The 56,278-nt window shown below is 70.7% G+C and carries 51 protein-coding genes and 3 pseudogenes (2 of these 54 only partly in view); 28 read left to right on the top strand and 26 right to left on the bottom strand.

Features of this window, described 5'->3' with window-relative positions; genetic code table 11:
- The 3 genes from ACQEWB_RS30185 to ACQEWB_RS30175 form a co-directional block, all read left to right on the top strand.
- On the top strand, nt 1-192 hold the end of the coding sequence (locus ACQEWB_RS30185) for a purine-nucleoside phosphorylase (protein WP_432836453.1). 633 nt of this gene lie to the left of the window's left edge; 192 of the gene's 825 nt are visible here — the last part of the coding sequence; the start codon falls outside the window, past its left edge; its stop codon occupies nt 190-192.
- Nucleotides 193-538: 346 nt separating this feature from the next.
- On the top strand, nt 539-2,170 hold the full coding sequence (locus ACQEWB_RS30180) for a phospho-sugar mutase (RefSeq protein ID WP_432836451.1): 1,632 nt from the start codon (nt 539-541) through the stop codon (nt 2,168-2,170).
- 148 nt (nt 2,171-2,318) lie between these two features.
- Nucleotides 2,319-3,500, top strand: a complete 1,182-nt coding sequence (locus ACQEWB_RS30175; RefSeq protein WP_432836449.1) for a hypothetical protein — start codon at nt 2,319-2,321, stop codon at nt 3,498-3,500.
- Here ACQEWB_RS30175 and ACQEWB_RS30170 read toward each other — a convergent pair whose 3' ends face one another.
- Together ACQEWB_RS30170 and ACQEWB_RS30165 are read right to left on the bottom strand one after the other, a co-directional pair.
- Entirely contained in the window at nt 3,501-5,150 is a 1,650-nt protein-coding gene (locus ACQEWB_RS30170) for a hypothetical protein (RefSeq protein ID WP_432836447.1), read from the bottom strand.
- Nucleotides 5,151-5,289: 139 nt separating this feature from the next.
- Nucleotides 5,290-5,916: a PH domain-containing protein gene (locus ACQEWB_RS30165; RefSeq protein ID WP_432836445.1), complete on the bottom strand. Its 627-nt coding sequence runs from the start codon at nt 5,914-5,916 to the stop codon at nt 5,290-5,292.
- Nucleotides 5,917-6,119: 203 nt separating this feature from the next.
- Between ACQEWB_RS30165 and deoC the strand changes: the two genes are divergently transcribed.
- From deoC to ACQEWB_RS30150, 3 genes are read left to right on the top strand one after another with little or no spacing between them, the layout of a single operon-like run.
- The gene (deoC, locus tag ACQEWB_RS30160; protein ID WP_432844087.1) at nt 6,120-7,073 is read left to right on the top strand and encodes a deoxyribose-phosphate aldolase; all 954 of its coding nucleotides are present in this window, start codon (nt 6,120-6,122) and stop codon (nt 7,071-7,073) included.
- Nucleotides 7,074-7,078: 5 nt separating this feature from the next.
- Complete coding sequence (locus ACQEWB_RS30155) at nt 7,079-8,515, top strand: aldehyde dehydrogenase family protein (RefSeq protein WP_432836443.1); 1,437 nt, start codon at nt 7,079-7,081, stop codon at nt 8,513-8,515.
- Entirely contained in the window at nt 8,508-9,395 is an 888-nt protein-coding gene (locus ACQEWB_RS30150) for an aldehyde dehydrogenase family protein (protein WP_432836441.1), read from the top strand. Before ACQEWB_RS30155 ends, ACQEWB_RS30150 begins: the two co-directional genes overlap by 8 nt.
- A 71-nt stretch (nt 9,396-9,466) precedes the next feature.
- On the opposite strand, the gene ACQEWB_RS30145 is transcribed toward ACQEWB_RS30150, so the two are convergent.
- Entirely contained in the window at nt 9,467-9,871 is a 405-nt protein-coding gene (locus ACQEWB_RS30145; RefSeq protein ID WP_432836439.1) for a hypothetical protein, read from the bottom strand.
- A gap of 138 nt (nt 9,872-10,009) precedes the next feature.
- On the opposite strand from ACQEWB_RS30145, the gene ACQEWB_RS30140 reads away from it, so the two are divergent.
- On the top strand, nt 10,010-10,645 hold the full coding sequence (locus ACQEWB_RS30140; RefSeq protein ID WP_432836437.1) for a uridine kinase family protein: 636 nt from the start codon (nt 10,010-10,012) through the stop codon (nt 10,643-10,645).
- 347 nt (nt 10,646-10,992) lie between these two features.
- Here the strand turns inward: ACQEWB_RS30140 and ACQEWB_RS30135 are convergent, their stop codons facing one another.
- The gene (locus ACQEWB_RS30135) at nt 10,993-11,736 is read right to left on the bottom strand and encodes a SigE family RNA polymerase sigma factor (RefSeq protein ID WP_432836435.1); all 744 of its coding nucleotides are present in this window, start codon (nt 11,734-11,736) and stop codon (nt 10,993-10,995) included.
- A 231-nt stretch (nt 11,737-11,967) separates the two neighbouring features.
- Here ACQEWB_RS30135 and afsQ1 point away from each other — a divergent pair, with 231 nt between their 5' ends.
- The 5 genes from afsQ1 to ACQEWB_RS30110 all read left to right on the top strand — a co-directional run bounded on the left by afsQ1 (nt 11,968) and on the right by ACQEWB_RS30110 (nt 15,784).
- Complete coding sequence (gene afsQ1 / locus ACQEWB_RS30130; RefSeq protein WP_020141253.1) at nt 11,968-12,645, top strand: two-component system response regulator AfsQ1; 678 nt, start codon at nt 11,968-11,970, stop codon at nt 12,643-12,645.
- Nucleotides 12,642-14,204, top strand: coding sequence for an ATP-binding protein (locus tag ACQEWB_RS30125; RefSeq protein ID WP_432836432.1), 1,563 nt, complete (start codon nt 12,642-12,644; stop codon nt 14,202-14,204). The genes afsQ1 and ACQEWB_RS30125 overlap by 4 nt, the downstream gene beginning before the upstream one ends.
- Nucleotides 14,204-14,842 carry a hypothetical protein gene (locus ACQEWB_RS30120; protein WP_432836430.1) on the top strand — a complete coding sequence of 213 codons (639 nt, stop codon included), beginning with the start codon at nt 14,204-14,206 and terminating at the stop codon, nt 14,840-14,842. Before ACQEWB_RS30125 ends, ACQEWB_RS30120 begins: the two co-directional genes overlap by 1 nt.
- A 93-nt stretch (nt 14,843-14,935) precedes the next feature.
- On the top strand, nt 14,936-15,487 hold the full coding sequence (locus ACQEWB_RS30115; RefSeq protein WP_432836428.1) for a VanZ family protein: 552 nt from the start codon (nt 14,936-14,938) through the stop codon (nt 15,485-15,487).
- 93 nt (nt 15,488-15,580) lie between these two features.
- Nucleotides 15,581-15,784, top strand: a complete 204-nt coding sequence (locus ACQEWB_RS30110) for a PspC domain-containing protein (protein ID WP_360838440.1) — start codon at nt 15,581-15,583, stop codon at nt 15,782-15,784.
- Nucleotides 15,785-15,857: 73 nt separating this feature from the next.
- On the opposite strand, the gene ACQEWB_RS30105 is transcribed toward ACQEWB_RS30110, so the two are convergent.
- Nucleotides 15,858-16,217 (bottom strand): ATP-binding protein, encoded by a 360-nt coding sequence (locus tag ACQEWB_RS30105; protein ID WP_432836426.1) that lies wholly within the window; start codon nt 16,215-16,217, stop codon nt 15,858-15,860.
- Nucleotides 16,218-16,357: 140 nt separating this feature from the next.
- Nucleotides 16,358-17,515 (bottom strand): adenosine deaminase, encoded by a 1,158-nt coding sequence (locus ACQEWB_RS30100; RefSeq protein ID WP_432836424.1) that lies wholly within the window; start codon nt 17,513-17,515, stop codon nt 16,358-16,360.
- A gap of 113 nt (nt 17,516-17,628) precedes the next feature.
- Between ACQEWB_RS30100 and ACQEWB_RS30095 the strand changes: the two genes are divergently transcribed.
- On the top strand, nt 17,629-18,390 hold the full coding sequence (locus ACQEWB_RS30095; protein ID WP_432836422.1) for an alpha/beta hydrolase: 762 nt from the start codon (nt 17,629-17,631) through the stop codon (nt 18,388-18,390).
- Nucleotides 18,391-18,392: 2 nt separating this feature from the next.
- Here ACQEWB_RS30095 and ACQEWB_RS30090 read toward each other — a convergent pair whose 3' ends face one another.
- Complete coding sequence (locus tag ACQEWB_RS30090; protein WP_432836420.1) at nt 18,393-19,355, bottom strand: LysR family transcriptional regulator; 963 nt, start codon at nt 19,353-19,355, stop codon at nt 18,393-18,395.
- 63 nt (nt 19,356-19,418) lie between these two features.
- Here ACQEWB_RS30090 and ACQEWB_RS30085 point away from each other — a divergent pair, with 63 nt between their 5' ends.
- Complete coding sequence (locus tag ACQEWB_RS30085; protein WP_432836418.1) at nt 19,419-20,687, top strand: MFS transporter; 1,269 nt, start codon at nt 19,419-19,421, stop codon at nt 20,685-20,687.
- A 105-nt stretch (nt 20,688-20,792) separates the two neighbouring features.
- Entirely contained in the window at nt 20,793-21,815 is a 1,023-nt protein-coding gene (locus tag ACQEWB_RS30080) for a sigma-70 family RNA polymerase sigma factor (protein ID WP_432836416.1), read from the top strand.
- Here the strand turns inward: ACQEWB_RS30080 and ACQEWB_RS30075 are convergent.
- Nucleotides 21,699-22,085 (bottom strand): STAS domain-containing protein, encoded by a 387-nt coding sequence (locus ACQEWB_RS30075; protein ID WP_432836414.1) that lies wholly within the window; start codon nt 22,083-22,085, stop codon nt 21,699-21,701. The genes ACQEWB_RS30080 and ACQEWB_RS30075 overlap by 117 nt on opposite strands.
- Before the next feature lie 120 nt (nt 22,086-22,205).
- On the opposite strand from ACQEWB_RS30075, the pseudogene ACQEWB_RS30070 reads away from it, so the two are divergent.
- Nucleotides 22,206-23,125 (top strand): annotated as a pseudogene (locus tag ACQEWB_RS30070) (AEC family transporter).
- Nucleotides 23,126-23,132: 7 nt separating this feature from the next.
- Here the strand turns inward: ACQEWB_RS30070 and ACQEWB_RS30065 are convergent.
- From ACQEWB_RS30065 to ACQEWB_RS30030, 8 genes and pseudogenes are all read right to left on the bottom strand, one after another.
- On the bottom strand, nt 23,133-23,720 hold the full coding sequence (locus tag ACQEWB_RS30065) for a Uma2 family endonuclease (protein ID WP_432836412.1): 588 nt from the start codon (nt 23,718-23,720) through the stop codon (nt 23,133-23,135).
- Between the two features lie 95 nt (nt 23,721-23,815).
- Entirely contained in the window at nt 23,816-25,093 is a 1,278-nt protein-coding gene (locus ACQEWB_RS30060; RefSeq protein WP_432844085.1) for a thymidine phosphorylase, read from the bottom strand.
- Between the two features lie 27 nt (nt 25,094-25,120).
- Nucleotides 25,121-25,513, bottom strand: coding sequence for a cytidine deaminase (locus tag ACQEWB_RS30055; protein WP_432836410.1), 393 nt, complete (start codon nt 25,511-25,513; stop codon nt 25,121-25,123).
- Complete coding sequence (locus ACQEWB_RS30050) at nt 25,510-26,796, bottom strand: ABC transporter permease (RefSeq protein WP_432836408.1); 1,287 nt, start codon at nt 26,794-26,796, stop codon at nt 25,510-25,512. Before ACQEWB_RS30050 ends, ACQEWB_RS30055 begins: the two co-directional genes overlap by 4 nt.
- Nucleotides 26,796-27,923, bottom strand: coding sequence for an ABC transporter permease (locus ACQEWB_RS30045; RefSeq protein WP_432836406.1), 1,128 nt, complete (start codon nt 27,921-27,923; stop codon nt 26,796-26,798). Before ACQEWB_RS30045 ends, ACQEWB_RS30050 begins: the two co-directional genes overlap by 1 nt.
- Nucleotides 27,920-29,469 (bottom strand): annotated as a pseudogene (locus tag ACQEWB_RS30040) (ABC transporter ATP-binding protein). The gene ACQEWB_RS30045 and the pseudogene ACQEWB_RS30040 overlap by 4 nt, the downstream one beginning before the upstream one ends.
- Nucleotides 29,470-29,670: 201 nt before the next feature.
- A complete protein-coding gene (locus ACQEWB_RS30035; RefSeq protein ID WP_432836403.1) occupies nt 29,671-30,729 on the bottom strand; it encodes a BMP family lipoprotein in 1,059 nt (352 codons plus the stop codon).
- Between the two features lie 300 nt (nt 30,730-31,029).
- Nucleotides 31,030-32,250 (bottom strand): amidohydrolase, encoded by a 1,221-nt coding sequence (locus ACQEWB_RS30030; RefSeq protein ID WP_432844083.1) that lies wholly within the window; start codon nt 32,248-32,250, stop codon nt 31,030-31,032.
- A gap of 295 nt (nt 32,251-32,545) precedes the next feature.
- On the opposite strand from ACQEWB_RS30030, the gene ACQEWB_RS30025 reads away from it, so the two are divergent.
- From ACQEWB_RS30025 to ACQEWB_RS30010, 4 genes are all read left to right on the top strand, one after another.
- Nucleotides 32,546-32,776 (top strand): hypothetical protein, encoded by a 231-nt coding sequence (locus tag ACQEWB_RS30025; protein WP_432836401.1) that lies wholly within the window; start codon nt 32,546-32,548, stop codon nt 32,774-32,776.
- 14 nt (nt 32,777-32,790) lie between these two features.
- The gene (locus ACQEWB_RS30020; RefSeq protein ID WP_432836399.1) at nt 32,791-33,459 is read left to right on the top strand and encodes a class I SAM-dependent DNA methyltransferase; all 669 of its coding nucleotides are present in this window, start codon (nt 32,791-32,793) and stop codon (nt 33,457-33,459) included.
- A 174-nt stretch (nt 33,460-33,633) separates the two neighbouring features.
- Complete coding sequence (uppS, locus tag ACQEWB_RS30015) at nt 33,634-34,368, top strand: polyprenyl diphosphate synthase (RefSeq protein WP_432836397.1); 735 nt, start codon at nt 33,634-33,636, stop codon at nt 34,366-34,368.
- A gap of 22 nt (nt 34,369-34,390) precedes the next feature.
- The gene (locus ACQEWB_RS30010) at nt 34,391-35,380 is read left to right on the top strand and encodes a terpene synthase family protein (RefSeq protein WP_432836395.1); all 990 of its coding nucleotides are present in this window, start codon (nt 34,391-34,393) and stop codon (nt 35,378-35,380) included.
- Here the strand turns inward: ACQEWB_RS30010 and ACQEWB_RS30005 are convergent.
- The 4 genes and pseudogenes from ACQEWB_RS30005 to ACQEWB_RS29990 all read right to left on the bottom strand — a co-directional run bounded on the left by ACQEWB_RS30005 (nt 35,377) and on the right by ACQEWB_RS29990 (nt 40,197).
- On the bottom strand, nt 35,377-36,441 hold the full coding sequence (locus ACQEWB_RS30005) for a hypothetical protein (protein ID WP_432836393.1): 1,065 nt from the start codon (nt 36,439-36,441) through the stop codon (nt 35,377-35,379). The genes ACQEWB_RS30010 and ACQEWB_RS30005 overlap by 4 nt on opposite strands.
- 32 nt (nt 36,442-36,473) lie before the next feature.
- Nucleotides 36,474-37,412, bottom strand: a complete 939-nt coding sequence (locus ACQEWB_RS30000; protein ID WP_432836391.1) for an N-acetylneuraminate synthase family protein — start codon at nt 37,410-37,412, stop codon at nt 36,474-36,476.
- Nucleotides 37,413-37,427: 15 nt separating this feature from the next.
- Entirely contained in the window at nt 37,428-38,693 is a 1,266-nt protein-coding gene (locus ACQEWB_RS29995) for a cytidylyltransferase domain-containing protein (protein WP_432836389.1), read from the bottom strand.
- 131 nt (nt 38,694-38,824) lie between these two features.
- Nucleotides 38,825-40,197, bottom strand: a pseudogene (locus ACQEWB_RS29990) (DUF6716 putative glycosyltransferase).
- Between the two features lie 198 nt (nt 40,198-40,395).
- Between ACQEWB_RS29990 and ACQEWB_RS29985 the strand changes: the two are divergent.
- From ACQEWB_RS29985 to ACQEWB_RS29960, 6 genes are all read left to right on the top strand, one after another.
- A complete protein-coding gene (locus ACQEWB_RS29985) occupies nt 40,396-41,382 on the top strand; it encodes a glycosyltransferase family 2 protein (protein WP_432836387.1) in 987 nt (328 codons plus the stop codon).
- Nucleotides 41,382-42,719 carry an alpha-2,8-polysialyltransferase family protein gene (locus ACQEWB_RS29980; RefSeq protein WP_432836385.1) on the top strand — a complete coding sequence of 446 codons (1,338 nt, stop codon included), beginning with the start codon at nt 41,382-41,384 and terminating at the stop codon, nt 42,717-42,719. Before ACQEWB_RS29985 ends, ACQEWB_RS29980 begins: the two co-directional genes overlap by 1 nt.
- Before the next feature lie 178 nt (nt 42,720-42,897).
- Nucleotides 42,898-43,872: a hypothetical protein gene (locus ACQEWB_RS29975; protein ID WP_432836383.1), complete on the top strand. Its 975-nt coding sequence runs from the start codon at nt 42,898-42,900 to the stop codon at nt 43,870-43,872.
- 94 nt (nt 43,873-43,966) lie between these two features.
- A complete protein-coding gene (locus ACQEWB_RS29970; protein ID WP_432836381.1) occupies nt 43,967-44,959 on the top strand; it encodes a glycosyltransferase family 2 protein in 993 nt (330 codons plus the stop codon).
- Nucleotides 44,949-45,350 (top strand): GtrA family protein, encoded by a 402-nt coding sequence (locus ACQEWB_RS29965; RefSeq protein ID WP_432836379.1) that lies wholly within the window; start codon nt 44,949-44,951, stop codon nt 45,348-45,350. The genes ACQEWB_RS29970 and ACQEWB_RS29965 overlap by 11 nt, the downstream gene beginning before the upstream one ends.
- Nucleotides 45,347-46,612, top strand: coding sequence for an NAD(P)/FAD-dependent oxidoreductase (locus tag ACQEWB_RS29960; protein WP_432836377.1), 1,266 nt, complete (start codon nt 45,347-45,349; stop codon nt 46,610-46,612). The genes ACQEWB_RS29965 and ACQEWB_RS29960 overlap by 4 nt, the downstream gene beginning before the upstream one ends.
- Here ACQEWB_RS29960 and ACQEWB_RS29955 read toward each other — a convergent pair.
- The 3 genes from ACQEWB_RS29955 to ACQEWB_RS29945 are packed head-to-tail and all read right to left on the bottom strand — an operon-like array spanning nt 46,602 to nt 52,089.
- Entirely contained in the window at nt 46,602-48,299 is a 1,698-nt protein-coding gene (locus ACQEWB_RS29955) for a hypothetical protein (RefSeq protein WP_432836375.1), read from the bottom strand. The two genes, ACQEWB_RS29960 and ACQEWB_RS29955, sit on opposite strands and share 11 nt — an antisense overlap.
- Before the next feature lie 2 nt (nt 48,300-48,301).
- Complete coding sequence (locus tag ACQEWB_RS29950) at nt 48,302-50,626, bottom strand: glycosyltransferase (RefSeq protein ID WP_432836373.1); 2,325 nt, start codon at nt 50,624-50,626, stop codon at nt 48,302-48,304.
- Complete coding sequence (locus ACQEWB_RS29945; RefSeq protein ID WP_432836371.1) at nt 50,623-52,089, bottom strand: glycosyltransferase family 29 protein; 1,467 nt, start codon at nt 52,087-52,089, stop codon at nt 50,623-50,625. The genes ACQEWB_RS29950 and ACQEWB_RS29945 overlap by 4 nt, the downstream gene beginning before the upstream one ends.
- Nucleotides 52,090-52,238: 149 nt before the next feature.
- On the opposite strand from ACQEWB_RS29945, the gene ACQEWB_RS29940 reads away from it, so the two are divergent.
- On the top strand, nt 52,239-53,348 hold the full coding sequence (locus ACQEWB_RS29940) for an acyltransferase family protein (protein ID WP_432844081.1): 1,110 nt from the start codon (nt 52,239-52,241) through the stop codon (nt 53,346-53,348).
- Here ACQEWB_RS29940 and ACQEWB_RS29935 read toward each other — a convergent pair.
- Nucleotides 53,340-53,993, bottom strand: coding sequence for a TetR/AcrR family transcriptional regulator C-terminal domain-containing protein (locus ACQEWB_RS29935; protein ID WP_432836369.1), 654 nt, complete (start codon nt 53,991-53,993; stop codon nt 53,340-53,342). The two genes, ACQEWB_RS29940 and ACQEWB_RS29935, sit on opposite strands and share 9 nt — an antisense overlap.
- 71 nt (nt 53,994-54,064) lie before the next feature.
- Here ACQEWB_RS29935 and ACQEWB_RS29930 point away from each other — a divergent pair, with 71 nt between their 5' ends.
- Entirely contained in the window at nt 54,065-55,489 is a 1,425-nt protein-coding gene (locus ACQEWB_RS29930; protein WP_432836367.1) for an FAD-dependent oxidoreductase, read from the top strand.
- Nucleotides 55,490-55,501: 12 nt separating this feature from the next.
- Here the strand turns inward: ACQEWB_RS29930 and leuE are convergent, their stop codons facing one another.
- Both leuE and ACQEWB_RS29920 read right to left on the bottom strand, forming a co-directional pair.
- Complete coding sequence (gene leuE / locus ACQEWB_RS29925) at nt 55,502-56,149, bottom strand: leucine efflux protein LeuE (RefSeq protein ID WP_432836365.1); 648 nt, start codon at nt 56,147-56,149, stop codon at nt 55,502-55,504.
- Between the two features lie 18 nt (nt 56,150-56,167).
- On the bottom strand, nt 56,168-56,278 hold the 3' end of the coding sequence (locus tag ACQEWB_RS29920) for an acyl-CoA mutase large subunit family protein (RefSeq protein ID WP_432836363.1). It continues 1,470 nt past the right edge of the window; the window shows 111 of its 1,581 coding nt (coding positions 1,471-1,581); the start codon falls outside the window, past its right edge; its stop codon occupies nt 56,168-56,170.

Here is a 56,278-nt window from a genome sequence, read left to right as displayed (position 1 = left end):
GGCATGTCGACGGTCCTCGAAGCGATCGCCGCGCGCGAGGCGGGCGCCGAGGTCCTGGGTATCTCCCTCGTGACGAACCTCGCGGCCGGCATGACCGGAGAGCCGCTGAACCACGAGGAGGTTCTGCAAGCGGGTCGTGACTCGGCGACGCAGATGGGTTCCCTGCTGGCGCAGGTACTGGGCAGGCTCTGATCGTCGCGGGAGGGGGTGCCAGGTCCGGTCGCACAGCGGCTGCGGGTCCGTAGGGGCTGGTCGCGCAGTTCCCCGCGCCCCTGGGAGCGCCCCCGAAGGGGCGCATGAGCAGCCGCCGTCGGCCGTAAGGGGACGGGGCGGGGGTGTCCGCCCGCAGCGGTTGGCGCGTCAACACCGTCCCCCATCCAAGCAACCGATTCCGCGCCGTTCCGAGGACGGACACCCCCGCCCCGGCCCCGACCCCCCACCGAACCGCAGGCGCTACACGAGCCCCCACCGAACCCGCACAGGCGCCGCAGGCATCCCGCCACCCACCCGAGACGACCCGACCGACTGGAGACCGACCGTGCACGACGATCTCATCGCCCGCGCCAAGACCTGGCTGGCCGAGGATCCCGACGCGGAAACCCGCGACGAACTCGCCAAGCTCATCGAGGCCGGCGACGTCACCGAGCTCGCGGACCGCTTCAGCGGCACCCTCCAGTTCGGCACCGCGGGCCTCCGAGGCGAACTCGGCGCCGGCCCCATGCGCATGAACCGCACAGTCGTCATCCGCGCCGCGGCCGGCCTAGCCGCGTACCTCAACGCCAAGGGCCAGACCGGCGGCCTCGTCGTCATCGGCTACGACGCCCGCCACAAGTCCGCCGACTTCGCCCGCGACACCGCGGCCGTCATGACCGGCGCCGGCCTCCGAGCCGCCGTACTCCCCCACCCCCTCCCCACCCCCGTCCTCGCGTACGCCATAAGGCACCTCGGCGCGGTGGCCGGCGTAGAGGTCACCGCCAGCCACAACCCACCCCGCGACAACGGCTACAAGGTCTACCTCGGCGACGGCTCCCAGATCGTGCCGCCCTCCGACGCGGAGATCGCGACCCGAATCCAAGCCATCGCCTCCCTCCACGACGTCCCCCGCCCCGACACCGGCTGGGAAACCCTCGACAACGCCGTCCTCGACGCGTACCTCACCCGCACGGACGCCGTACTCGCCCCCGACTCCCCCCGCACAGCCCGCACGGTGTACACCGCGATGCACGGCGTGGGCAAGGACGTCCTGCTCGCCGCCTTCGCAAGGGCCGGCTTCCCCACCCCCGTGCTGGTCGCCGAACAGGCCGACCCCGACCCGGACTTCCCCACGGTCGCCTTCCCCAACCCGGAAGAACCCGGCGCCATGGACCTGGCCTTCGCGCAGGCCCGCGAGACCGACCCGGACCTGATCATCGCCAACGACCCCGACGCGGACCGCTGCGCCGTGGCCGTCAAGGAGAACGGCAACTGGCGCATGCTCCGCGGCGACGAGGTGGGCGCCCTCCTCGCCGCACACCTGGTCGGCCGAGGCGCCCGGGGAACGTTCGCGGAGTCGATCGTCTCCTCCTCCCTCCTCGGCCGTATCGCGGAAAAGGCGAACCTCCCCTACGAGGAGACCCTCACCGGCTTCAAGTGGATCGCCCGCGTGGAGGGCCTGCGCTACGGCTACGAGGAGGCGCTCGGCTACTGCGTGGACCCCGACGGCGTCCGCGACAAGGACGGCATCACCGCGGCCCTCCTGATCACCGAACTGGCCTCCACCCTCAAATCGGAGAATCGCACTCTCCTCGACCTCCTCGACGACCTGGCCGTAGAACACGGCCTGCACGCCACGGACCAACTCTCGGTCCGCGTAGAGGACTTGTCGATCATCGCCCGGGCGATGGACCGGCTCCGCGAGCACCAGCCCACCCACCTCGGCGGCCTCCCCGTCACCAAGGCGGAGGACCTCACCCGGGGCACCGACAAGCTCCCGCCCACGGACGGCCTCCGCTACACCCTCGACGGCGCCCGAGTGATCGTCCGCCCGAGCGGCACGGAGCCGAAGCTGAAGTGCTACCTGGAGGTCGTCGTCCCGGTACCGACCCACGACGACCTCCCCGCAGCCCACACCACCGCGAACAACCTGCTCTCCGCAATCAAGCGAGACCTGTCGACCGCGGCGGGCATCTGACACCGAGTCGGGGCGCCCCCGTTCCGCCGGACGCGGGGCACCCCATCGGGTGATTCACCCAGGCCTGTTGACCCAAGCTGCACGCCCCGGCGGGGCACCCGGGAAACGGTGGAAGGCAACCGCACCGCCGATTCCTGGAGCCCCCGCCGTGGCGACGACCGCGCTCAGGCCGAATCCCCCGGCCACAAGCTCCCCAGGCAAACGCCGCCTGCACCACCACCTCCGCCACGCGGCCCCCGCCCTCCTCGCCTACCTGGCCGTACGCCTCACCGGCCTCCTCGTCCTCACCCTCTGGGCCCACCACCGCCACCACGGCGTCTGGCCCACCCTGGCGATCCAGTGGGACGCCGACTGGTACCTGGGCATCGCCGACCACGGCTACGCACACACCCTCGGCACCGCCCACAACGCCAACAACCTGGCGTTCTTCCCGCTCTACCCGTACCTCGTGAAGGCGCTGGCGGTCCTCACCCCCGGCACCAGGGCCTCCACCGGCCTGGCGATCGCGGTCGTGGCGTCGTTCCTGGCCGCATGGGGCGTCTTCGCGGTCGGCGACCACCTGCACGGCCGCCGCGTGGGCGTCCTCCTCACCACCCTCTGGGCGGCGCTCCCCGTGGGCCTGGTGCAGTGGATGGGCTACACCGAGTCCCTGTTCACGGCCTTCGCCGCCTGGACGCTGTACGCCGTACTCATCGACCGCCCCGTCACCGCCGCGACCCTCGCGACCTTCGCCGGCCTCACCCGCCCGACGGGCATCGCAGCGGCAGCCGCGGTCACGACCTGGGCCCTGCTCACGGCCCGCCGCCATCCCAAAGACCACCGGACTCGGACCCCCCGCCTCCTCGCGGCCGCCGCCCTCGCTCCCCTCGGCTGGTGCGGCTACGTCGGCTGGGTCGGCCTCCGCCTGCACCGCTGGGACGGCTACTTCGCCGTACAACGCCTGTGGCGCAACGAGTTGGACGGCGGCGCGGAGACAGTGCGCCGCATCAAGGTGACCCTGGGCGTGGACCCCCGCCCCCACCTCTTCCTGGTCCTGGTGACGATCACCCTGATCGTCTCGACCGTCCTGTACGCCCTCTCCGTCTGGGACCGCCAGCCCCTCCCCCTCCTCGTCTTTACCGGCGTCCTGCTGCTGATCGTCCTGGGCAGCGGCGGCGTCTACTTCCCCCGAGCCCGCTTCCTCCTCCCCGGCTTCCCGCTCCTCCTCCCCGTGGCCCTGCACCTGACCCGGGCCTCCCGCAGATACCGCACGCTGTTCCTCATCGCGGCCGTACTCGGCTCGGCGTACTGCGGCGGCAGCATGGTCATGGTGTGGCCGAGCGCGCCGTGACTACGGCAGCAGCACCAGCCCCGCCACCCACACCACCGCGACCAGCACCCCCACCGGCCACAGCAACCGCCGCCGCTCCCGCTCACCGGCCGTGCCGAGCGGCCGTAGCGAAGGGTCCCGCCACATCGCGGTGATCTCGGCGGCCGCCCGCTCGTAGCGGTGGATCCGGCCCCACCTCCGCTCCAGCCACGGCCACCGGAAGCCGACCACCGACCACTCGTCGAAGGAGGCCCGGCGGCTGTCGATCTTCAGCACGCTGCTCCCGCACTCGACGACCCGTATGTGGTCCCAGGCGATGTGCTGGGCGCGCCGGAACCCGTTGAACCACAGCCCCTCGGCGTCGGCGGTGATGCGCCAGACGATCCACTTGGGCAGCATCAGCACGGCCACGACCCCCATGGCCCCGCCGAGGACGTACCGGAACGCCCCGTCCTCGCCCCAGAACGAGAAGTGCACGGCCCACCCCGAGGCCCCGGCCGCGGTCACCCAGTCGGGCCACCCGGCCCGCCACCGCCGTACCCCCTTGCCGCCCAGCCGGTACGGATCACCGGCGACGGCCCGTTCGGCCGCCCCGGTCAGCTCCTCGTACACGGCTGCGAGCTTCGCCGACTGCTTCTCCTTCCGGAGCTCAAGCCGTACAAGCCCCTCCGGGACGGGCCGTACGGGCCCGATCGACCGTTCCACGACGGGCGGCTCGCCGGCCTTCCGGGCGGCGCTGACGATCAGTACCTCGGCGCCGTCGTGGGGGGCGCCGTACAGGACGGCCTCGCGCAGCGACCCCGGCTCGTCGGACGCCAACCGGTCGGCGAGCTCCTCGATCTCCTCGTCGTCCAGGTCCCCGGCATCGGCCTCGTCCACCTCCGTCACCGTGACGGTGAACAGCGGCCGCAGCGCCCCCAGGTCGTCTGACGCGAACACCTCGTGGCTCCCGGACCGCCCCTCCCGCACCAGTACCCGCAGCACGGGCGCCGGCGCCGCCCGCAGCGCCGCAGCCCTACGACGCCCGAGGAGGCCGGAGAGCAGCGTCGTGAGGCCGACCCCGACGAGGGAGAGCCCCGCCGCCACCCCGGCACGGCGGTCGTCGACGGCGTCGGCGTAGGGAGCCACGGCGGCCAGCGCCCCACCCAACGCGCACAGCACCGGCCCGAGCCAGCCGAACAGTTTCCCACGTCCCAACGGCCGCTTCGCGTCCGGCAGTACGGCCGTGACGCCCCCGGCCGCCGCCAGCGCCGCGTCCCGCTGGCCCGCACGGGCCCGCAGCCGCAGGTGGGCCGCCCAGCCGAAGACGACCGCCACCAGGACCCCGGCGGGCTCCAGCAGCCAGGCCGGCTCCGGCGGCAGCCAGACGACCAGGACGATCTGCAGCGCGGCGGTGAGCCGTACGACCTCGGGCCGCACCAGCAGCCACAGCAGCTGGAGGCCGATGACCGCGGCGACGACGGGGGCCGTCCCGCCGACGGCCAGCGCGCAGCCGCCGATCACGGCGAGGGCGCCGAGCGCGAGGACGAGGCGCAGGCGCACCCGTACCGGGACCCAGCGGGGTGCGAGCGCCCGCGTCCAGCGGAGCGTCTGCGTGCTGTCCCAGGGGAGACAGCCCTCGGGCAGCGCGGAGGCGGGCAGCCGGGAGGGCCGCCGGGGAGTCGTGCTCATCGTTTCCCAGCCGGTCGGGACCACGGAGGTGGCAGCGGTCCTCGGTTCCGTCCGGGTGGGGGGCGGCCGTCGTGGCCGAGGTGTGGACGCCGAGCATGCCCAAGGAAGCTGTGAAGTTCCAGGTGAGCGGCGGGTCCCGTCAGCCGACGGCCAGGAGGATCGCCAGCAGTACGGCACCGGCGAGCGCCGGTCCGGCGATCTCGTACGCCCAGCGGACGGTGATCTCGCCCTGGGCGCTCTCCTTCTCGCCGCGGGCCTCCAGGAGCTCGCGCAGGTCGTCCATGGCCCGGTCGGACTCGGCGCGGTCGGCGCCTTCGGGGAGGTGCCGGGCGGCGCCGAAGCCACCGATTCCGCGTCCCTGGCCGCTTGCGTCCGCCGCGCGCCGGGTCGCGCGTCGGGCCGCCTTCTTGCGGGCGCGCAGGGAGACGGGGAGGGCCCACAGCTGGTACTTGGTGCCGGACCTGACGACGACCTCGTTCGAGTAGGCCGAGCGCAGGGTGGCGATCTCGGCCCACGGGAGGACGATCACCCGGAAGGGGTTACGGATGCGGAGGCGGTCGTCGTTCGTGTAGACGGCGGGGCGGATCGTGAAGGCGACGATCAGGGGGACGGCGAGGATGAGACCGGCGAGGGCCAGCCAGGGGGTCCGGCCGTTTCCGGTGACGAGCGCGTCGATGCCCAGCCAGGCGGCGATGGCCAGCAGGAGGACGCCGCCGACGATGCCTGCGCTTGATCGGTACGTGCGGTCGCTTTGCTGGGTCGTCATGCCGGCGATTCTGCCTTAGAGGTTCGCCCAATCGCCGCGGGGGCGGTGTGCGTGTGCGAGTACGGGTCGTCTGTGGTTGATCGCGCAGTTCCCCGCGCCCCTTACGAGCCTCACCTGCGCCTGCGTCGAGAAGAGCCGTCCGCTGAAGACAAGGTTCCGGGCTGTACAGCCGCTACGCGCGTAGATATGCTCGTCTGGTGACCATGCCCACCACTGCACCCCACGCACTCGCCGACGTCACCGCGTCCGGCAGTACGCTGCGCCGTTTCCTTCACGGGCTGCCCGGCGTCGACGCGGTCGGACTGGAGGCGCGTGCCGCCTCGCTCGGGACGCGTTCCATCAAGACGACCGCCAAGGCGTACGCCATCGACCTCGCGATCTCGATGGTCGACCTGACGACGCTGGAAGGCGCGGACACCCCGGGCAAGGTCCGGGCGCTCGGCGCCAAGGCGGTCCGCCCCGATCCGACCGACCGGACGACCCCGGCGACCGCGGCCGTCTGCGTCTACCCCGACATGGTGGCCACCGCCAAGGAGGCCGTCGCCGGTTCGACGGTGAAGGTCGCCTCCGTCGCCACCGCCTTCCCGGCGGGCCGCGCGGCCCTCCCGGTGAAGCTGGCCGACGTGCGGGACGCCGTCGCCGCGGGCGCCGACGAGATCGACATGGTCATCGACCGCGGGGCCTTCCTCGCGGGGAACTACCTGAAGGTCTACGAGGAGATCGTCGCCGTGAAGGAGGCCTGCGCGGCCTCGGCCCGGCTCAAGGTCATCTTCGAGACCGGCGAGCTGTCGACGTACGACAACATCCGGCGCGCGAGCTGGCTCGGCATGCTGGCCGGCGCCGACTTCATCAAGACGTCCACCGGCAAGGTGGCGGTGAACGCGACCCCCGCGAACACCCTCCTGATGCTGGAGGCCGTGCGGGACTTCCGCGCCCAGACCGGGGTCCAGGTCGGCGTGAAGCCGGCCGGCGGCATCAGGACGTCCAAAGACGCGATCAAGTTCCTGGTTCTGGTCAACGAGACCGCCGGCGAGGACTGGCTGGACAACCACTGGTTCCGCTTCGGCGCCTCCTCGCTCCTGAACGACCTGCTGATGCAGCGTCAGAAGCTGGCCACCGGCCGCTACTCCGGCCCCGACTACGTGACGGTGGACTGATCACCATGGCATCGGTATTCGATTACGCGCCCGCCCCCGAGTCCCGCTCCGTCGTCGACATCGCGCCCTCCTACGGCCTGTTCATCGACGGCGAGTTCGTGGACGCGGCGGACGGCAAGGTCTTCAAGACGGTCTCCCCCTCCACCGAGGAGGTCCTCTCCGAGATCGCCCAGGCCGGCGAGGCGGACGTCGACCGCGCGGTGAAGGCCGCCCGCAAGGCCTTCGAGAAGTGGTCCGCGCTGCCGGGCTCCGAGCGCGCCAAGTACCTGTTCCGCATCGCCCGCATCATCCAGGAGCGCTCGCGCGAACTCGCCGTCCTGGAGACCCTGGACAACGGCAAGCCGATCAAGGAGACGAGGGACGCCGACCTGCCCCTCGTGGCCGCGCACTTCTTCTACTACGCGGGCTGGGCCGACAAGCTGGAGCACGCCGGCTACGGCGCGAACCCGCGCCCGCTCGGCGTGGCCGGCCAGGTCATCCCCTGGAACTTCCCGCTCCTGATGCTGGCCTGGAAGATCGCCCCGGCGCTCGCCACCGGCAACACGGTCGTGCTGAAGCCGGCGGAGACCACGCCCCTCTCGGCCCTCTTCTTCGCGGACGTCTGCCGCCAGGCCGGCCTGCCCAAGGGTGTCGTCAACATCCTTCCGGGATACGGCGACACGGGCGCCGCGCTCGTCGCGCACCCGGACGTCAACAAGGTCGCCTTCACCGGCTCCACCGCCGTCGGCAAGGAGATCGCGAAGACGGTCGCCGGCACCCGCAAGAAGCTCACCCTCGAACTGGGCGGCAAGGGCGCCAACATCGTCTTCGACGACGCCCCGATCGACCAGGCGGTGGAGGGGATCGTCACCGGCATCTTCTTCAACCAGGGCCAGGTCTGCTGCGCGGGCTCCCGCCTGCTGGTCCAGGAGTCGATCCAGGACGAGCTCCTCGACTCCCTCAAGCGCAGGCTCTCCACGCTCCGCCTCGGCGACCCGCTGGACAAGAACACGGACATCGGCGCGATCAACTCCGAGGAGCAGCTCACCCGGATCACCTCGCTGGTCGAGCGGGGCGAGGCGGAGGGCGCCGAGCGCTGGTCGCCGGCCTGCGAACTCCCCTCCGCCGGCTACTGGTTCGCCCCGACGCTGTTCACGAACGTCACCCAGGCGCACACCATCGCCCGCGACGAGATCTTCGGCCCGGTCCTGTCGGTGCTGACCTTCCGCACGCCGGACGAGGCGGTCGCCAAGGCCAACAACACCCAGTACGGCCTCTCGGCGGGCATCTGGACCGAGAAGGGGTCGCGGATCCTCGCCGTGGCGAACAAGCTGCGGGCGGGCGTCGTCTGGTCCAACACGTTCAACAAGTTCGACCCGACGTCGCCCTTCGGCGGCTACAAGGAGTCGGGCTTCGGCCGCGAGGGCGGCCGCCACGGCCTGGAGGCGTACCTCGATGTCTGACCGACTGTCTGTCTTCAAGACCTACAAGCTGTACGTCGGCGGGAAGTTCCCGCGTTCCGAGAGCGGCCGGGTGTACGAGGTGAGCGACTCGAAGGGCAACTGGCTGGCCAACGCACCGCAGTCGAGCCGCAAGGACGCCCGGGACGCGGTCGTCGCCGCGCGCAAGGCGTTCGGCGGCTGGGCGGGGGCCACCGCCTACAACCGCGGGCAGATCCTGTACCGGGTCGCGGAGATGCTGGAGGGCCGCAAGGCGCAGTTCGTGCGCGAAGTGGCCGACGCGGAGGGGCTGTCGAAGGCCAAGGCGGCCGACCAGGTCGACGCGACCATCGACCGCTGGGTCTGGTACGCCGGCTGGACCGACAAGATCGCCCAGGTGGTCGGCGGCGGAAACCCGGTCGCCGGCCCGTACTTCAACCTCTCCTCCCCGGAACCGACGGGCGTGGTCGTGGTCCTGGCCCCGCAGGAGTCGTCGTTCCTCGGCCTGGTCTCGGTCCTCGCCCCGGTGATCGCGACCGGCAACACGGCGATCGTGATCGCGAGCGAGAAGTCCCCGCTCCCGGCCCTGTCCCTGGGCGAGGTCCTCGCCACCTCCGACGTCCCCGGCGGCGTGGTCAACGTCCTCTCGGGCCGCACGGCGGAGATCGCCACCCCCCTGGCCTCCCACCAGGACGTCAACGCGATCGACCTCGCGGGCGCGAACGACGTACTGGCGAAGGAACTGGAGATCGCGGCGGCCGACAACCTGAAGCGCGTCCTCCGTCCACAGCCTGTGGACGACTGGTCCGCGACCCCGGGAACCGACCGCATGACGGCGTTCCTGGAGACGAAGACGGTCTGGCACCCGACGGGATCACTGGGCGCGTCGGGCTCGTCGTACTGAGCCCCCACAAACCGAGCCGCGCCTCCCCTCCGTCCGGGGGAGGCGCGGCTCTCTTTCGTGGGTGGGGGGGCTCAGTGGTTGAGGAGGCTCGCCGCCTGCCCCAGTACCGGGATGGCGCCGATCGACTGGGCTTGGGCCACCGGGGCGGTCAGGGCCTGGGAGGCGAGGGGCTGGAAGTCGGCGAGCTGGGTGGCGACGCCGTTGTCGAGGGGGTCTACGCCGGTGCCGGCGAGGGGGTTGGGCTTGAGGCCGGTGACCGGGCCGGTGACGTAGCCGACGGTGCCGGTGAGGGCCTGGAGGCCGGCCTGCGGGTCGATGTTGCCGAGGGAGGTGGGCCGGGTCCGCATCACGTCCAGGACGGGCTCGGTGTCCGCGGAGGCCGTCGCGGCACCCGCGCCGAGCGCCACGCCTGCCGTCGCGAGGGCGACCAGGGCGCGCTGGGCGGTCGGGTTCGGGGAGGACGTGTGTCGTGCCATTGTTGGTGCCACCTTCTGCTGCGTTTCTCGTGCACAGGGTAATCAGGTCGACACGTAGGGTAGTTGAGGTGTGACGCACGCTCCAAAGACGACCCGCGGGGTCGGCAGGGCGGACGGAATACGTCAAACTGGTGTCCCGTGAGCATCCATCTCCCCTCCTCCGCCCGCGTCGTGCTGCTCTGCGGCCCCTCGGGCTCGGGCAAGTCCCTCGTCGCCGCCCGCTCCGGCCTCCCCGTGCTGCGTCTCGACGACTTCTACAAGGAGGCCGACGATCCGACGCTGCCGCTGGTGGCGGGGAGCTCCGACATCGACTGGGACCACCCGGACTCCTGGGACACGGACGTCGCCGTCACCGCGATCGCCGAGCTGTGCCGCACGGGCCGTACGAAGATCCCCGTCTACGACATCTCGCTCTCGGCCCGCACCGGCGAGGACACGGTCGACATCGGCCGGACGCCGCTCTTCATCGCGGAGGGCATCTTCGCGGCCGAGATAGTCGACCGCTGCCGGGAACTGGGACTGCTCGCCGATGCCCTGTGCCTGAGCCGCGGCCCGGTGCGCACGTTCCGCCGCCGCTTCCTCCGCGACCTGAAGGAAGGCCGCAAGTCGATCCCGTTCCTGCTCCGCCGCGGCTGGCGCCTGATGCGCCTGGAACGCTCGATCGTCGCCCGCCAGACCGCACTGGGCGCCCACGCCTGCGACCGCGACGAGGCCCTGAGCCGCCTGGCCGCGGCAGCGGTGGGCCGCCGCCCGGCGACGACTCCGGCGAACTGAGCCCGAACGCGCGCGGCGCCTTCTCCGTCGTAGGCCCAAGGACCTGTTGACGGAAAGGACGCCGATGCCGACTGCCCTCCGGGCCGGCCGACGGCGCCCGGCGAGGCGATGTTGGCGACCGTGCACGTCCGCTGAGCGCGCACAACGAAAAGCGGGACTGGATGGACCCCCCGGCCCTCCAGTCCCGCTCTCCCCCGTTCCCCCGTGCTCCCCCGTCGTTCCCCCGTTTTCCCCGTGGTACTTCCCCCGTTGGTCCCCCGTGACCCCCGCGGTCCCCCTCGGGCGTGCTCCCCCGTTTTCCTGCTTCCCCCGTTACTTGCTACTTGCTACTTGCTTCCCCCCGACCCTCAGGCGACGAGCTCCCCGAAGGCGTCCTCCTCGTCACGGCCGAAGCTGAGGACCTCGTCCTCGCGCAGCCGGCGGAGCGACCGCCAGATGCTGGACTTCACCGTGCCGACACTGATGTCGAGGATCTCCGCGATCTCCGGGTCGGTGCGGCCCTCGTAGTAGCGAAGGACCAGCATCGTGCGCTGGAGTTCGGGAAGCCGGGCGAGCGCCTGCCACAAGACCGCGCGCAGTTCCGTGCCGCGCATCGCGTCCGTGTCGCCGGGCGTCTCCGGCAGTTCCTCGGTCGGGTATTCGTTCAGCTTGCGGCGGCGCCACGCGCTGATGTGAAGGTTCGTCATGGTGCGGCGGAGGTAGCCCCCGACCGCGGCCTTGTCGCTGATCCGGTCCCAGGCCTTGTACGTCGAGAACAGCGCACTCTGGAGCAGGTCCTCGGCCTCGAAACGGTCACCGGTGAGGTGGTAGGCGGTTGCGTACAGGGAGGCGCGGCGCTCCTGGACGTAGGCGGTGAACTCCGCCTCCGACAGCGAACGACGCTCCCCCGTGTCCTCCCTGTACGCGCTTCCCCCGTGCGGTTCCCCCGTGAAACCGTCAACCACCGTCATGTACGCGGTGTGCTGACGCCCGGCGCCGCGAGCGCACCCCCGCCCGCTCACGGCGCCGGACTCCTTTGAACCCCGGCCCCCGTTCACGTCGTGCAGACGCGTGATCACTGCGCTGTTGCTGTTGCCGTGCAGCGTGTTCATCTCGCGCCCCCCGTCGTGGACTTCCGGTGTTCGGTCTTTCCGGGCGGTGCTTCCTTGCCCGTGCCGAAAAGCTTGCCCTCGCACCTTCATGGCCGTGTCCGCCGACTGTCACAGACCTGTCACAGGGGTCGGCCGCAGGGAAGACACAGCCCGATCACAGAACGAAGCGCTACGTGCACGTAGGTGTACAGGAGTCGAAACACCGACCCCGCATGGGCCAGAATGAGCCCCGTGCCTTCCCTGTTGCTGATCGAAGACGACGACGCCATCCGTACGGCCCTGGAGCTGTCTCTTACGCGCCAGGGACACCGGGTTGCCACCGCTGCCACCGGTGAGGACGGTCTGAAGCTCCTCCGTGAGCAGCGGCCGGACCTGATCGTGCTGGACGTGATGCTGCCCGGCATCGACGGGTTCGAGGTGTGCCGGCGCATCCGGCGCACGGACCAGCTGCCGATCATCCTGCTCACCGCGCGCAGTGACGACATCGACGTGGTGGTGGGCCTGGAGTCCGGCGCCGACGACTATGTCGTCAAGCCCATCCAGGGGCGGGTCCTGGACGCCCGGATCCGGGCCGTACTGCGGCGCGGGGAACGCGAGTCGACCGACGCGGCGAGCTTCGGCAGCCTGGTCATCGACCGTGCCGCGATGACCGTGACGAAGAACGGCGAGGACCTCCAGCTCACGCCGACCGAACTGCGGCTGCTGCTCGAGCTGAGCCGGCGGCCCGGACAGGCGCTGTCCCGGCAGCAGTTGCTGCGGCTCGTGTGGGAGCACGACTACCTCGGCGACTCCCGTCTGGTGGACGCCTGTGTCCAGCGGCTGCGCGCCAAGGTCGAGGACGTACCGTCGTCCCCGACGCTGATCCGTACCGTGCGAGGCGTGGGCTACCGGCTGGACACGCCTCAGTGACCGAAGCGCAAGGGGGGGTTCGCGGCTGGGCCGCGACCCGCAAGGGACATCTTTCACGGCTGCGGTTCACGAGCCTGCGGCTCCGGCTCGTCGTCGTCTTCGGCCTGGTCGCCCTCACCGCGGCCGTCTCCGCGTCCGGCATCGCCTACTGGCTCAACCGCGAGGCCGTGCTCACCCGCACCCAGGACGCGGTGCTCGGCGACTTCAAGCAGGCCATGCAGACCCGCGCCGGCTCCCTGCCCACCGACCCGAGCCAGGACGAACTCCAGCGCACCGCGGGCCAGATGGCCAACAGCAGCCAGCGCTTCAGCGTGCTGCTGGTCGCGCGGGACTCCGACGGCAAGACGGTGTACGGCAGTTCGGGCGCCCTGGACGGCTTCTCGCTCCAGGACGTGCCCAAGTCGCTGCGCGCCGCGGTGAACAAGCGGCAGACGGTCGACTCCGGCAACAAGTACGCGTACCACCTGTACTGGCAGCGCGTCGTCGACAACGGCACGCCGTACCTGGTGGCCGGCACGAAGGTGATCGGCGGCGGGGCGACCGGCTACATGCTCAAGTCCCTCGAGCCGGAGGCCAAGGACCTCAACTCCCTCGCCTGGTCACTGGGGATCGCCACCGGCCTCGCCCTGATCGGCTCCGCGCTCCTCGCGCAGGCCGCGGCGACGACCGTACTGAAGCCGGTGCACCGCCTGGGCGTCGCCGCCCGGCGGCTCGGGGAAGGCAAGCTGGACACACGGCTGCGGGTGTCCGGCACGGACGAACTCGCCGACCTCTCCCGGACGTTCAACTACGCGGCCGAGGCGCTGGAGAAACGGGTCGACGACATGGCCGCGCGGGACGAGGCGTCCCGGCGGTTCGTCGCCGACATGAGCCATGAGCTGCGCACACCGCTGACCGCGATCACCGCCGTGACGGAGATCCTGGAGGAGGAACTGGAGGCCGAGTCCGGGTCGATGGACCCGATGATCGAGCCGGCCGTCCGACTCGTCGTCAGCGAGACCCGACGCCTGAACGACCTCGTCGAGAACCTGATGGAGGTCACCCGCTTCGACGCCGGTACGGCACGCCTGGTCCTGGACGACGTCGACGTCGCCGACCAGATCACCGCCTGCATCGACGCCCGCGCGTGGCTGGACGCGGTCGACCTGGACGCCGAGCGCGGCATCCACGCCCGGCTCGACCCGCGCCGCCTGGACGTCATCCTGGCCAACCTCATCGGCAACGCCCTCAAGCACGGCGGTTCGCCGGTGCGGGTGTCGGTGCGCACCGCGGACGACGAGGTCGTCATCGCCGTGCGGGACGGTGGCCCCGGTATCCCCGAGGACGTCCTCCCGCACGTCTTCGACCGCTTCTACAAGGCCAGCGCCTCCCGCCCGCGCTCCGAGGGCAGCGGCCTCGGCCTCTCCATCGCCCTGGAGAACGCCCACATCCACGGTGGCGAGATCACCGCCGCCAACTCGCCCGACGGGGGCGCGGTGTTCACCCTCCAACTCCCACGCGACGCCTCGTCCCTCACGGAGGACCCGACGAACGGCGACCCCAAGAAGGGCGACGCGTGATGAACGTACGCCGACGCCCGACGGAAACACAGCGAGCAGCTCTGCGCCCCCTCCTCGCCCTGCCCGTCCTCGCCCTGCTCCTCGCCGGCTGCGGGATCCGTTCCACCGAGGTGCCGACCGACTTCGGGGCGGCGCCCTCGAAGGTGCTGTGTTCGCTCGCCGAGCCGAACGGCACCGCGGCGGCGTCGCGTGGGCTGCCGGTGCAGGTGTTCCTGCTGTGCGGGTCCTCGCTGGTGGCCGTCGACCGGACCGTGCGCGTCCCGGACGGTACGGCGGACTCGCAGCGGCGCGTGCTGGTGGCGCAGGGGCTGCTCGACCAGCTGGCGGCGACCCCGTCGGCCGCCGAGAAGGAGGCCGGCTACACGACGGACGTGCGCGGCGGCATGAACGTGAGCGGCCCCCGCTCCGGCGACCCCGACGACACGCTCCGGCTGAGCACCCCGCCCACCGACCTGACCTCCTTCGCGCTCGCCCAGGTCGTCTGCACGTTCTCCGACTCGGCGGCGGCCGAGGGCGACGGCTCGGTGATCCTCGGCGGCCCCGGCAGGGAACCCCTGCGCCGCTACGAGTGCACGGACGACGTCCGCTCCCACCCGGGCAGCACACAGCCGCCCTCCGGCGAGGTGACGGGCGGCTGACGTACCGGTGAGGCGGGCGTGTGGCGGAGGCCTCATCGAGGTGCTTGGGGCCGAGCCGGAACCGATCCCGCCGGTGGCCGCGTCTTGGGGATCGTGCAGCGTCAAGGCCTCATCGGCAGCAGCGCCGAGATCCGCGTCCGTGTGACAGGGGGTGTCCTCCTCGTCGCACACCTCGCGTTCGTCGCCTGGCTCACGCTGCGCCCGCTGGACGTGCCCTGGGTGCAGCCGCCCAACCTGCGTCCGTTCGCCGGCATCCGCGCCGACCTCGCGCTGGGCTGGCCGGCGGCGGCCCACCGCATCGGCGAGGCCGTCGGCCTGCTCGCCCCGCTCGGCGTCCTGCTCCCGATGACCCACGGCAGGCTCTGGGCCTCGCCGCTCGCCTCCTTCGTCCGTACGGTCGCCGCCGGCGCCCTGGTCTCGCTCGGCATCCTGCTGCTGCAGACGGGCGTCCCGGGCCGCGTCCCGGACATCGACGCGCTGCTCCTGAACACCGCGGGCGTGGCACTGGCGCACGCCGTGGTGGTGCCCGCCGCCCGCGCCTGGCTCCGCCGCAGGTCCGAGCGCCGGGAGCACGCGGCCCGCCGCCAGGAGGAGGCGACTCAGGGTCGGACCCCGACGTTTCCCAGGGTCGGGATCGCACCGTAGAGCGACGCTCGACCCGCTTGGTCTCCGTAGCGTTGTAGGCAGATGAGGAAGCCACCGGGGCAGCCTCACCCTGACGCTCACGAAGGAGCCGCAATGTCCGCCCTCGTCCGCCCCACCCACGGCCGCATGATCGGCGGCGTGTGCGCCGGTCTGGCGCGGCGCTTCGGCACCTCCGCGACCACGATGCGGGTGATCTTCCTGCTCTCCTGCCTCCTGCCGGGCCCGCAGTTCCTGCTCTACATAGCCCTCTGGATCCTGCTGCCCTCCGAGGACAAGGCGCCCAGCACCGCCTGGTAGACCCTTTTCGCATACGCCGATGGGGCGCACCCCGTGTCCAAGGGGTGCGCCCCATCGGCGCGTTCGGGGGTGGTCAGCCGAGCGGGAGGCCGTTCACCGGGAGGCCGTGCGTGGGCAGGCCGGTCTGACCGACCGGGAGGCCGCCGAGCAGACCGGCGACCGGCGCGGTCGGGCCGTCGGCGAGCACCCGCTGGGCGGCCGGCTGCACCGCGGCCAGACCCGCCGCGAGCGCGGGCTGCGCCTGGCTCACCGCCTCGCCGGCACCCGGCAGCGCCTTGGAGATGTTCTCCGCCGGGAGCGTCTTGGTGACGGTGTCCAGCGCCCCGTTGGCGTCCGGAAGCGCGGGGGCGGCGTTCGCGGCGCCGGCGCCCGCGGCGGCGAAGGCGGCACCGAGGGCGGCGACACCGAGGGTCTTGGCAGCAGACTGCTTCATGAAGTGCGTCCTCGAAATGGAGTTTACGGGGATGTGAGCGGTCCACGACCGTAAACATGCGCACCCACCTGCCGCAAACATCGAAATGCGGACGGATTGTGAATACCCGCCCGCAATCCGCCCCGCCCATTACCGCCCGATCAGCCCTCCGAGTCGACAGAACCGCTGGTGGAGGCGGTCTGCTGGAACAGCCATTCGGACTTCAGCTCCGCATATCCGGGCTTGATGACGTCATTGATCATCGCCAGTCGTTCATCGAAAGGAATGAACGCTGATTTCATCGCATTGACGGAGAACCACTGCATGTCGTCGAGCGAATAACCGAACGCGTCGACAAGGTGCTCGAATTCCCGGCTCATGCTGGTGCCGGACATCAGCCGGTTGTCCGTGTTCACGGTCGCCCGGAAGTGCATCCGCCGCAGCAGCCCGATCGGGTGCTCGGCGTACGAGGCCGCCGCCCCGGTCTGGAGATTGGAGCTGGGGCACAGCTCGAGCGGGATGCGCTTGTCCCGTACGTACGAGGCGAGCCGCCCCAGCTTCACCGAGCCGTCGGCCTGCACCTGGATGTCGTCGATGATCCGCACGCCGTGCCCGAGCCGGTCGGCGCCGCACCACTGGAGGGCCTGCCAGATGGACGGCAGCCCGAAGGCCTCGCCGGCATGGATGGTGAAGTGGTTGTTCTCCCGCTTGAGGTACTCGAAGGCGTCGAGGTGCCGGGTGGGCGGGAAGCCGGCCTCGGCACCGGCGATGTCGAAGCCGACGACGCCCAGGTCCCGGTAGCGGTTGGCGAGTTCGGCGATCTCCAGGGCGCGGGCGGCGTGCCGCATGGCGGTCAGCAGCGCACCGACCCGGATGCGGTGCCCATTGGCCCGGGCCAGCCGCTCCCCTTCCCGGAAGCCCTCGTTGACGGCCTCGACGACCTCTTCGAGGGTGAGCCCGCCCTCCAGGTGCTGCTCGGGCGCATAACGCACCTCGGCGTATACGACCCCGTCCTCGGCGAGATCCTCGGCGCACTCGCGGGCGACCCGGACGAGGGCGTCCCTGGTCTGCATCACGCCGACGGTGTGGGAGAAGGTCTCCAAGTACCGCTCCAGCGAACCGGAGTCGGCGGCCTCACGGAACCAGACACCCAGCTTGTCGGGGTCGGTCTCGGGGAGACGTGCATAGCCCGATTCCGGGGCGAGTTCGACGATCGTCCCCGGGCGGAGACCGCCGTCGAGGTGGTCGTGCAGCAGAACCTTCGGCGCCCGGCGGATCTGATCCGGCGTCGGGTTGTTCGAGATGGTCTGGCTCGTCATTTCCGCACTCTAACTCCTACGCGCGTAGATCGCCTGTTGTACAACTCCGTCGATACGTAACGGTGACCGCGAGGAAGGGTCGCGTACACCCACCCTTCTGACACTGTTCTGTCATGGCACACCAAGCGACGCCGGTTCGACGGGCCCGGCTGGGGAGGGCACTCAGCCCGGAGCCGACGGCGGTGAGCGGTGTGGTGCTGCTGCTCCCCGGCGGCGACGAGGAGTCGGCCCGCCGACCGTCACCCATGCTGGCCACCGCGTCCGTACGGGCGTTGGGGCGCCGGCTGGCCCGGGCGGGCCGCGAGGAAGGGCTCGCCGCGCATGTCGTCCACTACCGCTACCGCGGCTGGAACGGCAGCGAGGCCCATCTGGCCCGGGACGCCTCCTGGGCCGCCGACGAGGCCGTACGACTCTACGGCGACGTCCCCGTCTGCCTCGTCGGGCTCGACATGGGCGGCCGGGCGGCCCTGCGTGCGGGCGGTCACACGGCCGTCAACTCCGTGCTGGCGATCGCTCCTTGGCTGCCGGAGGAGGACGTGGCGGCTTCGCCTGAACCGGTGAAACAGTTGGTGGGGCGGCGGGTGCTGGTCGTGCACGGCACGAACGACGACGTCTCCGACCCCGAGCTGTCCTTCCGGCTGGCGTCCCGGGCGAAGAAGGCGAACCGGGACGTGTGCCGGTTCGAAGTGCACTCGGACGGGCACGGGTTGCACCAGTACCGGAGTGAAGTGCAGGCGCTGGCCGAGGACTTCGTGATGGGCAGCCTGTTCGGGCGGCCGTTCGCGCGGCCGTTGGAGGACGCGTTCGCCGCGCCGCCGCCGTTGGGGCTGCGGATGCCGTTGGCCGCGGGCTTCGGCAAGTCGCTGAAGCGGTAGGGCTAGACCGGCAGCAGACTCCCCCTCCTCGCCAGCAAGAACTTCTTGAAGGCCGCCACCGGCGGTGTGTCCGGGTGTCCGTCCAGCCAGGTCACGCCGATCTCCCGTACCGCTCTGGGAGCCGTGACCGTCAGTTCCACAACTCCCGGGCGGGGGAAGGCCGGTGGCGGCAGGAGGGCCACGCCCAGGCCCGCGGCCACCAGGCCCCGCAGCGTCTCCGCCTCCTCTCCCTCGAAGGCGATCCTCGGCTTGAAGCCCGCCTCCTTGCACAGGTCGTCCGTGATGCGCCGCATGCCGTAGCCGGGTTCCAGGGTTACGAAGGTCTCGTCGGCGGCTTCGGCCAGGCGGATGCGTCTGCGGGAGGCCAAGGGGTGGTCGGCGGGGACGACCAGGCGGAGTTTCTGTTCGTCGAGACGGCGGCCCACGAGGTCGGGGGCGTCGGGGACCGGGGAGGTGAGGCAGAGGTCCAGTTCGCCCGCGCGCAGCTTCTCCAGCATCGCCTCGCCGTAGTTCTGGACGAGGCTGAAGCGGACCCTCGGGTGGTCCGCGCGGAAGGCCTGGATGAGGGCCGGGACCGTCTCCGCGCCCATGGTGTGCAGGAAGCCGAAGGCGACCTTGCCGGTCGTGGGATCGGCGTCGGCGCGGACCTCCTCGGCGGCCCGCTCGATCTCCGCGAGGGCCCGCTCGACGTGGGCGAGGAACGTACGCCCGACCGGGGTGAGCGAGACGGTGCGGCCGTGGCGGGCGAACAGGTCGACGCCCAGGTCCTGTTCGAGCCGGACCATCGCACGGGACAGCGTCGACTGCGGGACCTGGAGTTCCTGCGCGGCCCGGGTGACGTGCTCGGTGCGGGCGACTCCGGCGAAGTAGGCGAGGCGCGGGGCGAGCACCCTCGACATCTCTGCCATGTCTTCTGTGTCACTGGATGGTGACAGGCGGGGCCGTGAGCTGTGTTGATGCACCATGGGAACGATTATGAGGGTTCTGTGCATTGGACGGATGAGTGAGGCCGTACGTAACTTCGAGGCATGTCTCCCGCCAGTACCGGGGCGTCCGCCGTAGCGGGCGCCGAGTCCCTCGTCCCTGTCACCGACTCCCGTATGAGCCCGGGCGGTCCCGGCTACCGCCGGATGAGCTTCGCGCTCTTCCTCGCGGGTGTGGCGACCTTCGCGCTGCTCTACTCCACGCAGGCCCTGCTGCCGCTGATCTCCGGCGACTTCGGGGTGGCGGCGAGCGAGGCGAGCTGGACGGTGGCGGCGGCGACCGGTGGACTGGCGCTGTTCGTGCTGCCGATGAGCGCGCTGTCGGAGCGGTTCGGGCGCCGTACGGTGATGACCGGTTCGCTGGCGGTCGCGGTGACCGTCGGGCTGCTGGTCCCCTTCGCGCCCTCGATCACCGCGCTGGTGGTGCTGCGGGCGGTGCAGGGCGCCGCGCTGGCCGGACTGCCGGCCTCGGCGACGGCGTACCTCGCCGAGGAGGTGCGGCCGAAGGCGCTGGTGACGGCGATCGGGCTGTTCGTGGCGGGCAACAGCGTCGGCGGGATGAGCGGCCGGATCATCACCGGGTGGGTCGCGCAGGAGTGGGGCTGGCGGGTCGCGCTCGGCGTCATCGGCGCGATCGCGGTGGCCTGCGCGGTGGCCTTCCGGCTGCTGCTCCCGGCGCCGAGGCACTTCGCGGCGGGCTCGCTGCGGCCGCGCGTGCTGGTCCGCACGGTCCGCGAACACCTCGCGAACCCGCTGCTGTGCCGGCTGTACGCGATCGGCGCCCTGTTCATGACCGTCTTCGGCGGCGTCTACACGGTGATCGGCTACCGCCTGACGGAGGCGCCCTTCTCGCTCCCCCAGGGCGTCATCGGCTCGATCTTCCTGGTGTACCTGGTGGGCACGGTGTCGGCGTCCACGGCCGGACGCCTGGTGGGCCGCCTGGGCCGCCGCGGCGCCCTGTACCTCGCGGGCGGTACGACGACTGCGGGCCTGGTCGTGTCCCTGGCCCCGTCCCTGCCGCTGGTCCTGCTGGGCCTGGTCCTGATCACCGCGGGCTTCTTCGCGGGCCACGCGGTGGCGTCGTCGGCGGTCAGCAAGACGGCCACGACGGGCCGCGCGCAGGCCTCGGCGCTGTACCAGTCGGCGTACTACATCGGCTCCAGCGCGGGCAGCACGGTGGGCGCGCTGGCCTTCCACGCCGGCGGCTGGGCCGGGACGGTGGGGGTCGGGCTGCTGGCGGTGCTGGGAGTTGTGACGATCACGGTGATCGGTTCGCACGCGGCACGCACGGTCGCTGTCGGCCAACCTGCCTGACCTGCACCTTTCCCGGCTCACCACGCCGTTGTCAGTCCCCTGCGCTAGCTTCGGACGTGCTGGGCGCAAAGGCGCGTGACAGGAATGCCACAGGGGTGGGTGGACATGAGCGACGGTACGGCGACGACCACGACGACAGACCTCGACGTCAGGCTGGAGAAACACCGCGTCGAGCTGACCGGCTACTGCTACCGCATGCTCGGCTCGTCCTTCGAGGCCGAGGACGCGGTGCAGGACACGATGGTCCGCGCCTGGCGGAGCTACGAGAAGTTCGAGGGCCGGTCGAGTCTGCGTTCGTGGCTGTACAGGATCGCGACCAACGTCTGCCTGGACATGCTGACGGCGGGCAACAAGCGCGCCCGCCCCATGGACCTCAGCGAGTCCACCCCGCTCGCCCAGGCCGCCCTCTCCCCCCGCCCGGACAACACCTGGCTGGAACCGATGCCGGACAACCGTGTGCTGCCGACCGTCGAGGACCCCGCCGAGGCGGCCGTCGCGAAGGAGTCCGTGCGGCTCGCCTTCATGGCCGCCCTGCAGCAGCTCCCGGCCAAGCAGCGCGCCGTGCTGATCCTGCGCGAGGTGCTGGCCTGGAAGGCGAGCGAGGTCGCCGAGCTGCTCGACACCTCGGTCGCGTCGGTCAACAGCGCACTCCAGCGGGCCCGGGCGACCCTCGCCGAGCGGGACGACAGGGCGGCGGGCGCGGCCGTCTCCGACCCGCTGGACGAGGACCAGCAGAAGCTCCTGGACCGCTATGTGGCGGCCTTCGAGGGGTACGACATGACGGCTCTGACGGCGCTGCTGCACGAGGACGCGGTCATGACGATGCCGCCGTTCGACCTGTGGCTGACCGGCCACGACGACATCACGGGCTTCATGACGACGCTCGGCTCCGCCTGCGAGGGCTCGCGGCTGGTGCCAGTGCAGGTCAACGGTCTGCCGGGCTTCGCCCAGTACAAGCCGGACCCGGAGGAGGGCGGCTACACCCCGTGGGCCGTCCAGGTCCTGGAGATCTCAGACGGCCGGCTCACCGGGTTCCACTTCTTCCTCGACACCCAGCGGTGGTTCCCGCTGTTCGGGCTGCCCCTCCACCTCGAAGCGGAGGCCGACCAGGTCGAGAAGGGCGTGTAGCGAGGGCGCGGGGTCCCGGAGGCGGATCCGTCCCCCGGCCCGCCGGGCGGCGAGCTCCAGCCGCGCCAGCAGGTCGACGGCCCCGAGGCCCGGCGGCCCGATGGCCGCGACGTCGACCACGACGACCCCTGTCCCGCCGGACTCCAGCAGCGCGCGCACGTCGTCGCACAGCCCCGTCACCGCGTCCCGGGTGACGGGGCCGGCCGGCACGAGTACGGCAGGTGTCATGGCGTCCACGAGCGGTAGACCGGCCGGAGACACGGAACTCATCGGGACCCGATGAGGGTCACATTGACCTGGGGCAGGCCTTCCCCGGAGGGTTAGGTGCATGCCCCACAGATCGCCGCCTCCCCGGATACCCGACTGTCTCCGCACCGCCGAGGAGGCACCGTGCAGGGCGTGTTGACGGGCTTCGCGGTGATCGCGGTCGTCATCGGGGTGGGTTACGTCATCGGCCGCCGGGGATACCTCGGCGAGCACGGCCGCGAGGTCCTCACCAAGCTGGCCTTCCATGTCGCCTCGCCCGCCCTCCTCTTCACCACCCTTGCCCGCGCCGACCTGTCGGTGATCTTCTCCAGCCGCCTGCTGGTGACGGCGATGAGCACGGCGGCGGCCGCGGGTGTCTTCGTCGCGGTGGGGGTCGCACGCGGCTGGGGTGTGGGCCGTACGACGATCGGCGCCCTGGCCTCCAGTTACGTCAACTCGGGCAACCTCGGCATCCCGATCGCCGTGTACGTCCTGGGCGACGCCTCCCTGGTGGCGCCGGTGCTGCTGTTCCAGCTCGTCGTGGTCTCCCCGGTCGCCCTGACGATCCTCGATCTGTCGGGCGAGGGCGAGCAGGGCCCGCTCTGGCTGCGGCTGTTGACTCCCCTGCGCAATCCGATCGTCGTCGGCTCGCTGGCCGGCGTCGTGGTGGCGGCGAGCGGCGTCCGTGTCCCGAGCCCGGTCATGGATCCGCTGACCCTGATCGGCAACATGGCGGTCCCGGCGGTGCTGATGGCCTTCGGCATCTCCCTGTGCGGCAGCACCATGCCGGGCCGGGGCGCCGACAGGGGGCGGTGTTCCTGTCGGTGGCGTTGAAGGCGGTGGGCCAGCCGCTGGCGGCCTGGGCGCTGGCGGTGGGGGTGTTCGGGCTGCACGGCCACCAACTCCTGGACGTGGTGGTCACGTCGGCGCTTCCGGCGGCGCAGAACCTGTACACCTACGCGAGCCGGTATCGGGTGGCGGAGGGGCTGGCGAGGGACTCGATCCTGCTGTCGACGGTGTTGTCGGTGCCGGTGCTGGTGGGGGTAGCGGCGGTGTTGGGATGATCAGCTGTCAGCCGAGCGGGAAGATGCCGGTGTCGAGGGTCAGCTTGAACGGTGCGGGCAGCGTCAGCTCTTCGCCGTACTCCACCGAGTTGAGGACTCGATATGTGCCGCTCTGCGGTTCTCCATAGAGCGTCGCCGTGGGACGCCCCGACTGCCAGGCGTCCAACAGGAGGTAGAGCGGCACGCCTGCCACGGCGTAGCCGTGGGCCTTCTTGATTCGGTCGTGGTTCGCGTTGCTCTTGGACGTGACCTCGACGACGAGTTCGGCTTCGCCCGCATGCACGCGCGTTCCGCGGCGCAGGGCAGCCCTCGGCACCACGCACAGATCTGGCATGAAGAGGCCACCTGACTCCGGGCACGTGAGGCCGAGTGTCTGATAGACACCCCAGTCGTCTGGAATCGCTGTGTACAGGCCACGCTGCACCAGCTCAGCGGTGTCGTTGTGCTCTTCGGACGGTGGAGGCGGCACGGTGACGATCCCCTCGATGATCTCCACCTTGCTGCCCTCGGGGGCGTCCGTCTCTTCCCAGACACGGACGATCTCGTCCCAGTCCGTACCCTCAGGGGTTCCGGACTCGGCGGCGAGTGCGCCCATGGCGGTCTCCGTTCTTTAAGTCACCGATCCCAGCATGCCGAACGGGACCGGCGGCGGTCCACCGATCCCGTTCACCCGAATGAGGAAATTCCAGGTCAGGCGATACGTTCCAGCACGACAGGCGACGCCGTGAACGTCGTGTCCGCCGCCCCGATGTCGTAGGCCCCCTCGACCGACTGCAACGCGTACTCGAAGCGTTCCGGGGTGTCCGTGTGGAGGGTCAGGAGGGGCTGGCCCTCGGTCACCGTGTCGCCGGGCTTGGCGTGCATCTCGACGCCCGCGCCCGCCTGCACCGGGTCCTCCTTGCGGGCGCGGCCCGCGCCCAGCCGCCAGGCGGCGACGCCGATGTCGTAGGCGTCGAGGCGGGTGAGGACACCGGTCGACGGGGCCTTGATGACGTGCTGTTCCTTGGACGTCGGCAGTTCGGCGTCCGGGTCGCCGCCCTGGGCCGCGATCATCCGGCGCCAGACGTCCATCGCCGAACCGTCGGCCAGGGCCTTCGCCGGGTCGGCGTCGCGCACGCCCGCCGCGTCCAGCATCTCGCGGGCCAGCGCGATGGTGAGCTCGACGACGTCGGCCGGGCCACCGCCCGCGAGGACCTCGACCGACTCGCGGACCTCGAGGGCATTGCCCGCGGTGAGGCCCAGCGGGGTGGCCATGTCCGTCAGGAGCGCGACCGTCTTCACGCCGTGGTCGGTGCCCAGGCCGACCATCGTGGACGCCAGCTCCCGTGCGTCCTCGATGGTCTTCATGAAGGCGCCGGTGCCCACCTTCACGTCCAGGACCAGGGAGCCGGTGCCCTCCGCGATCTTCTTCGACATGATCGAGGAGGCGATCAGCGGGATCGCCTCGACCGTGCCGGTGACGTCCCGGAGCGCGTACAGCTTCTTGTCGGCGGGGGCCAGGCCGTCGCCGGCCGCGCAGATGACCGCGCCGGTGGTGTCGAGGACGTTCAGCATCTCCTCGTTCGAGAGGAGCGCACGCCAGCCGGGGATCGACTCCAGCTTGTCCAGGGTGCCGCCGGTGTGGCCGAGGCCGCGGCCCGACAGCTGCGGGACGGCCGCGCCGCAGGCCGCGACCAGGGGCGCCAGCGGCAGCGTGATCTTGTCGCCGACGCCGCCCGTGGAGTGCTTGTCGGCGGTCGGGCGGGACAGGGACGAGAAGTCCATGCGCTCGCCGGAGTTGATCATCGCCGCCGTCCAGCGGGCGATCTCGCGGCGGTTCATGCCGTTGAGCAGGATCGCCATGGCGAGCGCGGACATCTGCTCGTCGGCGACCTCCCCGCGGGTGTACGCGTCGATGACCCAGTCGATCTGCTCGTCGCTGAGCTCGCCGCGGTCCCGCTTGGTGCGGATGACGGAGATGGCGTCCATGGCCATGGCGTGCGTTCCTTCCGGGAATTACTTGGTGAGGTGCTCCGGCCCGAAGGCCTGCGGAAGCATCTCGGACAGCGGCAGGATTCCCGCCGGGGTCTCCAGCAGGAGGTCGGCGCCACCGAACTCGTACAGGAGCTGGCGACAGCGACCGCAGGGGACGAGCACCTCGCCCCGGCCGTCCACGCAGGTGAAGTGCGTGAGACGGCCGCCGCCCGTGTTCTGGAGCTCCGAGACCAGACCGCACTCGGCGCACAGACCGAGACCGTAACTGGCGTTCTCGACGTTGCAGCCGGTGATGGTGCGGCCGTCGTCGACCAGGGCGGCGACGCCGACCGGGTAGCCGGAGTACGGGGCATAGGCCCGGGACATCGCGTCCCGCGCCGCCGCCCGCAGCGCGCCCCAGTCGACGCCCGTCACTTGCCCTGACCCTTCCGGTAGCGCATACCGTCCGCCTTCGGCATCCGCAGGCGCTGCGCGGACAGCGACAGCACCAGCAGCGTGACGACGTACGGGGTGGCGCCCACGAAGTCGCTCGGGACCTCGTCGGTGACCAGATACCAGACCAGGACGCCCGCGCCGACCATGAGGCTGATGCCGCCCTGCCAGTGCGCCTTCCTGTAGAGCTTCCAGCCGCCCAGCACCGCGAGCAGCACGACCAGCAGGAGCAGCAGCGCGTGGACGGTCTCGCCGCCGTTGCGCAGCTGGAGCGCGTCGGAGTAGCCGAACAGGCCGGCGCCCATCGCGAGGCCGCCCGGCCGCCAGTTGCCGAAGATCATGGCGGCGAGACCGATGTAACCGCGTCCGCCGGTCTGGCCTTCGAGGTACGTGTGCGAGGTGACCAGCGCGAGGAAGGCGCCGCCGAGGCCGGCGAGACCGCCGGAGATGGCGACGGCCGCGTACTTGTACCGGTAGACGTTGACGCCGAGGGACTCCGCGGCGATCGGGTTCTCGCCGCAGGAGCGCAGGCGCAGGCCGAACGGGGTGCGCCACAGCAGCCACCAGCTGGCGACGAACAGCAGGATCGCGAAGAGCGTCACCACGGACAGGTCGGTGACCAGGCCGCCGAGGATGCCGGCGAGGTCCGAGATCAGGAACCAGTGGTGGTTCTCGAGGGACTTGAGGCCGTCCGAGAGACCGGGCACGTCGATGTTGGGCAGCGAGTCCACCGGCGGGGACTGCTTGGGGTTGCCGCCCGCGTTGGCCGCGTCGCCGTCCGAGAAGAAGATCTTGGCGAGGTACTGGGTGGTGCCGAGCGCGAGCAGGTTGACCGCGACACCGGAGACGATGTGGTCGACGCCGAAGGTGACGGTCGCGACCGCGTGCACCAGTCCGCCGAGGACACCGAAGCCGATGCCGCACAGCAGGCCGAGCCAGGGGTTGGACTGCCAGCCGATCCAGCCGGCGCCGAAGGTGCCGAGGATCATCATGCCCTCGAGGCCGATGTTGACCACACCGGAGCGCTCGGACCACAGGCCGGCGAGGCCCGCGAGGCCGATCGGCACCGCGAGGCCGAGGGCGGCGGAGACCTGGCCCTCGGAGGTGAGCTGGTCGGAGCCGGAGATCATCCGGACCGCGGCGACCAGCAGCAGCGCACCGGCGATGATCATGAGGATCTGGCCGACGGAGCGACCGGACCGGCTGCCGGCGGTGTCCGCCTTGGGCGCCGCGGGGGGCGGCGTGTCGGTCATCGTGGCAGTCATCACGCCACCTCCTGCTTCTGGGTCGGGGCGGCGGCCTGGGCGGCGAGCTCCGCGCCGACCCGCTGCTGCTGGCGCTTGAGGCCGTAACGGCGTACGACCTCGTAGGCGATGACGACGCACAGGACGATGACGCCCTGGATGACGCCGAGGATCTCCTTGTCGTACCCCTCGAACTCGAGGTGGTTCGTGGTGCGCTCCAGGAAGCCCCACAGGAGCGCGCCGAGCGCGATGCCGACCGGGTTGTTGCGGCCGAGCAGGGCGATGGCGATGCCGGTGAAGCCGATGCCGGTCGGGAAGTCGTTGCTGAACTGGTGGCTGTCGTTGAGCAGGGTCGGCATGCCGATCAGACCGGCCACCGCACCCGAGATGACCATGCTGGTGGCGATCATCTTCTTCACTGAGACACCGCTCGCGGCGGCCGCGGACTCGGACTGGCCGACGGTGCGCAGGTCGAAGCCGAAGCGGGTACGGCCGAGCACGAACCAGTAGGCGACGCCCACGAGTACGGCGATGACGATGAAGCCCCACAGCTCGCCCGACGCGCCGGTGTCGATCTGGAAGAAGTACGAGGACTCCGGCAGCGGGTGGGTGGAGATGACCGTGCCGCCGCTCTGCAGCTCGGCGAGCTTCCCGGGCTGAAGCAGGTAGGCGATGATCGCGGTGGCGATCGAGTTGAGCATGATCGTCGAGATGACCTCGCTGACCCCGCGGGTCACCTTGAGGACGCCCGCGATGGCCGCCCACACGGCGCCCGTGCCCATGGCGCACAGGATGATCAGCGGGATGGAGATCCAGCCCGGCGTGGTCAGCGCACCGCCGAGGACGGCGGCGAAGAACGCGGCGATCCGGTACTGGCCGTCGACGCCGATGTTGAACAGGTTCATCCGGAAGCCGATGGCCACCGAGACGCCCGCCAGGTAGTACGTCGTCGCCTTGTTCAGGATGTAGACCTGGCTGTCGCTGGCGGAGCCGTAGGTCACCATGTCGCTGAAGGCCGCCCCCGGGTTCTTGCCGGTGGCGAGGATCACCAGGGCGGTGACGACGAGCGCGGCGACGATCGCGAGCAGCGGTGCCGCGATGCCGAGGAGCAGCCGCTCCTTGTCGATGCGTTGGGTCAGCTTCTTCATCGGGCGTCGTCCTCTGTGTGCTCCTGGCCGGAGTCCTCGGTGTGCTCCAGGTGGCCGGTGGCCGCACCGGTCATGGCGGAGCCCAGCTCCTCGGGGTGATCGTGGCGGGGTCGGCGTCGGCGACCAGCCGGCCGCGGTACATCACCCGCAGGGTGTCGGACAGGCCGATGAGCTCGTCCAGGTCGGCGGAGATCAGCAGCACGGCCAGGCCCTCGCGGCGCGCCTCGCGGATGTGGTCCCAGATCGCGGCCTGCGCGCCGACGTCCACACCGCGGGTGGGGTGGGCGGCGATGAGCAGCTTGGGCGCGTGGCTCATCTCGCGGCCGACGATCAGCTTCTGCTGGTTGCCGCCGGACAGGGAGGCGGCGGTGACGTCGATGCCGGGCGTACGGACGTCGTACGCCTCGATGATGCGCTCGGTGTCGGTGCGGGCGGCCTTGATGTCGAGGAGCTGGCCGCGGGAGTTGGGCCTCTCGGTGACGTGGCCGAGGATGCGGTTCTCCCACAGCGGTGCCTCGAGGAGCAGGCCGTGGCGGTGGCGGTCCTCGGGGATGTAGCCGACGCCGGCCTCGCGGCGGTGGCGGGTGGGGGCGTGCGAGATGTCGGTGCCGTCGAGGGTGATGGCGCCGGCGTCGGGGTCGCGGATGCCCATGATCGCCTCGACCAGCTCGGACTGGCCGTTGCCCTCCACGCCGGCGATGCCGAGGATCTCGCCCTGGTGGATGGTGAAGGAGATCTTGTCGAGGATGACGCGCTCGACGCCGTCCAGGTCGACCTGGGTCAGGTGCACGCCGTCCAGCTTGAGCAGCGGGACGTCCGTGACCGTGGACTCCTCGGTCTCCGGCGTGGGCAGCTCGCTGCCGACCATCAGCTCGGCGAGCTGCTTGGGGGTGGTGCCGGCCGGCTCGACCGTGCCTACGGTGGTGCCGCGCCGGATGACGGTGATCTCGTCGGCCACCGACAGGACTTCGCCCAGCTTGTGGGAGATGAAGATGACGGTGAGGCCCTCGGCCTTGAGCTCGCGCAGGTTGTCGAAGAGCGCGTCGACCTCCTGCGGCACGAGGACGGCGGTGGGCTCGTCGAGGATGAGGGTCTTGGCGCCGCGGTAGAGGACCTTGAGGATCTCCACGCGCTGGCGGTCGGCGACGCCGAGCTCTTCGAGGAGGACGTCCGGGCGGACGTTCAGGCCGTAAGCGTCGGAGATCTCCTTGATCTTCGTGCGGGCCTTGGCGCCGATGCCGTGGAGCTTCTCCGCGCCCAGGACGACGTTCTCCAGGACGGTGAGGTTGTCGGCGAGCATGAAGTGCTGGTGCACCATGCCGATGCCGCGGGCGATGGCATCCGCGGGGTTGTTGAAGGTGACCGTCTCGCCGTTCACCGTGATGGTGCCCTCGTCCGGCTGCTGCATGCCGTAGAGGATCTTCATCAGGGTGGACTTGCCGGCACCGTTCTCACCGCACAGGGCATGCACGGTGCCTGTACGGACGGTGATGTCGATGTCCTTGTTGGCAACGACGCCGGGGAAACGCTTGGTGATGCCGCGCAGTTCGACGGCAGCGGGAGGGCTGGACGCGTTGATGGCGCACTCTCCTCGGGGAAAAGGGGCTGCGTAGGGGAGGGCAGGCGTCGGCGACGCTAGCGCGGCAACTCCATGCTACACGCGTAGAGTTGACACATTGTTATGGCTCGACGAGGGGGTTGTCGAGGGCCCCCTCGCCGAGCCGAGGTTCCGGCGGGAACCGTCAGGTCAGCTGGTCTTGACCTTGACGGTGCCGTCGACGATCTTCGCCTTCGCGGCGTCCAGCTGGGTCTTGATGTCGTCGATGAAGCCACCGCTGGTGGCCAGGCCGACGCCGCCCTTGGCCAGGGAGTAGACCTGGTTGCCGGTCAGCGGCTTGCCGTCGTGCACGGACTTGATGAAGTCGTAGACGCCGACGTCGACGTTCTTGACCATCGAGGTCAGGATCGAGTTCTTGTACTTGCTCAGACCCGGGATGTTGTACTGGTCCGAGTCCACGCCGATCGCCCAGGCGCCCTTGACGGCGGAGACGGCCTCGATCGAGCCGTTGCCGGAGGAGCCGGCCGCGGAGTAGATCACGTCGGCGCCGTTGTCGAGCTGGCCGGACGCGGCCTCCTTGCCCTTGTCGGGGCTGGCGAAGCCGGACAGGTCGGAGCCGTGGGTCAGGTACTGGACGTCGACCTTGACCTTGGAGTTGGTGTCCTTGACGCCCTGGACGTAGCCCGCCGCGAACTTCTTGATCAGCGGGGTGTCGACGCCGCCGATGAAGCCGACGTGGTCCTTCTTGGTCTTCAGCGCCGCCGCGACACCGGCCAGGTAGGAGCCCTGCTCCTCGGTGAAGGTGATGCTGTCGACGTTCTTGGCGGTCGCGACCGAGTCGATCAGGCCGAAGCTGACCTTCGGGTACTTCGCGGCGACCTTGTCGACCGAGGTGGCGTAGGAGAAGCCGACCGCCACGATCGGGTTGTAGCCGGCGTCGGCCAGGTCGGTCAGGCGCTGCTCGCGGTCGGCCTCGGTGTCGGAGCTCTTGGCGGTCAGCTCCTTGATGGAACCGCCGAACTCCTTCTCGGCCTTGTCCGCGCCACGGGCGGCGGAGTCGTTGAAGGAACGGTCACCACGGCCGCCGACGTCGTAGGCGAGACCGATCTTGATGCCGCCCTTGCCGCTGCTGGAGGAAGCGGAGGACGAGCTGTCGCTGTCGGAGGAGGTACTGCCACACGCGGTGGCAGTCAGTGCGAGAGCTGCGGTGGCGATACACGCAGCGGAAAGCTTGGCTACCCGGCGCACGGGAGGCTCCTTCACCTGACCTGAGCGCCTTGTCGGCGCTTCATGTGAGCACCATGCCAGTGCTCGGGCCCGGACGCCCCTGCGGCGTCGGCTTCGCGGCATCGTAACGCGCGTAGATGTCGGAAACAGACCTCTTCCGAAGCCGTTATCGATTCGAGGCAAACACCGTCTGAACTCGGACTCCGGTCCCCTCACACACCCGGATTTCGAAGTGCGCACGATTGGCTTACGACCATGTTGCGCCGGACGGCGGAAGGGGTTTCGGGGCCCGCGCCCCGAAGGGGCGCGGGGAACTCCGCGTCAGCGCCCCGCGTCGATCAGGGCCGCCGCAGTGAACAGCTCCACGCCCACCGTGATCGCCGACTCATCGGCATCGAAGTCACCTTGGTGCAGATCGCGCACGGTCCGCTCCCCCGGCGTGCGAACGCCGAGCCGGGCCATCGCACCCGGCACATGCTCCAGGTACCAGGAGAAGTCCTCGCCGCCGAGGCTCTGCTCGGTGCCCTCGACCGACAGCGCCCCGCGGCGGGCCGTCATCGCATCCCGCAGCAGGTCGGTGACGTCCGCGTCGTTGACCACCGGCGGGACCCCGCGGACGTAGTTGATCTCCGACTTGGCGCCGTGCAGGTTGGCGACCTCGTCGATGGCGGCGACCACCAGGTCCGGCGCCTGCCGCCACGCGGCCAGGTCGAGGCAGCGCACGGTCCCGGAGAGCTCGGCGTGCTGCGGGATGACGTTCGGGGCGTGCCCGGACTCGATCCGTCCCCAGGTCACGGCGAGGCCGCTGCGGGTGTCCGCGCGGCGGCCGACCAGCGCGGGCACGTCGATCGCGACGCGGGCAGCGGCGGTGACCAGGTCGGTGGTGAGGTGCGGGCGGGCGGTGTGGCCGCCGGGGCCGTCCAGCGCGACCTCCAGCCGGTCGCACGCGGACGTGATGGCACCCTCGCGCAGCCCGATCCGGCCGGCGTCCACCTTGGGGTCGCAGTGCACGGCGATCATCCGCCCCACCCCGTCAAGGACCCCGCACTCGATCGCGTCCGCGGCCCCGCCGGGCAGCACCTCCTCGGCCGGCTGGAACAGCAGCCGCACCGGGCGCGGCAGCTTCCCCTGCCTGTGCAGCTCGGCGAGCACGAGCCCGGCGCCGAGCACCACGGTCGTATGGACGTCATGACCACAGGCGTGCGCACGGTCCGGGACGGTCGAGCGGTACGCGCACTCGCTCTTCGTGTCCGGGATGGGCAGCGCGTCGATGTCGGCGCGCAGCGCGAGCATGGGCCGCCCGCCGTCCCACTCCCCGATGTCACAGACGAGCCCGGTCCCGATGGCCAGGACGCGCGGCTTCAGGCCGGCCTTCTCCAGTCGCGCCTTGATCGCCGCGGTGGTGCGGAACTCCTGGTTGCCGAGCTCCGGATGCATGTGCAAGTCGCGGCGGAAGGCTACGAGTTCGGCGCGCAACGCGTCGGGCAGCGCACCCGGAAGCTCGGCTTCCCCGGGGAGATCGACCTCGGACTCCAGTGACATCTGTTGCTTCACCCTCTAAAGGGTAGGACGCCGACGTAGCCAACTACCCCTCGATCAACAAAAGTTCAGCCCGTCAGGGGAAGAAAATCTGACCGCGCGACGCATGAGTACGGATGGAGATGGGTAGAACGCTCTTTTCTCTACGCATACCACGCCCCGCACCTCCCGGGCGGTTCTGTTCACCTGTCGGGACCGCACTGTGGGAGAAGCGGTCCCATATCCCGGAATCATCACCTCCGAGCGACGTTCCGGCCACGCAGCGCACACAGCCACGGTTCGCGGGCACTCTGCCCTCATGGAGGCATGCGGCTGCGGGGAGGAGCACATCCCCTGGATGCTGGCGAAGTTCGGGCTGCTCGGGACGGCGGGGCTGGCACTGGGGCTGCTGGTGCTGATGATGCTGGTGGGGTGGCTGCTGGTACTGGGGGTGTCGCTGTACCAGCGATGGCGGTTCCCGCCGGTGGAGGTCGAGGAGAGTTCGCGGGACTCTCTCGGAGGGTTCACCTGGCGGGCGGAGGACGGCTAGTAGGGTGCGGGCCCGTGAGCTCCGAGATACCGGGCACTCCGGCTTTCCTGCACGCCACCCGTTCCTCGTACGACGCGATCGCCCGCCCGTACACCGAGCAGCTGGCCGACTGGCTGGGCGAAAGACCCCTGGACCTGGCGCTGGTCCACGGTTTCGCCGAGCTGGTGCGTGCGGCCGGTACGGCGCCGGTGGCGGACGTCGGCAGCGGCCCCGGCCACGTAACGGCCCGCCTGGACGCCCTCGGCGTACCCGTGTTCGGCGTCGACGTGTCGCCCCGGATGGTGGCGCTTGCCCGGGAGGCGCACCCCGCGCTCCGCTTCCACGTCGGCTCGATGACCGCGCTTGACCTGCCGGACGAGACGCTGGGCGGAATCCTCGCCCTGTACTCGATCATCCACGTCCCCGACGACCACCTCCCCACCGTCTTCGCCGAGTTCCACCGCGTCCTGGTCCCCGGCGGCCACGTCCTGCTCGGCTTCCAGAGCGGCGACGAGGAGGGTCACCTGCACCTGTCGGAGCGCTTCGAGCAGCAGATCTCCCTCGACTACTACTGGCGCACGCCGGACGCGGTGGCCGAACAGCTGGTCAAGGCGGGTCTACGGCTGCACGCGCGCGTACTCCGGGAGCCGGACGCCGACGAGACGCGGCCGCGCGCCTATCTGCTGGCCCGGAAGGACGACTGACCCCTCCCCCCTCCGCGCGGGCGTGCGGCGCCCGGCGCGCCGGCCCGCGCTTCGCTCCCGCCGTGCTCCCGGCGCTTCACCGCGCCGGCGGCCGTCCGTCCCCAGGGCCCGTGCGGGCGCCCATAGTGGGACGAGGGCGCAGGGATCGGCCATGGCAGTGGAGAGGCGGCTGTCGTGCTGGACGAGACAGGAGACGTCGGCTCCGGGCCGTGCGGAACCGGCTTTCCCCGGCACCTCGCGGTCATCCCCGACGGGAACCGTCGCTGGGCCGAACGGCAGGGGCTGCCCCTCGTCGAGGCGTACCGCGCGGGCGCCCTGCGGGTGCACGACCTCATGACCTGGTGCGAGGCGACGGGCATCGAGTACGTGACGGTGTGGGCGCTGTCCCGGGACAACCTGCGGCGCGCTCCCGCGGCGGTCCTCGACATCCTGCACACCGTGGTGGACCGGCTGGAGAAGATGGCCGCCACGAACCGGTGGCGCATCCGGGTCATCGGCGCGCCGGAGGAGCTTCCGGGTGCGGAGGCCCGTGCGCTGCGGGCCGTGGAGGAACGTACTGGGCGGATCCCAGGAGTGACCCTGAACACCGCGATCGCCTACAGCGGACGGGCCGAACTGACCGCCGCCGTACGGGACTTGGTGCGACACCATCCCGTGGACACGGTGACCTCACTCTCGCCGACGGCGGCCGAACGCCGGCTGGGGATGTGTCTGAGCACCGCCGGACAGCCCGACGTCGACCTGGTCGTCCGTACCTCCGGCGAGCAGCGCATGTCCGACTTCATGCTCTGGCAGACCGCCTACGCCGAGCTGTACTTCTGCGACGTGCCCTGGCCCGACTTCCACCGGGCCCACTTCGACGGGGCCCTGGCCGCCTATCGGTCACGCCGGCGGCGTCACGGGATCTGACCTTCCGGAGGGATCGAGCACCATGCCGCTGTCCGACGCCGCCTGCGCCGCCAGGTGGGCGCACGAGCGCCTTGCGGCGGCCCACGCCGAGTTCGATCCGAGGCTGCCCATCGCCCGCTCGGCCGCCGGGGAGTGGACCATCGTGGTCGACCACGGCCGCTGTGCGCGGCTCTGGGCCGACATCGAGCGCTGGGCCCTGCGGGTCGGGCTGTACGAGCCCGGGCGGGACCGGGGGCTGGTGCAGGCGCCGATGACGGAACTGTCGGCGGCCGTGCTGCCCACCGCGTCCACGGACCTCGTACGGGCCGCGACCATGTACTGGACGGTCGTCGTCGCCTTCGACGACCAGGTGGTGGAGACCGGGCGCTCGCCCGCGCCGTATGCCGCGTCGGTCGGGCCGATCCTGCTCGAGGGGCGTCTCCCGGCCGAACCGGACCGCTTCCATCACGCCTACCTGGACGTCCACCGGGAACTCGTGGCCGCGGGGGCGGGTCCGGCCATGCCCGAGTTCACCCGGCAGGCGGTGCGGGCGCTGGAGGGCTACGTCGAGGAGTCCGGGTGGCGGCGGACGGGACGCCTCCCGGTCTTCGCCGAGTACCTGCGCAACGGGCTGAGCAGCGCCCAGATGCTCCCCTACATGGCACTCCAGCGGCTGCGGCCCGGTCTCGTCCCGCCGGATGCCCCGTGGCCGCCGCAGATCGCCCAACTCGCCCGGCTGTCGTGCCTGGTCACCAGGCTGGAGAACGATCTCCTCGGCATCACCAGGGACGACCCCGACGGCGGCCTCAACGCCTGCTGGGCCGCCGCCCGCGACTACGGGATCAGCCCGTACGAGGCGGCGCCCGCGGTGCTGGCCGCCCGCACGGCGATGCGCGCCGAGCACGACGCGCTGCTCGCGGACATCCGCCGGGACCCTTCCCAGGTCGCCTGTCGCGCACAGGCCGAGGCGATCGGCGGCTGGACCGACGTCTGCTACGCCTGGTTCCTGAGCGTGGCCCGCTACCGGGACTAGACCGCGCTCACCATCGACAACCGCGTCACGTCCCGCGCCGTCCCCGTCACCCCCGACAGGAAGCCCTGCGCTCGGGGTGAGGCGTTCTCCGTCAGCCAGGCGGGGTCGATGTCGCAGACCGCCACGCGGACCTCCGTGCCGACCAGGGCCAGGGGGAGGGTGTGGACGACCGTGGAGGGGAAGCTGAGGATGGTGCGGCCCACCGGGCCCCGGCGGGCGATCAGTTCGAGGGGGAGGTCGGGGCGGACGATCTCCAGGCCCGTCTCGGCCGCCAGGCGGTGGAGTTTGGCGGTGCTCTCGCGGCGGTGGGCGAAGTAGCGGGTGGCGCCGTGGGCCTTGGCCAGGTTCTGGACGGCCTCCAGGTAGCGCTCGCCGTCGACCACGCCGGTCTCCACCAGCGAGGTGCCGACCATGTCCGCACCCTTGGTGATGCGGGGCGGGCCGAAGCGGAAGCGGGTCCAGGCGAAGTCGTTGGCGTGGATCGTGACGCCGGGCGGTGTCTCGTCGATGGGCATGGACGAGAAGACCGTCACGCGGCGCTTGTCGCTGGGGGTCAGACGATGGCGGGCCCGGGCGGAGACCGGTGCGAAGAGCAGGTCCCGGGCGCCGGGGCGGCCGCCCTTGCGGTGCCAGCGGACCAGGCGCTCACCGCGGGCGAGTTGGGCGACGAACTCCATCGTCGCCGTGCCGTCGTCGACGACGACCAGGTCGCGGGCCTTGGTGATGGTCAGCAGGAGCTGTACGTAGCGGGAGAACGGGTCGCCGAGGACGACCCGGTCGGCCCGGCGGAGGCGTCCGGTGAGGCCGCCGATCGTCTGGAACGGCGCACCGGGGCCGCCGCGGGCCTCCTCCCAGCGGACCTCGTGGCCCTCCTCGCGGGCGAGTTCGGCCATGCGGCGCAGCTGGCCGCGGGTCATGGGGTCGGTCGGGGACAGCACGACGAGGGTGAGCCCCGCGCCGGGCGCATGGGCGTGCGCCCACTCCAGCACGTTAAGGAGCTGTACCGGGCTCTCGACGAACGCGAGAGTGGAGTGGCCGGCGGATCCGGCGCGGCGGCTCATCGACGTATGACCGTCCCCTAACCGATGTGATGTCAGACCGAGACCGGCTCGCCCGCGGCGGCGGCGATCTCCGCCTCGGCGACGACACCGGCGACGCGGCGCAGCTTCTTCATCGGGCCGAGCTCGGAGTCGTAGACCTTCTTGACGCCGTCACCGAGGGAGGCCTCGATGGTGCGGATGTCGCGGACCAGGCGGCTGAGGCCGCCCGGCTCGACGGAGGCGGCCTGGTCGGAGCCCCACATCGCGCGGTCGAGGGTGATGTGACGCTCGACGAAGGCGGCGCCGAGGGCGACCGCCGCAAGGGTGGTCTGCAGGCCCGTCTCGTGGCCGGAGTAGCCGATCGGGACGTTCGGGTACTCCTCCTGAAGCGTGTTGATCACGCGCAGGTTGAGCTCCTCGGCCTTGGCCGGGTAGGTCGAGGTGGCGTGGCAGAGCAGGATGTTGTCGCTGCCCAGGACCTCGACCGCGTGGCGGATCTGCTTCGGGGTCGACATGCCGGAGGACAGGATGACGGTACGGCCGGTGGCGCGCAGGGCGCGCAGCAGCTCGTCGTCGGTCAGCGAGGCGGAGGCGACCTTGTGGGCCGGGACGTCGAACTTCTCCAGGAAGGCGACGGCCTCGGTGTCCCACGGGGAGGCGAACCAGTCGATGTTCTTGGACTTGGCGTACTCGTCGATCTGGCGGTACTCGTCCTCACCGAACTCCACGCGGTGGCGGTAGTCGATGTAGGTCATCCGGCCCCAGGGGGTGTCGCGCTCGATGTCCCACTGGTCGCGCGGGGTGCAGATCTCCGGCGTGCGCTTCTGGAACTTGACGGCGTCGCAGCCGGCCTCGGCGGCGGCGTCGATCAGCTTGAAGGCGTTCTCGAGCTCGCCGTTGTGGTTGATGCCGATCTCGCCGACGACGTAGACGGGGTGACCCGGGCCGGCGGTCTTCGAACCGAACTGGCGCAGACGGGAGTTGGTGCTCATGGCGGGTGGGGTTCCTTACCTGTCGAGGGAGTCGAGAGAGGGGCCGAGGATCCAGCTGGCGATCTCTCGGATCGCGCCGTCGCCACCGGGAACGGTGGTGACCGCACGGGCGGCGCCGCGTACCACGTCGTGGGCGCTCGCGACCGCCACGGGCCAGCCCACGAGGGCGAAGCACGGGAGGTCGTTGACGTCGTTGCCGACGTAGAGCACGCGCTCGGGCGCGATGCCCTGCTCCTCGCACCACTGCTTCAGTGCGAGGTCCTTCCGGTCGATGCCGTGCAGCACGGGAATCTGCAGCTTCCGTGCGCGGGCGGCGACGACCGGGTTCTGCTCCGTGGAGAGGACCAGCATCTTCAGCGCGCTCTTGCGCAGCGCGGCGATGCCGAGCCCGTCCCCGCGGTGCACGGAGACGAACTCCTTTCCATCGGCATCGATCAGCACCCGGTCGTCGGTCTGGGTGCCGTCGAAGTCCAGTACGACCGCGTCGATGTCGTCGGCGGTCGGCAGCGAACCGGGGCGGTTCGCGTCGAAGAGGGGCGCCAGCGCCCGGGCCCGCGCCATGTCGTGCGGGTCGTCGATCTCCAGCACCCGGGCGGGGTCCGTGCGGACCAGCTCGGTGCGCCCGAAGAAGCGGTGCTGGTGCTTGCGGAAGCCGGGGGCGGCCATGCCGTAGACGGCGCCGGTCTCCAGGAAGTCCTGGGGGCGGTCCTGGCGGCGCGGGCGGAAGGACTTGTCGTGGTTGACGCCGTAGCCGCCGCCGGTGGCCGCGTCGGCCTCCGCGACACTGCCGGCGGTGACCTCGTCGTCCGCGTCGCGCCATACGAAGCCGTGGAAGGGGGCGACGGTCATCGCGGTGTCGGCGCCGTTCCCGACGACGGCCTCGACCACGCCGTCCACGTCCTCACGGATGATGAACGGGCTGGTGCACTGCACCAGCAGCACCACGTCCACCGGCGAGCCGTGCAGGGCCTCGTGGGCGTCCATCGCGTGCAGCACGGCGGCCTCGGAGGTGGCCGTGTCCCCGGCGATGGCCGCGGGCCGCAGCACGATCTCGGCGCCGGCCTCACGGGCGGCGGCGGCGATGGCCTGATCGTCGGTGGACACCACGACATCGGTCACCAGCCGCGAAGCCAGACACTCCCGCACCGCCCGCGCGACCAGCGGAACCCCACCGACGGGCAGCAGGTTCTTCGCGGGCACCCCCTTGGACCCACCACGCGCAGGAATTACGGCGAGCACACGGCGCACAGAGGCCCCGGCATCGACCGGCGAGTCGGACATGGCTAGCACTCCTTGTGCAGAGGTACGGAGATGGGCGGCGGAGCCGCCCTCAAGGGGCGCGGGGAACTGCGCGACAAGCCCCGACGGCGCAGCACCCGCCCGACGACCGGACCCGGCACTCTGGATGGCGCTCACAACTCCCCCATCCGCCGGATAACAGGCGCCACCCGCTGCACCCCATGCCGGTACGCACCACGCGCAGCCCGCCGCACGATCTGCCGAACAGCCCCGGCTCCTTGTCCGCGGCGGGAGCCCCCGGCAGCGGACTGCCGTCCGGCCCAAGGTGATGACGAGCGAGAATCCCCGGCAGATAACCCGGCGCGGTAGCCGGCGTGTAGTACGGAGTCAGCGGCGCCAACCCACCCGGCCGGCCAAGCAGCTTGGCGATCCGCTCCCGCGCCGCGTCGAACGCGTACGCGTAGGAACCTCCCCCAGAGGGGGGACCCCCAGCCGCGACCCCCTGCCGGGCCACCCAGTCCGAGTCCGGCACCGGCCGGTACCCCGCGTCCAGCTGGTCCCAGGAGGCCAGGCACCCGGAGCCGACGAAGTGGTGGTTGCCGAGCACCTCGCGGACACCGAGGTCGGTCAGGATCACGGTCGGGACGCGCCGGTGCAGGGATTCCAGCGCGGCCGTCGAACTGATCGTGACCAGCAGGTCGGTGCGGTCGAGGACCTCGCCCATGTTCCCGTACACCAGGCGGAAGTTGGCCGGCGGATCGAGCCGCTGGACCAGCTTCTGGTAGGGCTGCTCCTCGATGTGGGTGGTGTGCTCACCCGGCTTGGAGCGCAGCTTCAGCAGTACCTCGCGCTCGGGGTGCAGCCGGGCGTGCTGGATCAGCCGGTTCAGCAGGTACGTACGGTCCTTGCGGCTGTCCGGCACGGACGGCTGCACCGCGAACACCACGGTGTAGGGGTCGTGTTCACCTTCGTACGCGGCCCCGCCGAGGAACGGGAGGGCCACCTCGGTCACCGACGAGGCGTCGGCGCCCACCCCCTCGTACACCTCCCGGAAACGCTCCGCGTCCTGGCGGGAGTTGGCGAGGACGAGGTCCGCGCCGTGCCGCAGCAGGAGGCCGTCGGCGAGCTTCTCGTAGACGACGCCGACATAGCCGGTGACGACGACGGGGCGCCGCTTGCGGCCCTCCCACACGCGCTTGAGTCCGTGCAGCATCGCCTGGACGCCGCCGCCGACGAGGGCCAGCACGACGACGTCGTACTCCTCCTCCGCCATGGCGCGCAGGAACTCGACCGACGTGACCTCTTTCAGGGAGTCGGCCGTGACACCGACTTCCGCCAGCTGGCGTGCGGTCGGAGTGGCCCGCCCGCGCAGCAGGAATCCGCTCAGCCGGAGGCCGACTTGCGCGTCCTCGTCCGCTGCGGCTTCCATTGACGGACCGGTCGGGCCCGGAGCGATACGAGCCGCGGTCAACGCACCCCATTTCCAGCGGGTGTCGGAGTCCGCGAGTACGGCGATTCGCGTGGGCTTCGTTGTACTAGGTGGCACGAGAGAGACGCTAGGAAGCAATTCCGAGGTGCGGCCCAACCGCATCTGGCCAAAAAGTTAACAACACCCCGCCGAGAGCCGAACTGGCCCGTGAAAGCAGCGAAAGTACAGGGGATGCACCGTTCCGTCACATTGAGTTCACCCCCCGTACGGGTACCGGAAAGGCTTGCCGTCGGGGCGCCTCCTAGGCTCTCGACCGTGCCAAAGCTCTCCGTGATCGTGCCGTTCTACAACGTGCAGCAATTCGCCCCGGACACCCTCAGAAGCCTCCGCCTCAACGCCCGCCCGGATTTCGAGTTCATCCTGGTCGACGACCATTCGAAGGACGGAACTCCGGCCATTCTCGAACGCGCTGCCGAAGATCTTTCGGACGTCGCGCAGGTGCGCTATATCCGCCACGAGAAGAACGGAGGTCTCGCCACCGCGCGCAACACCGGCCTGGACGCGGCGCAGGGCGAATACCTCACGTTCCTGGACGGCGACGACTGGCTGGCCCCCGGCTACTTCGCCGAACTGGTGGGCGCCATCGAGGACTTGGGCTGCGACTTCGTCCGTACCGACCATGTGCAGGCGACCGCCCGTGCCCGCACGGTGCACCGGGTGCCGATCGGGCGCCGCTGGGAGGTCCTCGACCCGCGCGCGGCGATCCTGCCCGCCGACCGCACGACCTCGGTGGACTACGCCTACGCCTGGGCCGGCGCCTACCACCGCCGCCTGCTCGACAAGGGCCTGCTGCACTTCACCGACGGGCTGCGCACGGCCGAGGACCGGCCGTGGATCTGGAAGCTGCACCGCGAGGCGGAGTCCTTCGCCGTGATCAGCCTGCTCGGCGTCTTCTACCGGCGCGGGGTGGCCTCCTCGCTGACCCAGATCGGCGACGTCCGCCAGCTCGACTTCATCCGCGCCTTCGACCAGGTGATCGAGGAGACGGCGAAGGACCCGGACGCGGCCGAGCTGCTGCCGAAGGCCGTACGGACGTACTGCGCGATCATCGCCCACCACCTCGCCGACGAGAGCAAGTGGGAGCCGGCCGTGGCCAAGCAGCTGCGCACCATGAGCGCGGCGGCGATAAAGCGTATGCCGCAGGACGCGCTCGGCGACGTGCTGGAGACGATGGACATGCACCGCTCCTCCAAGCTGCGGCGGCTGCGGCGCCGCGTCACCACTGCGAAGGCGGCCGCCTGATGCCCCGTACCACCCGCATCTTCTGCGTCTCGACGCTGTACGGCGCCACCACGCTGGCCGCCGCGCTGGAGTCGGACTGCTTCACGGAGGCGGACGGAGACCGCCGGCTGCTCCTGGTGTTCAACAACTCGGCGACGCCGGAGACCACCCCGCCGGTCGACGCGATGCCGGGCTTCGAGCCGCTGCGCGACCACTTCGACGAGGTGCTGTCCTGGAACGAGGCGATCCGCCCCTTCCACCCCGGCGCCTGGGCCCCCCGCCCGGACGACATCCCCCTCTTCGAGCGCTATCTGCGGCTGCTGTGGGAGCTGGGCGAGGACCGGGTGGAGCTGGTCCTGGAGTCGATCCAGGTCACCCCGGCGCTGACCGTGGCCCAGCTGTTCACCGACGCCCCGATCCATGTCTACGCCGACGGCCTGATGAGCTACGGCCCCACCCGCAACAAGCTCGACCCGCTGGTCGGCACGCGGGTGCGGCGGCTGCTCCACCTGGACCTGGTGCCCGGTCTCGCGCCGGTGCTGCTCACCGAGTTCGAGGTGCCCGCGGAGATCGTGCCGACCGGGGCCTTCCTGAAGGCGATGGGCGAGCTCACCGCCTCCGTCGAGGACCTGCCGGTACTGCCCGCCGAGTCGGCGCTGCTGCTCGGCCAGTACCTGTCCGCACTGAACATCCTCTCCCCCGAGGAGGAGGAGAACCTCCACGTACGGATGATGCGCGGGGCGGTCGAGCGCGGCCACCGGTCGATCGTCTTCAAGCCGCACCCCACCGCGCCGGCCCGCTACAGCCGTGCCCTGGAGACCGAGGCGGAGAAGCTGGGCGTCGACCTCACCGTCCTGGACCTGCCCGTCCTCGCCGAGGTGCTGTTCGAGAAGTCGCCGCCCGCGCTGGTCGTCGGCTGCTTCTCCACCGCGCTGTTCACGGCGTCCGCGTTCTACGGCCTGCCGGTCGCCCGCATCGGCACCGAGCCGCTGCTCGACCGCCTCACGCCGTACCAGAACAGCAACCGGGTGCCGGCCGTGCTCGCCGACGCGCTGATCCCGGACCTGGACGGCGGCAAGAGCGAGAAGCCGGTCGCCGCCGACACGCTGAGCGGTCTGGTCGAGGCCATCAGCTTCACCATGCAGCCGCAGATCCACCCGGCCCTGCGCCCCTCGGCGGAGCGCTACCTCGCGGGGCACCTCGACGCGCGCACCAAGCGGTACTTCAAGCGCAAGCGGCTCACCTCGCTGGGCCTGCCCGGCGGCATCCCGGAGCGGCTCGCCTTCCTGCCGCGCAGCTCCACGGCGCGCCGGGTGGTGCGGCGGGCGCGGGCGTTGCGAAAGGCCGTGACGAAGTAAGAGCGTCCGAACAGCCGCCGGGTTGCCCGGGTTTGAGCAAACGCCGAGTAAATCGCCGACAAAGCCCGTGGAAATGCCGGGTGAGACTTATCTTGCCCCTGTGATTCAACGGTGAAGCGGCTTCCGGATCCCTAGGATCTCGGAAGCCGCCCCCACCGATGATTCCGTGAGGCATTCAATGACGAAGCTCGGCCGGCTCTACTCCCAGTTCGACAGCGTGCAGCTGCCCGAAGACCTGCCCTACACCCAGTGCAGCGCCTGGGAGCTCCAGTTCCTCTACCTCGTGGGGCGCCACCACCTCACCGGCAAGGACCGGATCGTGGAACTGGGCTCCGGCGGCGGCGGATCGACGTACGCGCTGGCCATGGGGCTGTCGGAGAACCCCGCCTTCGACCGGAGGACGGGACGGCTGCACGCGTACGACTTCTTCCGGGTCGGCAAGGGGACGTTCGCCTCGGAGAAGTTCTTCACCTCCGGGCACAAGCCGGAGGACGACGACTCGTTCCTCGACGACTTCCGCGGCCGGCTCGAACCCTTCCTGCCCTTCCTGGAGATCCACGCCGGCGACCTGTGGCAGACCTCCGACCCGGACGACACCAGCCCGGTCGAGTTCCTGCACATCGACATCGCCAAGACCGCCCGGGTCTTCAAGTGCGTGTCGGAGCGGTTCCTGACCCGGATGCGGCCCGGCACGGTCGTCCTGCACCAGGACTTCGCCGGCCCCCGGCTGCCCTGGCTGCACCACAGCACGGGCGCCCTGCTGCCGTACATCGAGATCGCCGGACCGCCGATCCGCTCCACCCTCGCCTTCGAGGTGACGAAGCCGATCCCCGAGGACGTCCTCAAGCGCATCTCGGAGGACGCCTACACGGTGGACGAGAAGCTCGCGCTGATCTCGGCCGTGCAGGAGCGGGTCGACCGCGACCACACCGACGGCATCCCCTTCAAGTCCGTCCTGGAACTGGCCAAGGCGTACGTCGCCCACTACGACGGCCAGCACCGGCGGGCCTGGTCGATCGCCAAGCCGCTGCAGACCGACGAGTACCTGAGCCGCACCCGTGCCGACCACTTCGCCCAGCTGCGCAAGGCGTACGAGGCCGAGCCGAAGGTGTCGCCGATGTCCAGGCTGAAGCGGCTGGTGGGAATCAAGTGAAATTCGGCGTCATGGGGTGAAGCGCAACAGGGAAGCCCTCCTTCCGATACGGGGCGTTTGGGTGCGGTTAACAGAAGGTCCATAGCTTCCGTCAATGCACATAGCCCCCGTCACGCTGGCGACGGTCGAGCCGGTGCCGGCCAGGCGGTCGCTGATCTCGTACGTCCTGCCCGTGTACAACGAGCAGGACGGCATCGCCGCCTTCCACGCCGAGCTCACCGCGGCCCTCGCCTCCCGGCCCGAGCTCGACTTCGAGCTCGTCTACGTCAACGACGGTTCCTCGGACGGGTCGTTGGCCCTGCTGAAGGGGATCGCCGAGAAGGACGAGCGGGTCCGGGTCGTCGACTTCGCCCGCAACTTCGGTCATCAGATCGCCATCACCGCGGGCCTCGACCTCGCCTCCGGCGACGCCGTGATCGTCATGGACACCGACCTCCAGGACCCGCCCAAGGTCAGCCTGGAGCTGGTCGACGCCTGGCGGGAGGGCGCGGAGATCGTGCACGCCCGCCGCCGGTCGCGGCAGGACACGCCGTTCAAGAAGGCCACCGCGCACCTCTACTACCGCCTGCTGCGCTCCTCCACCGAGGTCGACATCCCGCTGGACACCGGCGACTTCCGGCTGCTGGACCGTAAGGTCGCCGACGAACTGCGCAGGTACCGGGAGAAGAGCCGGTTCGTGCGCGGGATCGTCGCCTCGATGGGGTACGCCCAGACCGAGGTGGCCTTCGACCGGGACGAACGCTTCGCCGGCGAGACCAAGTACCCGCTGCGCAAGATGGCCCGCCTCGCGGTCGACGGCATGACCAGCTTCTCCACCGCCCCGCTGAAGATGATCACCCGCCTCGGCTTCGTGGTCCTCGCCCTCTCCCTGCTCGGCATCCTCTACGCGCTCGGCATGAAGTTCTTCCGCCCCGAGATCACCGTCTCCGGCTGGACGATGCTGATGTGCGTGGTGCTGTTCCTGGGCGGCACGCAGATGCTGTCGCTGGGTGTCATAGGGACGTACATAGGGCGCATCTACAGCGAGGCGCAGGGGCGTCCGCTGTACCTGGTGCGTGAGGTGATCGGCGGCGACGGTGACGGCTGAGACCACGACGGCCCCACCTCAGATCTCCCGTCAACTGATCCGCTACACCCTCATCGGCGGCAGCGGCGTCGCCCTCGACCTCGCCGTCTTCCTGCTGCTGCACAACCTCGCCGGCATGGACGAGCAGCTGGCCAACGGCATCAGCACCACCCTCGGCATCGCCAACAACTTCGCCCTGAACGCCCGTTTCACCTTCGAGCGCCGCGACCGGCTCTTCGTCCGCTTCCTGCGCTTCTACGCCGTCGGCCTGACCGGCATCGCCTTCACCGACCTGCTCTTCCTCGCCTTCACCGACGGACTCGGGATCGACGCCAACCTGGTCAAGGCGGGCTCGCTGCCGCTGGTCCTGGCGCTCCAGTTCGTGCTCAACAGAAAGTGGAGCTTCGCATGAACCTCGGCATCATCGGCGCGGGTGCCACCGGCCTCACCGCAGCCTGGGACGCCGTACGCTCCGGCCACCAGGTGACCGTCCTGGAGGCGGCCGACGAACTCGGCGGTCTCGCCGCCTCGTTGGAGGTGGGCGGCGCCCCGCTGGAGCGCTACTACCACCACATCTTCAAGAGCGACAAAGCCATGATCGCGCTGATCGAGGAGCTGGGCCTGGGCGAGGCCCTGCGCTTCCACAAGCCGACCACCGGCATCTACCGCGGCGGCAGGCTGATCGACTTCACCACCCCGTTCGACATGATCCGCTTCCCGGAGTTCTCCCCCGTCGACGCCGTCCGCTTCGCGGGCTCCTCGGCCGCGCTGAAGGCCATCCGCAACGGCGAGCGCTTCAACGACCTCACCGCCCTCGCCTGGCTGCGCAAGTGGGCCGGCAGGAAGGCCACGGCCGCAGTCTGGGAGCCCCTGCTGAAGGGCAAGTTCGGCGACCGAGCCGAGAGTGTGTCGATGGCCTGGCTGTGGGCCCGTATCCACTGCCGTACCTTCGAACTCGGCTATGTGGACGGCGGGTTCGAGCGGGTCTACGCGGCGCTCCGGGACGGCATCGAGGAGCGCGGCGGGAAGGTCGAGTTCGGCAAGGCGGCGGAGGCGATCCGGCAGGACGGGGACACCGTGCGGGTGACCTGCGCCGACGAGTCGGCCTACGAGTTCGACCGGCTCATCGTCACCACCCCGCAGCCCGCCTTCGCGAAGGCGGCCGGGCTGCCCGCCGAGGACGCGGTGTGGAAGAACCAGTACCTGGGCGCCACCTGCTTCGTCCTCGAACTGGACCGCAGCGTGATCCCGTACTACTGGCTCAACATCAACGAGTCGGGCTTCCCGTTCCTGGCCGTGGTCGAGCACACCAAGATGATCGACCCCTCCGTCTACGGCGGCCGGCACATCCTCTACGTCGGCAACTACGTCGAGCGCGAGGACTGGCGGTTCACCACCGAACCCGGCGAGCTGCTGACCCGGTTCGTGCCGTATCTGCGGAAGATCAACCCGGAGTTCGACGCCTCCTGGATCAAGGACTGGCACTTCTCCAGGGCCGGGTTCGCGCAGCCGGTGGTGACGCCCGAGTACCGTGCGCTGATCCCGGCCCACGAGACGCCCATGAGCCGGGTCACGCTGGCGACGATGGCGCAGATCTACCCGCAGGACCGCGGGCAGAGCTACTCGGTGGCCATGGCCCGCAAGGTCACCGAGTCGCTCGGCCTCAACGCCTGACGCAGAGGACGATCCTGGTTCCGGCGCTCGGCGCCGGACAGTCGTAGACCGCCTTGATACGACGCCACAGCTCCGGGTCCACCTTCCCGGGCCGGAACCAGGGCCGCTCCAGTACCGCGTACGGGGCGGGGTCGTGGTCGACGCAGTCGGCGTTCTCCTTGAACGACTTCAGGTCGGCCACGTCCGGCAGGAAGCGGCTGCGCTGGAGGAACGTCGAGATCGGGTAGCGGCACTGGGCCGGGTGGTCGACGTAGTACGTGGTGTCGCCGAAGGCCAGGTAGAGGACCGAGGCGTCCGCGGGCAGCTGGGCCCGGATCCGGTCCGCGTCCTGCTGGGTGAGCCGCATCTCGTCCAGATACTGGGCGCTGGTCTCGGTGACCTTGCCGTCGAAGACGAGGTGCGGGGAGCCGGGCCAGATGGTCCCGGCCAGGCACACCACACCGGCGAGGGTGGCGAGGACCGCGGCACCCACGGGCGCCCTTGTCGTACGGCGACGCTCCAGCAGGACGTCCACCGCCGCCGCCAGCAGCGCGAGCAGCACGAACGACCAGACCACGTACGGCCGTTGGTCGCTCTGGGGCGCCCGGGCGTAGAGCACGGGCAGTGCGCCGCAGGCCAGTGACACGGCGGTGAAGAGCCACGGCACCGAGCGGCCGCCCACGGCGAGGCCCCAGGCGGCCGCGGCCAGGATCGGCATCTGGGCCGCGTGGTAGAGGAACCAGTTGCCCTGCACGACCACGACGGCCTGCGCGGCGACGCCGATGGTCACGGCGACGGCCAGCAGCTCCACCCGCCGCCAACCGCCCTGCACGCGCGCCAGGACGAGCAGCAGCGCGCCCGGCAGGAGCATCAGCACGGGGGTGGCGACGGCCCGGTCGCCCAGGAACTGGACGGACCGGGTGAGGATGAAGTGCGGGTGGACGCCCGTCCGGCTGAGCGCCGACTGGTTGATCAGCGGCATGTCGTGGGTCCACTGCAACTCGTGCGAGCCACCGAGGGCGCTCAGCCCGAACAGGACCGCCGACGCCGGTACGGCGATCAGCGCGACCCGGACCGCGCGGCCCCGGTCGACGACGTACACGAGCAGGATGCCGATCGCGGCGGTGGCGGCGGTGGAGTACTTCATCATCACCGCGAGGCCGAGCGGCAGGGAGGCCAACAGGGCCGCCCGCCACGGCTTTTCGGGGCCGATCGCGGCCGCGACGCCGAAGACGGCCAGGACCACGGCCGCCCACTCGGGCTGGAGGAAGTCGTTGCGGGGCGCGAGCGCGAGGGCCAGGCCCGTGGCGCCCGCGGTGAGCGCCGCCTCGCGGCCGGTGACCCGGCGCTGGAGGGCGACGAAGAGGGCGTGGCCGGCCGCGGCGGCGAGCAGGACGCCGGCCGCGCCGATCAGGGCCTCGCGCTGTGTCGCCGTACCGCCGAAGGAGGTCAGGCGGTCGAGGAGGGCGATGAACCAGCGGTAGAAGTACGGGCGGTGGGTGAAGACCTCGGAGGGCGAGTAGCCGGCCTTGCCGCCCGTGCGCAGGGCGGCGAGGACGTAGTGCAGGTCGCCGGTGAGGCGGCGGGTGGCCACCGTGTAGACGACGGCCACCGCGGACGGCAGGGCGACCGCCGCCCACCACAGGGGTGAGCGGCGGCCGCTTGCTGCCGGCCGGACGACCTTGTCGTCGGCCAGAGTTGTCGCCACGATCAGCCGCCCAGAATGACCCGCAGGTCGGCGGCGTTGGCCTCGGTGATCTTCCACAGTTCCTGCTGGCGGCCGTGTACGTCGGCAACCGTCTTCGCGTGGTCCGCGAGCAGGTCCTTGGAGCGCTCCACCAGGCGGGCGGCGAGGTGCCGGTCGTGGACCGAGACGCCCCACTCGGGGCGCTCGATGTCACGGAGGAAGTACGCCATCTTCGGGTGCGAGATCAGGCTGATGATCGGCGTGCCGCAGCCGAACGGGATCATGCCCGCGTGGCCGCGCATGCCGATGACCAGCTTGGTGCGCGCGTACAGGTCGCGGATCTCGTCGTTCTCGAAGTCGTACATCGGGATGACGGGCATCGAGATGCCGTGCTCGCGCCGCAGGTCGAAGGCGATCTTCTCGTCGTCGAGCGAGTGCGCCGCGCACCGGACTTCCGCCAGCTCGCCCAGGTCCCGTACCGCCTTGGCCATCTGCGCCAGGAAGTAGTCGTAGTCGTGGCCGAAGCGCAGGCCCGCGCGGTCGTACGCGGCGTTGATCAGGATCGTGTCCTCGCGGAACGACGGGTCCCGCCAGCCCTCGACCAGCTGCCGGGTGACCGTCGTCGGGCAGGGCTGGAAGCGGATCTTGTCGTGCAGCCGGGCCGGGACCATGGCCCGGACCTTCTCGATCGAGCCGTGGTTGCGCAGGCCGAAGAAGCTGGACTTCTCGACGAGGAGCTGCAGCGACTCGCGGAAGCGGTTGGCGCGGTAGGACTGGCCGTCGAAGGCGTTGAAGCCCACCGCGTACACGGCGATCGGCACGTCGATGCGCTCGAGGAGCTCGTCCGGGACGTTCCACTGCCAGGCGCTGTTGCCGTTGGGCATGGTGTCCGGGATGAACAGGCCGCCGCCGCCGATGACCAGGCCGCGCCGGGCGTTGACCCGCTCCAGGGCCGCCTGGTCGAAGAGGCGGTGGGCGTGCACCGAGTGCCAGCGGCGGGACGTGGTGTCCTTGCCGAAGCCGAGCCGGACGCTCTCCGGGAGCAGCTTGTCGCCCGCGTTGCCCTGCCGGTCCATGTAGAAGGCTACGTGCGCCAACTGGTCCTCGGCGGCGCCGAGCTCCTGGGCCGGCACGGCCGCGGCGCGCTGCACCCACAGGCGGCTGGGCCGGTGGGTGGGGTCGACCGAGATGCCGGCCGTGGCGTGCTGGAGGGCCTGCGCGTTGTCGCCGTTCACCCAGGAGATCTGGGCGAGCCGGGCGTACGCGGTCGCGGCCCGGTTGGGGGCGGCGGTGGCGAGCAGCAGCTGGGCCTTGGCCTCGTCGTAGCGGGAGACGCTCATCAGGGCGTGGCCGAGCACCTCGTGCGGCCAGGCCTCGTCGAGCGGGATGCGCACGCTCTCCAGGACGTCGACGGCGTCCTGGTAGTCGCCGGAGGCGATGTGCGCGGCGGCGACCTTGCGGGCGACCTCCACGTCGCCGGTGCGGGCTACGTGCGGGGTGCCGTAGTGGACGAGCAGGTCGTGGTGGAGGCCGCCCTGCGACTCCAGGTAGGCGGCCTGGAACTCGGCGTCGGTCAGCTCGAACTCGCGCCAGCGCTCCTCGGCCTGCGCGTACCCCGCCTCGCCGCCCTGCCAGGGCTTGTGGCGGCCGGTGAAGTGCAGGATCGCCGTGTCCTCGGGGACCGGCAGGTCGCCCGACAGCCGCCGCTTGACGAAGTTGTAGCGGGCGTCGAGGCGGACGAAGTCGCCGTCCAGGACGGAGTTGAGGATGCCCTGGTCGTGCTTGTCGAGCTCGTAGTCGCCGGAGCGGCCGCACTGGTCGAGCTTGGCGCAGAAGGCGTCGCTCAGGTACTCGCGCTGGATGACCAGCAGACCGGAGTTGAGCTTGTGCTGCCCGTAGAAGAACTGCGGGACGGCCGCCAGGCCCTCGCGCAGCTGGAGGAGTTCGGTCAGGTCGCCCAGGACCACCATGTCGGTGTCGAGGGTGATGACGGTGTCGTACTCGCGGATCCTGAAGACGTCCAGGATGAAGTACGCCTTGCGGACCAGGTAGTTGTCCTGGTCGCCCTTCTTGTACGAGTCGTAGCGGTCGGCGTCGACCCGCTTCATCACGATCCGCGGGTGCAGGGCGCGGATCTGGGCGATCGAGCCGGGCCGCAGGTCGTCGTAGAGGACGACGAAGTCCTCGCACACGCCCGGGTTGGACAGGGCGAGGCTGCGCAGCAGGGCGAGGAAGCCGGGCAGGTAGTTCTCGTCGACGAAGCTCGCGAAGGCGATCTTGCGCTTGCCGGTCAGCGCGGAGGCGTCGGTCACCGGGCCCGGGGCCGCGGACAGGGTGGGGGTCGTCATCGCAGGGATATCCTCATGTCGGTCACGCCCTGGGCCCGCTGCATGACCCAGTCCTTCTCGCTGGTGTATTCGTGCACGGACGTGATGGCCAGCTTCATGGCCTCCTGCACGCGGTAGGCGCCGCTCTCGTAGAAGTCAAAGCCGATCAGGTCGAGCTTCGGGCTGACGTCCAGGAAGTCCAGCAGCCACAGCATGTTGAAGCCGGTGGTCGGTATGCCGGACCAGGCGTCGCTCGGGACCTTGCCGATGTTGCGCATGGGCCAGCGCAGGGACTCGTCGCCGAGGAAGGTCTGGGCGCCGGGCACCAGACGGTTGCGCAGGGAGTACTTCCAGTCGCCGGAGATACCGCCGAAGACCAGGCGGGTGGTGACCTGCTTCTCCCAGTTGAAGCCGTGCTTGTGGATCGTGGCGTGGATGTCCGTCCTGCTGCCGGTGTGCTTCGGGTCGATCCTGTACGAGTTGAAACGCACGACCAGGTCGTACGAGTCGATCTCGGCGCCCATCGAACTCTCGCCCACGCGGCCGGAGTTGGCGATCAGGCAGATGGACTTGCCGGCGATCTGGTTGCGGAACTCGCCCAGGCTGATCCACTGCACGCCGCCGACGGTGGGGTCGGCGACGGGTCCGCGCATCCGGGCGCGGCGCTGCTCGGCGTAGAGCGCGAGGGCCTCGGTGAGGGCGGCGAGGTCGACGCCGGGGGCGGTGGTGCGCAGGTCCAGGTACTGGCTGAGCAGCTCCTGGCGGTCGCCCACCGGGGCCTCCTCGTCGGCCAGCCTCAGCAGCGCGCCCACCAGGCGGGGCTCGGCCTCGGTCCAGTCGCCGACGGCGTGCGCGGCCAGGCCCTCGGCCCAGACGTCGGTGGCGGGGCGGCGGCCGAACTCCTCGGCGCGCGGGGACTGGCGGCGCAGCAGGGCGAGCAGCTCGCGCTCCTTGTCGCCGGCGATGCGCAGGCCGGCGATGCGGGCCTTGACGCCGAAGCCGTCGTCGTTGGTGAGCTCCAGGTACTTCTCGTACGCCTCCAGCGCCTCGGCCTCGTCGCCGATGGCCTCCAGCAGCCGGGCGCGCAGCCGCCAGCCGGCGCGGGAGTTCTTGCGCTGGGCGAGGACGGTGTCGCTGATCACCAGGGCGAGGTTCAGCTCGTCGTCGTAACCGGCCTCGAGGGCCTTGTTGGCCACGGCGAGCAGGGCGTCGAGGAGCTCGTTGCCGATGTTGGCGGAGGGGGTCGCGGCGCCCTTGACGGCACGCTTGAGCAGCGCGGTGGCACCGCCGGCCGGGGCCGGCGCGGGCGCGCCGGTGGCCGTGGTGCCCCACACGACGAGCAGCTTGCGCAGCTGCTCGGCGAGTTCGACGCGGCGGCGGTCGATGCTCCCGACGAGTTTGCCGCTGTGCGCGGCGCAGGCCCGCAGGCAGTCGTCCAGCTCCCCTCCACGTGCGCGTGCCCGTCTGTTCTGGACCCTCGTCATGGCGCTCCTGGGTATTGACCAACTCAAAGCTGAGTCATTGCTGTGAAGTAGCCGCGGATGACCGAGTCGCTCGACGGGTTCACCGCGCTAAGGGGGGATGCTGGGAAAAATTAGGTAGCGAAAACGACATTCAGGTGAACCGATTGGTACTGGAGAGAGAATCGTTTGCTCGTCAACCAAGCCTTCTTCACGATTCGGGCCAATTGCGCGGCGGCCGACTGCGGGCGCTGGACGGACTGCGACTGATCGCCGCGTTGATGGTGGCGGTGTATCACTTCGGCGGGCGGGGTGGCGAGGTGAGCAGGGCCTGGGGCAGCTCGGCGCGGGAGCAGTTCCCCACTTTCCATACGTTTTTCGCGTACGGCTGTCTCGGTGTGCAGGTCTTCTTCGTCATCAGCGGGTTCGTGATCTCCATGAGCGGCTGGGGCCGCCCCCTGAAGTCGTTCTTCGCCTCGCGCGCCGCGCGACTGCTGCCCGCCTACTGGGCGGCGATCGTACTCGTCACCGCGGTGTTCGCGCTGCCGGTTGTCGCCTTCAGGGCGGTCTCGCCGAGCGACGCCCTGGTCAACCTGACGATGCTTCAGCAGCCGCTCGGGGCGGACCGGGTGCTGGGCGTGTGCTGGACGCTGTGGGCGGAGCTCCGCTTCTACGCGCTGTTCGCGCTGCTGGTCGTGGCGCCGGGCGCGAGCCGGCGCCGGGCGATCCTGTTCTGCGCGGGCTGGACGCTGGCGGCGGCCGTCGCCCGGGGCGCGCACGAGCCGCTGCTCGACATCGTGCTGATGCCGGAGCACGCACCGTTCTTCGTCGGCGGCGTCGGCCTCTACCTGGTCCACCGCGACCGGCGGGACGTCTACGCGTGGGCGATCGTGGCCGTGAGCTGGCTGATCGGGCAGCACCACGCGGTGGCGGGGCTGTGGCGGGCGCCGAGCGCGGACGCGTTCGCGAACCGGTCGGCGTTCGGGATCATGCTGGTGGTGACCCTCGGCTTCGCCGCCGTCACGGCGATCGCGCTCGGCCGACTCGGCTGGGCGAACTGGCCCTGGCTGACCGCGGCGGGCGCGCTGACGTACCCCTTCTACCTGGTCCACGAGCACCTGGGCTGGCCCGTCATCCGGCTGCTGCACACGACGCTGGGCGTGCCCGCGGACGTGACCCTCGGGCTCACCGTGCTGTCGCTGCTGGGCCTGGCCTGGCTGGTCCACCGGTTCGTGGAGGTGCCGCTCGGGCCGCGGCTGAAGCGGGCGCTCGCCTCAGCCTGAGCGCCGGTACCGCGCCTCGACGCCGGCGACGATCAGCGCCAGCCCCTCCTCGAACCGCTCGTCGTAGCCCTGGAAGATCTCCTTGCCCACCGCGGCCGACAGCGGGAAGTCGGCCAGCAGCCGGGCCCGTTCCTCGACGTCGTACCCCTCGCGCCGCTCGTCGGGCATGGGCCGGACGCCCTGCTCCTCGGTGACGAAGCCGATGGTGTACGAGTACGCGGTGGACGCGGCTCGCACGGCCTCGGCGAGGCCGAACCCGGCCGCCGTGAACAGCCGCAGGTTCTCCTCCATCTCCCGCGCGTGCTCCGTGCCCGTGAAGCGTGAGCCGCTGTAGACCTTCGCGCCGTCCCGGTAGCCGAGCAGCGCGGCGCGCAGTCCGCGGTTGGCCTTCAGCATCCGCTGCTGCCAGGTGTCCCCCGGATCCAGCGCCGCCCCGGCGACCATCCGGCGGTACATCTCCGTCGCCATCTCGTCGAGCAGCGCCTGCTTGTCCTTGAAGTGCCAGTACAGGGCGGGCGCCTTGACGTCCAGCTCACGGGCGATGGCCCGCAGGCTCAGGCCGTCCAGACCGACCTCGTTCAGCAGCTTCAGGGCGGTGTCCGCGACCCGCTTGCGGTCTAGGGGCGCGCGTTTCTCCGTACTCACGCTTGACAGCTTAACAGCGTTAAGGGCACTCTCGGAATCGACGGAACTTAACAGCGTTAAGGAGATGGATCATGAGTGACGCCATGGTGGACGTGGTGATCGTGGGCGCGGGCCCGACCGGACTGGCCCTCGGGATCGACCTCGCGCGGCGCGGGGTGGACGCGCTGGTGGTGGAGAAGGCGGACGGGCTGTTCCCCGGCTCGCGCGGCAAGGGCATCCAGCCGCGCACGATGGAGGTCCTGGAGGACCTCGGCGTACTGGACTCGATCCTCGCCCTCGGCGGAAGCTACCCGACCGGGATGATCTGGCAGGACGGCGAGCGGCTCGGCGAGCACAGGATGTTCGACGAGGACGAGGTGAAGGCGGCCTCCGCGGGCTCGGCGTTCAACGTGCCGTGGATGGTGCCGCAGTGGCGGACACAGGAGATCCTGTTCGCGCGCCTCGAGGAGCTGGGCGGGCGGGTCGAGTTCGGCCGGGAGGTCGTCGGCTTCGAGCAGGACGCGGAGACGGTGACGGTGCGCTTCGCGTCCGGCCCGGAGGTCCGCGCCCGCTACCTGGTCGCGGCGGACGGCGGCCGTTCGGTCGTCCGCCGCGCACTCGGCATCGGCATGACCGGCGAGACGGTCGACCCGGACCCGATCCTGGTGGCGGACGTGCGGATCAACGGCCTGGACCGGGACAACTGGCATGTGTTCCCGCCGAGCGGGGACGGCAAGGTCGGCTACCTGGCGATCTGCCCGCTCGCCGGCACGGAGGACTTCCAGCTGGTCGCGCAGTTCCCGGAGGGCACGTCCATCGACCTCTCCCTGGACGGCGTCCGCGAGGTCGCCGCCGCCCGCTCGCACCTCTCGCCGGAGGACATCACGGAGGTCCGCTGGGCCTCGGACTTCCGCCCCCGGGCGGCCCTCGCGGACAGCTTCCGGTCCGGCCGCGTCTTCCTGGCCGGGGACGCGGCACACGTCCACTCCCCCGCGGGCGGGCAGGGCCTGAACACGAGCGTCCAGGACGCGTACAACCTGGGCTGGAAGCTGGGCGCGGTGCTCCGCGGGAGCGCCCCGGTGTCCTTGCTGAACACCTACGAGGAGGAACGGCGCCCGATCGCGGCGCAGATGCTGGGCATCTCGACGGGCGTGCACCGCGGGGAGGTCAAGCGGGGCGCGGCGACGGTCCAACTGGGCCTGGGCTACCGGGAGTCGTCACTCACGGAGGAGACGCGGGCGAGCGTGTCCGAGGTCCGGGCGGGCGACCGCGCGCCGGACGGCACGCTGGAAGGAGTACGACTCTTCGACGCGTTCCGCGGACCGCACTGGACGCTGCTGGCGCTGGGCGTGCAGGCGCCCGAGCTGCCGGAGGGAGTGCGGGTGGTACGCGGCTCGGAGGCGCAGGAGTCGTACGGCACGGGCCTCTTCCTGGTCCGGCCCGACGGGTACGTCGGCTGGGCGGGCGACGAGCCGAAGGGTCTCGCGGACTACATCTCCCGGCTCGGCATCCGCTAGAGCCCGCCCCGCCTAGGAACTCGCCAGCGACAGCTTCACGGCGAACCCCAGGAACAACGCCCCCGCCGCCGAAGTCGCCGTGGCCGAAAGGCGCTTACGGCGACGGAAGGCGGCGGCCAGCTTGGTGCCGCCGAATATCAGCGCGCTGAGGTAGAGGAAGCTGGCGAGCTGGGCGAAGGCGCCGAGGACGACGAAGGAGAGGGCGGGGTAGGCGTACCCCGGGTCGACGAACTGCACGAAGAAGGCGACGAAGAACAGGATCGCCTTGGGATTGAAGAGACTGACGACGAGAGCCCGCCGGAAGGGCCGCTCGTACGAGACACCCGTCGGAGTCTCCTCGACGGCCTGCTCCCTGCGCGCCTTCCACATCCCCCACGCGGCCCGCATCATCCCGATCGCGAGCCAGGTCAGATACCCGGCACCGGCGTACTTCACGATCCCGAACAGCACGGCGTTGGCCTGGAGCAGCGAAGCGACCCCGGCGGCGGACAGCGTCATCAGCACGGCGTCGCCGCACCACACCCCCGCGGCGGCGGTGTACCCGGTCCGCACCCCGCGCCGGGCGGCGACGGACAGCACGTACAGCGAATTGGGACCGGGCAGCAGCACGATCAGGACGAGGCCGGCCAGGTAGGTGGGGAGATCGATGACACCGAACATGAGAGCGAGTGTCGCATGTCAGAACGCATCCGAAGGTACGTAGGTGCCCCATACGTCCCGCAACGCGTTGCACACCTCGCCCACCGTCCCCCGGGCCCGCAGCGCCTCCCTCATCGGGTACAGGACGTT

It is taken from the genome of Streptomyces sp. CA-249302, assembly GCF_050936785.1.
In the GTDB taxonomy this organism is placed as follows: Bacteria; Actinomycetota; Actinomycetes; order Streptomycetales; family Streptomycetaceae; genus Streptomyces.
The sequence above is the reverse complement of the archived record's forward strand: the minus strand, read 5'-3'. Positions and strand labels throughout refer to the sequence as shown.

Excerpts from the sequence above, each read along its gene's own strand:
- ACQEWB_RS30170 (WP_432836447.1), bottom strand. The coding sequence starts at position 5,150 with ATGAGCACGACTCCCCGGCGGCCCTCCCGGCTGCCCGCCTCCGCGCTG.
- ACQEWB_RS30165 (WP_432836445.1), bottom strand. The coding sequence starts at position 5,916 with ATGACGACCCAGCAAAGCGACCGCACGTACCGATCAAGCGCAGGCATC.
- deoC (WP_432844087.1), top strand. The coding sequence starts at position 6,120 with ATGCCCACCACTGCACCCCACGCACTCGCCGACGTCACCGCGTCCGGC.
- ACQEWB_RS30155 (WP_432836443.1), top strand. The coding sequence starts at position 7,079 with ATGGCATCGGTATTCGATTACGCGCCCGCCCCCGAGTCCCGCTCCGTC.
- ACQEWB_RS30150 (WP_432836441.1), top strand. The coding sequence starts at position 8,508 with ATGTCTGACCGACTGTCTGTCTTCAAGACCTACAAGCTGTACGTCGGC.
- ACQEWB_RS30145 (WP_432836439.1), bottom strand. The coding sequence starts at position 9,871 with ATGGCACGACACACGTCCTCCCCGAACCCGACCGCCCAGCGCGCCCTG.
- ACQEWB_RS30135 (WP_432836435.1), bottom strand. The coding sequence starts at position 11,736 with ATGAACACGCTGCACGGCAACAGCAACAGCGCAGTGATCACGCGTCTG.
- ACQEWB_RS30120 (WP_432836430.1), top strand. The coding sequence starts at position 14,204 with ATGAACGTACGCCGACGCCCGACGGAAACACAGCGAGCAGCTCTGCGC.
- ACQEWB_RS30110 (WP_360838440.1), top strand. The coding sequence starts at position 15,581 with ATGTCCGCCCTCGTCCGCCCCACCCACGGCCGCATGATCGGCGGCGTG.
- ACQEWB_RS30105 (WP_432836426.1), bottom strand. The coding sequence starts at position 16,217 with ATGAAGCAGTCTGCTGCCAAGACCCTCGGTGTCGCCGCCCTCGGTGCC.
- ACQEWB_RS30100 (WP_432836424.1), bottom strand. The coding sequence starts at position 17,515 with ATGACGAGCCAGACCATCTCGAACAACCCGACGCCGGATCAGATCCGC.
- ACQEWB_RS30095 (WP_432836422.1), top strand. The coding sequence starts at position 17,629 with ATGGCACACCAAGCGACGCCGGTTCGACGGGCCCGGCTGGGGAGGGCA.
- ACQEWB_RS30090 (WP_432836420.1), bottom strand. The coding sequence starts at position 19,355 with ATGGTGCATCAACACAGCTCACGGCCCCGCCTGTCACCATCCAGTGAC.
- ACQEWB_RS30085 (WP_432836418.1), top strand. The coding sequence starts at position 19,419 with ATGTCTCCCGCCAGTACCGGGGCGTCCGCCGTAGCGGGCGCCGAGTCC.
- ACQEWB_RS30080 (WP_432836416.1), top strand. The coding sequence starts at position 20,793 with ATGAGCGACGGTACGGCGACGACCACGACGACAGACCTCGACGTCAGG.
- ACQEWB_RS30075 (WP_432836414.1), bottom strand. The coding sequence starts at position 22,085 with ATGAGTTCCGTGTCTCCGGCCGGTCTACCGCTCGTGGACGCCATGACA.
- ACQEWB_RS30065 (WP_432836412.1), bottom strand. The coding sequence starts at position 23,720 with ATGGGCGCACTCGCCGCCGAGTCCGGAACCCCTGAGGGTACGGACTGG.
- ACQEWB_RS30060 (WP_432844085.1), bottom strand. The coding sequence starts at position 25,093 with ATGGACGCCATCTCCGTCATCCGCACCAAGCGGGACCGCGGCGAGCTC.
- ACQEWB_RS30050 (WP_432836408.1), bottom strand. The coding sequence starts at position 26,796 with ATGACTGCCACGATGACCGACACGCCGCCCCCCGCGGCGCCCAAGGCG.
- ACQEWB_RS30045 (WP_432836406.1), bottom strand. The coding sequence starts at position 27,923 with ATGAAGAAGCTGACCCAACGCATCGACAAGGAGCGGCTGCTCCTCGGC.
- ACQEWB_RS30030 (WP_432844083.1), bottom strand. The coding sequence starts at position 32,250 with ATGTCACTGGAGTCCGAGGTCGATCTCCCCGGGGAAGCCGAGCTTCCG.
- ACQEWB_RS30025 (WP_432836401.1), top strand. The coding sequence starts at position 32,546 with ATGGAGGCATGCGGCTGCGGGGAGGAGCACATCCCCTGGATGCTGGCG.
- ACQEWB_RS30010 (WP_432836395.1), top strand. The coding sequence starts at position 34,391 with ATGCCGCTGTCCGACGCCGCCTGCGCCGCCAGGTGGGCGCACGAGCGC.
- ACQEWB_RS30005 (WP_432836393.1), bottom strand. The coding sequence starts at position 36,441 with ATGAGCCGCCGCGCCGGATCCGCCGGCCACTCCACTCTCGCGTTCGTC.
- ACQEWB_RS30000 (WP_432836391.1), bottom strand. The coding sequence starts at position 37,412 with ATGAGCACCAACTCCCGTCTGCGCCAGTTCGGTTCGAAGACCGCCGGC.
- ACQEWB_RS29995 (WP_432836389.1), bottom strand. The coding sequence starts at position 38,693 with ATGTCCGACTCGCCGGTCGATGCCGGGGCCTCTGTGCGCCGTGTGCTC.
- ACQEWB_RS29980 (WP_432836385.1), top strand. The coding sequence starts at position 41,382 with ATGCCCCGTACCACCCGCATCTTCTGCGTCTCGACGCTGTACGGCGCC.
- ACQEWB_RS29975 (WP_432836383.1), top strand. The coding sequence starts at position 42,898 with ATGACGAAGCTCGGCCGGCTCTACTCCCAGTTCGACAGCGTGCAGCTG.
- ACQEWB_RS29970 (WP_432836381.1), top strand. The coding sequence starts at position 43,967 with ATGCACATAGCCCCCGTCACGCTGGCGACGGTCGAGCCGGTGCCGGCC.
- ACQEWB_RS29960 (WP_432836377.1), top strand. The coding sequence starts at position 45,347 with ATGAACCTCGGCATCATCGGCGCGGGTGCCACCGGCCTCACCGCAGCC.
- ACQEWB_RS29950 (WP_432836373.1), bottom strand. The coding sequence starts at position 50,626 with ATGACGACCCCCACCCTGTCCGCGGCCCCGGGCCCGGTGACCGACGCC.
- ACQEWB_RS29945 (WP_432836371.1), bottom strand. The coding sequence starts at position 52,089 with ATGACGAGGGTCCAGAACAGACGGGCACGCGCACGTGGAGGGGAGCTG.
- ACQEWB_RS29930 (WP_432836367.1), top strand. The coding sequence starts at position 54,065 with ATGAGTGACGCCATGGTGGACGTGGTGATCGTGGGCGCGGGCCCGACC.
- leuE (WP_432836365.1), bottom strand. The coding sequence starts at position 56,149 with ATGTTCGGTGTCATCGATCTCCCCACCTACCTGGCCGGCCTCGTCCTG.